46 protein-coding genes and 8 pseudogenes (2 of these 54 cut by a window edge) are annotated in these 57,671 nt (G+C 55.5%); 24 read left to right on the top strand and 30 right to left on the bottom strand.

Annotation, left to right across the window (positions count from 1 at the left end):
* From CUC55_RS05110 to CUC55_RS05040, 11 genes are all read right to left on the bottom strand, one after another.
* Positions 1–512, bottom strand: the 5' portion of a protein-coding gene (locus CUC55_RS05110; protein ID WP_342585729.1) for a ferric reductase-like transmembrane domain-containing protein. It extends 91 nt beyond the left edge of the window; 512 of the gene's 603 nt are visible here — the first part of the coding sequence; the start codon lies at positions 510–512; the stop codon falls past the left edge of the window.
* Positions 513–527: 15 nt separating this feature from the next.
* Positions 528–1,016 (bottom strand): peptidase associated/transthyretin-like domain-containing protein, encoded by a 489-nt coding sequence (locus CUC55_RS05105; RefSeq protein ID WP_067653031.1) that lies wholly within the window; start codon positions 1,014–1,016, stop codon positions 528–530.
* 131 nt (positions 1,017–1,147) lie between these two features.
* Complete coding sequence (locus CUC55_RS05100; RefSeq protein WP_103087154.1) at positions 1,148–1,906, bottom strand: iron ABC transporter ATP-binding protein; 759 nt, start codon at positions 1,904–1,906, stop codon at positions 1,148–1,150.
* Positions 1,903–2,796: an iron chelate uptake ABC transporter family permease subunit gene (locus tag CUC55_RS05095; protein ID WP_425352749.1), complete on the bottom strand. Its 894-nt coding sequence runs from the start codon at positions 2,794–2,796 to the stop codon at positions 1,903–1,905. The genes CUC55_RS05100 and CUC55_RS05095 overlap by 4 nt, the downstream gene beginning before the upstream one ends.
* 40 nt (positions 2,797–2,836) lie before the next feature.
* Entirely contained in the window at positions 2,837–3,787 is a 951-nt protein-coding gene (locus CUC55_RS05090) for an ABC transporter permease (RefSeq protein WP_103087152.1), read from the bottom strand.
* A complete protein-coding gene (locus CUC55_RS05085; RefSeq protein WP_103087151.1) occupies positions 3,784–4,683 on the bottom strand; it encodes a siderophore ABC transporter substrate-binding protein in 900 nt (299 codons plus the stop codon). Before CUC55_RS05085 ends, CUC55_RS05090 begins: the two co-directional genes overlap by 4 nt.
* Before the next feature lie 73 nt (positions 4,684–4,756).
* Entirely contained in the window at positions 4,757–7,006 is a 2,250-nt protein-coding gene (locus CUC55_RS05080; protein WP_103087150.1) for a TonB-dependent receptor, read from the bottom strand.
* Positions 7,007–7,064: 58 nt separating this feature from the next.
* Positions 7,065–7,352 carry a DUF2218 domain-containing protein gene (locus CUC55_RS05075; protein WP_067653135.1) on the bottom strand — a complete coding sequence of 96 codons (288 nt, stop codon included), beginning with the start codon at positions 7,350–7,352 and terminating at the stop codon, positions 7,065–7,067.
* Between the two features lie 2,880 nt (positions 7,353–10,232).
* The gene (locus CUC55_RS05060; protein WP_067653014.1) at positions 10,233–10,496 is read right to left on the bottom strand and encodes a hypothetical protein; all 264 of its coding nucleotides are present in this window, start codon (positions 10,494–10,496) and stop codon (positions 10,233–10,235) included.
* 1,172 nt (positions 10,497–11,668) lie between these two features.
* Entirely contained in the window at positions 11,669–11,989 is a 321-nt protein-coding gene (locus tag CUC55_RS23555; RefSeq protein ID WP_103087146.1) for a GCG_CRPN prefix-to-repeats domain-containing protein, read from the bottom strand.
* A 957-nt stretch (positions 11,990–12,946) separates the two neighbouring features.
* Entirely contained in the window at positions 12,947–15,013 is a 2,067-nt protein-coding gene (locus CUC55_RS05040) for an ATP-dependent helicase (protein WP_103087145.1), read from the bottom strand.
* 225 nt (positions 15,014–15,238) lie between these two features.
* On the opposite strand from CUC55_RS05040, the gene ligD reads away from it, so the two are divergent.
* Positions 15,239–17,911 carry a DNA ligase D gene (gene ligD, locus CUC55_RS05035; RefSeq protein ID WP_067653004.1) on the top strand — a complete coding sequence of 891 codons (2,673 nt, stop codon included), beginning with the start codon at positions 15,239–15,241 and terminating at the stop codon, positions 17,909–17,911.
* A 6-nt stretch (positions 17,912–17,917) separates the two neighbouring features.
* On the opposite strand, the pseudogene ku (CUC55_RS05030) reads toward ligD, so the two are convergent.
* Positions 17,918–18,726, bottom strand: a pseudogene (gene ku / locus CUC55_RS05030) (non-homologous end joining protein Ku).
* 12 nt (positions 18,727–18,738) lie between these two features.
* Positions 18,739–19,621, bottom strand: a pseudogene (gene ku, locus CUC55_RS05025) (non-homologous end joining protein Ku).
* 201 nt (positions 19,622–19,822) lie between these two features.
* Between ku (CUC55_RS05025) and CUC55_RS05020 the strand changes: the two are divergent.
* The 3 genes from CUC55_RS05020 to CUC55_RS05010 all read left to right on the top strand — a co-directional run bounded on the left by CUC55_RS05020 (position 19,823) and on the right by CUC55_RS05010 (position 21,030).
* A complete protein-coding gene (locus tag CUC55_RS05020) occupies positions 19,823–19,999 on the top strand; it encodes a hypothetical protein (protein WP_103087144.1) in 177 nt (58 codons plus the stop codon).
* A 9-nt stretch (positions 20,000–20,008) separates the two neighbouring features.
* Positions 20,009–20,809: an exodeoxyribonuclease III gene (gene xth, locus CUC55_RS05015; protein ID WP_103087143.1), complete on the top strand. Its 801-nt coding sequence runs from the start codon at positions 20,009–20,011 to the stop codon at positions 20,807–20,809.
* The gene (locus CUC55_RS05010) at positions 20,806–21,030 is read left to right on the top strand and encodes a hypothetical protein (RefSeq protein ID WP_067653000.1); all 225 of its coding nucleotides are present in this window, start codon (positions 20,806–20,808) and stop codon (positions 21,028–21,030) included. Before xth ends, CUC55_RS05010 begins: the two co-directional genes overlap by 4 nt.
* A 121-nt stretch (positions 21,031–21,151) precedes the next feature.
* On the opposite strand, the gene CUC55_RS05005 is transcribed toward CUC55_RS05010, so the two are convergent.
* Positions 21,152–21,586 (bottom strand): hypothetical protein, encoded by a 435-nt coding sequence (locus CUC55_RS05005; protein ID WP_103087142.1) that lies wholly within the window; start codon positions 21,584–21,586, stop codon positions 21,152–21,154.
* 401 nt (positions 21,587–21,987) lie between these two features.
* Between CUC55_RS05005 and CUC55_RS05000 the strand changes: the two genes are divergently transcribed.
* The 5 genes from CUC55_RS05000 (at position 21,988) to CUC55_RS04975 (ending at position 25,981) form a co-directional block, all read left to right on the top strand.
* Entirely contained in the window at positions 21,988–22,197 is a 210-nt protein-coding gene (locus CUC55_RS05000; RefSeq protein WP_067652995.1) for a cold-shock protein, read from the top strand.
* Between the two features lie 336 nt (positions 22,198–22,533).
* Complete coding sequence (locus CUC55_RS04990) at positions 22,534–23,538, top strand: sensor histidine kinase (protein ID WP_103087141.1); 1,005 nt, start codon at positions 22,534–22,536, stop codon at positions 23,536–23,538.
* A gap of 277 nt (positions 23,539–23,815) precedes the next feature.
* Positions 23,816–25,234, top strand: coding sequence for a sensor histidine kinase (locus tag CUC55_RS04985; RefSeq protein WP_425352743.1), 1,419 nt, complete (start codon positions 23,816–23,818; stop codon positions 25,232–25,234).
* On the top strand, positions 25,234–25,608 hold the full coding sequence (locus tag CUC55_RS04980) for a response regulator (RefSeq protein WP_067652989.1): 375 nt from the start codon (positions 25,234–25,236) through the stop codon (positions 25,606–25,608). The genes CUC55_RS04985 and CUC55_RS04980 overlap by 1 nt, the downstream gene beginning before the upstream one ends.
* Before the next feature lie 118 nt (positions 25,609–25,726).
* Positions 25,727–25,981, top strand: coding sequence for a hypothetical protein (locus CUC55_RS04975; protein WP_067652987.1), 255 nt, complete (start codon positions 25,727–25,729; stop codon positions 25,979–25,981).
* Between the two features lie 199 nt (positions 25,982–26,180).
* Here the strand turns inward: CUC55_RS04975 and CUC55_RS04970 are convergent, their stop codons facing one another.
* Entirely contained in the window at positions 26,181–27,071 is an 891-nt protein-coding gene (locus CUC55_RS04970) for a LysR family transcriptional regulator (RefSeq protein WP_067652985.1), read from the bottom strand.
* Between the two features lie 119 nt (positions 27,072–27,190).
* Between CUC55_RS04970 and CUC55_RS04965 the strand changes: the two genes are divergently transcribed.
* Together CUC55_RS04965 and CUC55_RS04960 are read left to right on the top strand one after the other, a co-directional pair.
* On the top strand, positions 27,191–28,060 hold the full coding sequence (locus tag CUC55_RS04965) for an SDR family oxidoreductase (RefSeq protein WP_103087139.1): 870 nt from the start codon (positions 27,191–27,193) through the stop codon (positions 28,058–28,060).
* Between the two features lie 109 nt (positions 28,061–28,169).
* The gene (locus CUC55_RS04960) at positions 28,170–29,237 is read left to right on the top strand and encodes an alkene reductase (RefSeq protein ID WP_103087138.1); all 1,068 of its coding nucleotides are present in this window, start codon (positions 28,170–28,172) and stop codon (positions 29,235–29,237) included.
* 60 nt (positions 29,238–29,297) lie between these two features.
* Here CUC55_RS04960 and CUC55_RS04955 read toward each other — a convergent pair whose 3' ends face one another.
* On the bottom strand, positions 29,298–30,092 hold the full coding sequence (locus CUC55_RS04955; RefSeq protein ID WP_067652979.1) for an AraC family transcriptional regulator: 795 nt from the start codon (positions 30,090–30,092) through the stop codon (positions 29,298–29,300).
* A 100-nt stretch (positions 30,093–30,192) separates the two neighbouring features.
* Between CUC55_RS04955 and CUC55_RS04950 the strand changes: the two genes are divergently transcribed.
* Complete coding sequence (locus CUC55_RS04950) at positions 30,193–30,600, top strand: DUF2000 family protein (RefSeq protein ID WP_067652977.1); 408 nt, start codon at positions 30,193–30,195, stop codon at positions 30,598–30,600.
* A 476-nt stretch (positions 30,601–31,076) separates the two neighbouring features.
* Positions 31,077–31,844 carry an EAL domain-containing protein gene (locus CUC55_RS04945; RefSeq protein ID WP_067652975.1) on the top strand — a complete coding sequence of 256 codons (768 nt, stop codon included), beginning with the start codon at positions 31,077–31,079 and terminating at the stop codon, positions 31,842–31,844.
* Positions 31,845–32,225: 381 nt separating this feature from the next.
* Here the strand turns inward: CUC55_RS04945 and CUC55_RS04935 are convergent, their stop codons facing one another.
* From CUC55_RS04935 to CUC55_RS22850, 3 genes and pseudogenes are all read right to left on the bottom strand, one after another.
* Positions 32,226–32,981, bottom strand: a complete 756-nt coding sequence (locus CUC55_RS04935; protein WP_103087136.1) for an exonuclease domain-containing protein — start codon at positions 32,979–32,981, stop codon at positions 32,226–32,228.
* Positions 32,982–33,754: 773 nt separating this feature from the next.
* Positions 33,755–34,502 (bottom strand): annotated as a pseudogene (locus tag CUC55_RS04920) (mechanosensitive ion channel family protein); the annotation flags it as partial.
* A gap of 94 nt (positions 34,503–34,596) precedes the next feature.
* Positions 34,597–34,809 carry a hypothetical protein gene (locus CUC55_RS22850; protein ID WP_170063822.1) on the bottom strand — a complete coding sequence of 71 codons (213 nt, stop codon included), beginning with the start codon at positions 34,807–34,809 and terminating at the stop codon, positions 34,597–34,599.
* Here CUC55_RS22850 and CUC55_RS23130 point away from each other — a divergent pair.
* From CUC55_RS23130 to CUC55_RS04880, 3 genes and pseudogenes are all read left to right on the top strand, one after another.
* A pseudogene (locus CUC55_RS23130) lies at positions 34,799–34,911 on the top strand (haloacid dehalogenase-like hydrolase); the annotation flags it as partial. The gene CUC55_RS22850 and the pseudogene CUC55_RS23130 overlap by 11 nt on opposite strands.
* A 1,324-nt stretch (positions 34,912–36,235) precedes the next feature.
* Positions 36,236–36,685 (top strand): DUF892 family protein, encoded by a 450-nt coding sequence (locus CUC55_RS04885; RefSeq protein ID WP_067652959.1) that lies wholly within the window; start codon positions 36,236–36,238, stop codon positions 36,683–36,685.
* Positions 36,686–36,840: 155 nt separating this feature from the next.
* Positions 36,841–37,437, top strand: a complete 597-nt coding sequence (locus tag CUC55_RS04880) for an alpha/beta hydrolase (RefSeq protein ID WP_067652957.1) — start codon at positions 36,841–36,843, stop codon at positions 37,435–37,437.
* 56 nt (positions 37,438–37,493) lie between these two features.
* On the opposite strand, the pseudogene ku (CUC55_RS04875) reads toward CUC55_RS04880, so the two are convergent.
* The 3 genes and pseudogenes from ku (CUC55_RS04875) to CUC55_RS04865 form a co-directional block, all read right to left on the bottom strand.
* Positions 37,494–38,283 (bottom strand): annotated as a pseudogene (gene ku, locus CUC55_RS04875) (non-homologous end joining protein Ku).
* Positions 38,250–38,528 (bottom strand): annotated as a pseudogene (locus CUC55_RS04870) (hypothetical protein); the annotation flags it as partial. The pseudogenes ku (CUC55_RS04875) and CUC55_RS04870, both read right to left, overlap by 34 nt.
* 268 nt (positions 38,529–38,796) lie before the next feature.
* Complete coding sequence (locus tag CUC55_RS04865) at positions 38,797–39,675, bottom strand: AraC family transcriptional regulator (RefSeq protein ID WP_067653133.1); 879 nt, start codon at positions 39,673–39,675, stop codon at positions 38,797–38,799.
* Between the two features lie 150 nt (positions 39,676–39,825).
* Between CUC55_RS04865 and CUC55_RS04860 the strand changes: the two genes are divergently transcribed.
* Together CUC55_RS04860 and CUC55_RS04855 are read left to right on the top strand one after the other, a co-directional pair.
* Positions 39,826–40,581 carry an SDR family NAD(P)-dependent oxidoreductase gene (locus tag CUC55_RS04860; RefSeq protein ID WP_067652953.1) on the top strand — a complete coding sequence of 252 codons (756 nt, stop codon included), beginning with the start codon at positions 39,826–39,828 and terminating at the stop codon, positions 40,579–40,581.
* A 297-nt stretch (positions 40,582–40,878) separates the two neighbouring features.
* A pseudogene (locus tag CUC55_RS04855) lies at positions 40,879–41,121 on the top strand (antitoxin PaaA2 family protein); the annotation flags it as partial.
* 426 nt (positions 41,122–41,547) lie between these two features.
* Here CUC55_RS04855 and CUC55_RS04845 read toward each other — a convergent pair.
* A pseudogene (locus CUC55_RS04845) lies at positions 41,548–42,426 on the bottom strand (helix-turn-helix domain-containing protein); the annotation flags it as partial.
* A gap of 114 nt (positions 42,427–42,540) precedes the next feature.
* Here CUC55_RS04845 and pobA point away from each other — a divergent pair.
* The 6 genes from pobA to CUC55_RS04815 all read left to right on the top strand — a co-directional run bounded on the left by pobA (position 42,541) and on the right by CUC55_RS04815 (position 48,408).
* The gene (gene pobA, locus CUC55_RS04840) at positions 42,541–43,713 is read left to right on the top strand and encodes a 4-hydroxybenzoate 3-monooxygenase (protein WP_103087132.1); all 1,173 of its coding nucleotides are present in this window, start codon (positions 42,541–42,543) and stop codon (positions 43,711–43,713) included.
* 102 nt (positions 43,714–43,815) lie between these two features.
* A complete protein-coding gene (locus tag CUC55_RS04835) occupies positions 43,816–44,988 on the top strand; it encodes an ABC transporter substrate-binding protein (RefSeq protein WP_103087131.1) in 1,173 nt (390 codons plus the stop codon).
* A gap of 64 nt (positions 44,989–45,052) precedes the next feature.
* Entirely contained in the window at positions 45,053–45,916 is an 864-nt protein-coding gene (locus tag CUC55_RS04830; protein WP_103087130.1) for a branched-chain amino acid ABC transporter permease, read from the top strand.
* Positions 45,917–45,933: 17 nt separating this feature from the next.
* On the top strand, positions 45,934–46,938 hold the full coding sequence (locus CUC55_RS04825) for a branched-chain amino acid ABC transporter permease (RefSeq protein ID WP_067653128.1): 1,005 nt from the start codon (positions 45,934–45,936) through the stop codon (positions 46,936–46,938).
* Positions 46,935–47,699 (top strand): ABC transporter ATP-binding protein, encoded by a 765-nt coding sequence (locus tag CUC55_RS04820; protein ID WP_103087129.1) that lies wholly within the window; start codon positions 46,935–46,937, stop codon positions 47,697–47,699. Before CUC55_RS04825 ends, CUC55_RS04820 begins: the two co-directional genes overlap by 4 nt.
* Positions 47,680–48,408: an ABC transporter ATP-binding protein gene (locus CUC55_RS04815; RefSeq protein ID WP_103087128.1), complete on the top strand. Its 729-nt coding sequence runs from the start codon at positions 47,680–47,682 to the stop codon at positions 48,406–48,408. Before CUC55_RS04820 ends, CUC55_RS04815 begins: the two co-directional genes overlap by 20 nt.
* Here CUC55_RS04815 and CUC55_RS04810 read toward each other — a convergent pair.
* From CUC55_RS04810 to melA (CUC55_RS04780), 7 genes are all read right to left on the bottom strand, one after another.
* Entirely contained in the window at positions 48,405–48,662 is a 258-nt protein-coding gene (locus CUC55_RS04810) for a hypothetical protein (protein ID WP_157940917.1), read from the bottom strand. The two genes, CUC55_RS04815 and CUC55_RS04810, sit on opposite strands and share 4 nt — an antisense overlap.
* Before the next feature lie 58 nt (positions 48,663–48,720).
* On the bottom strand, positions 48,721–50,091 hold the full coding sequence (gene melA / locus CUC55_RS04805; RefSeq protein ID WP_103087127.1) for an alpha-glucosidase/alpha-galactosidase: 1,371 nt from the start codon (positions 50,089–50,091) through the stop codon (positions 48,721–48,723).
* A 19-nt stretch (positions 50,092–50,110) separates the two neighbouring features.
* Positions 50,111–51,778: an ABC transporter ATP-binding protein gene (locus CUC55_RS04800; RefSeq protein WP_103087126.1), complete on the bottom strand. Its 1,668-nt coding sequence runs from the start codon at positions 51,776–51,778 to the stop codon at positions 50,111–50,113.
* A gap of 14 nt (positions 51,779–51,792) precedes the next feature.
* Positions 51,793–52,923 carry an ABC transporter permease gene (locus tag CUC55_RS04795; protein ID WP_103087125.1) on the bottom strand — a complete coding sequence of 377 codons (1,131 nt, stop codon included), beginning with the start codon at positions 52,921–52,923 and terminating at the stop codon, positions 51,793–51,795.
* Between the two features lies 1 nt (position 52,924).
* Complete coding sequence (locus tag CUC55_RS04790) at positions 52,925–53,932, bottom strand: ABC transporter permease (protein ID WP_103087124.1); 1,008 nt, start codon at positions 53,930–53,932, stop codon at positions 52,925–52,927.
* Positions 53,933–54,038: 106 nt separating this feature from the next.
* Entirely contained in the window at positions 54,039–56,126 is a 2,088-nt protein-coding gene (locus CUC55_RS04785) for an ABC transporter substrate-binding protein (protein WP_103087123.1), read from the bottom strand.
* A 102-nt stretch (positions 56,127–56,228) separates the two neighbouring features.
* Positions 56,229–57,671: the 3' portion of an alpha-glucosidase/alpha-galactosidase gene (gene melA, locus CUC55_RS04780; RefSeq protein WP_103087185.1), read on the bottom strand. Its footprint extends 24 nt past the window's final position; the window shows 1,443 of its 1,467 coding nt (coding positions 25–1,467); its start codon lies beyond the right edge, outside the window; its stop codon occupies positions 56,229–56,231.

Genomic DNA, 57,671 nt, shown 5'->3' with positions numbered 1-57,671 from the left:
GCCTTCGACGTCGTGTTCATCGTGCCCTCGATCAAAAATGCGTGGACCGCGCTGCCAAGCACGACAATGCTGACGATGCTCGTGTGACTGAAGCGCCAGGAACGCGGTGAGAAACGACGCCGCATCAGAGAGAGGAGCGCGGCTGCAAAAAGGGCCCACATGGCAACGACCCCCCAGACAGAAAACGGTGTCGGCGAGCGCAACAGTAGCGCGTCGATTATGTCTGGAGGACTGGTGATCCACAGGCCAGCGACGTGAACAACAACGGCCGCGACCAGGAAAACGCCCACTGCGCGGTGGACACGACGGCTCAACGGCAGATGTACTCCGGGCAGCCAGCCGCATGCAAGGAAGGGTTGCGCCAGCAGGAGGGTAAGAGCAACGACGCCCGCAAAGCCAGCCGCTATATAGACCGGGTCACGCCAAGCGAGATATTCGCTCGTCGCGGCAAAAATCAGTGGCAAGACGAGCGCAAGCACGAAGCCTGTCCAGATCAGCAGTGCACGGGCCATGCGCATCAGTTCGGGTCAGACCGGTTGCAGGATGAAATGCGCCTCGAGCATGGCTGCTTTTGGAGTCGGCAGCAAGGGGCGGAGAAACACGGTGTCGTATTCACCGCTGTCATAGGCGAGGTGCGCATGTGCTTGACCGAGTGCCGGCACGATTTGCGGCATTTCCAGCCGAAACGCGCCATTGGCGTCAGTTAGCGTAGCGCCATGGCTGCGCAAGTCGCGTTCGCTGCCTTCGGTCGTATGGGCCCAGATCTGGATCCGCTGGCCCGATAGCGGGGCGCCGTCTCCGGCGCGGCGCACTGTGCCCGACATCCAGAAGCCACCGCCGCCGATACGCTCGACGATCTTCGCGCCAGGCATATAGTTGTTGGCGCCCCCGCGCATCGACGGTGTCGCGGAGAGACCTGCCGCGCGGGCAGGCATCGCGAGGCCAGTGAACCCGGCCAACGCAAAGGCGCCGCCAGCAGCAAGCAATGCTCGGCGATCAAAATCTATGTCAGACATGCTGATCTCCCNGAATTCGGTGGTGAACTATGTCGACACTTACAACCTTTTCGGCCAGTGACCAATCGCGACGGCGAACACAACCCGGCACGGTTTCGTGATGAAGGGCAGCCGCAGCAAGTTTGCGACCATTATTNGTAATGCAAANCAACAAGATCTCCATTTATTTCCTCGACGCGCATGTCAAAGCCATAAATGTTACGAAGAGTAGTTGGGTTCAGAATTGCTTTTGGTGTGCCGTCCGCGACAGCTTCGCCGCCCTTCATCGCAATAATCCTGTCGGCGTGCGCTGCTGCCTGGTTGATGTCATGCAGAACGATGACAATAGTTTTGCTTTCTTCGTCCGCCAGCGCGCGCAGGTGGAGCATCAGTTCTCGAGCAAAGTACATATCGAGATTGTTGAGTGGCTCATCGAGAAGGATGTAGTCAGTTTCCTGAGCAAATGTCATCGCCACCAGCGCCCTCTGCTTCTGACCGCCCGAAAGCGTGTCGATGAAGCGGTTGGCAAGATCGTCTAGAGCGAACCGCTTCATTGATTGATCGACAATATCGCGATCTCTCGCTGTTAGGCGACCGCGGCTATGCGGGAAACGCCCAAAGCTCACGAGTTCCCTTACCCGTAATCGGCTTGTCACCACTGAATCTTGCCGCAAGATCGCGATCATTTTNGCCAGCTCGTGGTTGCTGGTATTACCTATTGGATGACCGTCGATGGTGATCGATCCCGACTGAAGGGACTGCAGGCGCGAGATAAGCGATAGAAGCGTTGATTTACCAGCTCCATTCGGACCGATCAGCGCGGTCACCCCGTGTTTTGGAATTTCCAGCGAAACATTCTTGAGAATGACCGTTCCCGAATGACTTAACGACACGTTTTCAATATGGATCATTTGCGACTTCCAGCAATCAGAAGCAAAAGAAACACGATACCTCCAACAAAGTCGATCACCACTCCCAACGTCGAACTGTTACCCAAGCCGTGTTGTAAAACGGTTTGTCCTCCTACGAGAACGACGATGGCCATAAGTGAGGCGGCCGGCAACAAAACGGCGTGCCGCCTGGTATTGACGAAGCGCTCTGCAACGGCAACCACAAGCAAGCCGAAAAACGCGACCGGACCAACCAGAGCCGTGGATATCGCAACAAGCGTGACCACAAGGAGCAATAGCGATGCGGTTGTTCTTGCCCACGAAATTCCGAGGCCGGTGGCGCTGTCAGGTCCCAGTGCGACGATGTCGAGCACGTGTCGCGATCGCCAGGCAATTACGAGACCGGCCATGGTCAAAATTGTCATAATGGCCAGAAGATCTGTGCGTATGCCGTTGAAATTCGCAAAGCTTGCACCCTGCGCGATCGCGAATTCATTTGGGTCAATTAGTCGCGCAAGCAGCGACTGCAGGCTTCGAAACAGGATTCCAATAACGACCCCAGCAAGCAGCATCAAACTCATGTCGATCCTTCGCAAANGCATTGGCAGCAGGATCGCACTGGCTGACAACATCAGTAGGACGACTTCCCCACCAAACTTGATGTGAGGGGATATCGATGCATATCCAAGTCCACCGAAANGGAAAATGAGTAGCATCTGACCAAACAAGTAAAGTGCATCGAGCCCCATAATGGACGGGGTCAAAATCCGGTTGTTGGTGACTGTCTGGAAANTCACAGTAGACACGGCGATCGCAATGCTCACTTCGACAAGGGCAACCAGCTTGGTGGCCCGCAGGCTCATGACAAAAGCGAAGTTTCCTCGCAGGCCGATCGTGAGATAGACAATCATCGCGATCACGGCTAACAAACCTAGAAATAGCAGTTTCCGCTCAGCCATGTTTCGGCCGATACAAAAGAAGAAACAAAANGATCAGGGCGCCGATACACCCAAGTACGGTTCCTACCGGGACCTCATATGGGAAATTTATTGTTCGACCGAGAATGTCGCATCCTAACACCAGGATTGAACCCAGCATGGCGACGATTGGCATGGTGCCACGGAGATTATCGCCTGCCAACCGCGAGACGATGTTCGGGACGACAAGACCGACGAATGGAATCCCGCCGACAATGACTGTACAGAGCGCAGAAATCACGGCAACGATGACAAGCCCTAGCTGCAGCATTCGGGCATGATTTATTCCCAGCCCAACGCTTGTGTCACGACCAAGCGCCATGATCGTAAGCCGATCCGCCACGAGCCAGGCGACGACCAGCATCGCCCCACTGATCCACAGCAATTCATAGCGACCGCGCAAAACACCTGAGAACTCGCCGTTCGTCCAGATCGCAAGATACTGGAGAAGATCTGCCTGCCAGGCGACGAAGGTCACGGCCGCGCCAATGACGCCGCCATAGACGATGCCGAACAATGGCACCAGAAACGGTTGGGTGGGGGNCAGGCGATGGGCTGTCAGGAGAAACAATGCGGTACCGGCAAGAGCCGTCGCAGTCGCAACGACACTCTTTAGCAGGAGGCTTGCCGAAGGCCACAGCAGCGTCACTAAGAGCACCCCGAGTTCAGCGCTCTGTGACGTTCCTGTCGTAGAAGGTTCAACATAGCTATTGCGGGCAAGCGTTTGCATGACGAGACCGGCCAGAGCCAGTCCCGCACCTACAAGAATGGCCGCCAAGGTTCTCGGAAGCCTGCTGACCATAAAGAGTTCGATGGTTCCGCTATCAGAAACGCCGATGAGAGTGCTGGCAACTGATAGCGCAATAAGGACGACGCTGCATACCGAGGTCGTCTGCCACATAGCCCAACGTTCAGCATTGATCATTTGGCAGCGTTAAATGCGTCGGTGATTGTCTTGAGGACCTTAACCGTCGATTGCACGCCTCCTGCGGCGATGTAGAACTCGGCTGCAGGTAAATAGACAACTTGTCCTTTTTNCCAAGCCGTTGTCTGAGCCACAAGTTCATTGTCGAGGGTCGCCTTCGCTCCTTGTTCACCCGAGCCAATCGCTGAGGCGCGGTCGAGGACCAAAAGCCAATCCGGGTTTGCTTTGCTAATGAACTCAAACGAGACTGCTTCGCCATGATTCGCCGACTTTATGTCCGGGACGGCGGACTCTAGATTGAGCGTCGCGTGCACCCAACCAAACCGCGATCCTGGACCGTATGCGGTAACCTTGGGACCGTTGGTCATAATGATGAGCCCTTTGCCCTTTCCTTTGACCGCTTCCTGCGCCGCACGGACATGCTCGTCCAGGTTTGCTGCGACCTCACGTGCCTCGGCTTGCTTCTCGAACAACGCACCATAGGTCGCCAAGCGCTCCTTTGCCTGAGCGAGAAGATCGTCCCCCAGCATGGTCATATCAATCGTCGTCGCAACAGCTGCCGTCTGATCGACTTTNGTGGATGATCTTCCTCCGAGAATGATCAAGTCTGGGCTAAGAGAGCTCAACGCCTCCAGATCAGGCTCGAAGATATTTCCGACGATCTCAGCGCCTTGTTTCAAGGGTTCAAGTTCATCCAGATAAAGCTTTTCCGGCACGCCTGCAGGCTTAACGCCGATGCTTGCCAGCGTGTCGAGGGCGGCCATGTCGAAGACGGCTACTCTCTGAGGAGTTTCACCAATAGATACCGTGCCCCTTGCTGTTTGTACCTCTGTTGCCTGAGCAAAGGCGGCGAACGATGTAAAGGCGATGACCGCCGCGAGCCTAAGTGTTTTCATAAGTGTACCTCGGAATAAGGGCCGCATCTGGAGGATGCGGCCGTGCTGCTCATTCTGAGCAAAAACGGAGCGACTAGAAGTCGAACGATGCAGAAAGCATGAACGTCCGTGCCGAACCTGCTGCAAGCCATCCGCGCGCAGACGAAGACCAGTAGTTCTCGTCGAAGACGTTCTCTACGTTCGCCCGGATTTCAACCGCTTTGCCATTGTCACGCTCGAACTTGTACCGCGTTCCAAGGTCAACCCTTGTCCAGCCGTCGACCTTTTGGGTGTTTCGCTGATCGTAATATGTGCTTCCACTATAAATGAAACGTCCGGTAAGAGTTAAATCCTGGATCCAAGGCAAGTCATATTCACCGTAGAGGCTGATCGAAGTCTTTGGAACGCCTGGTGCAGTGTTGCCATCAAAGGTTCCACCGCTGGTCTTTGCGAGTTCCGCATCCATAAATGTGACGCCGCCTAGCAGGCGTAAACCATCTACGGGTTCGCCATAAGCTGCCAATTCGAGGCCGCGATTGATCTGAAGGCCGTTGACACCGAAGACTCCAGCAGTTGTGAAGCCGCTTGCTTGCCTAATCTCGAACAAAGCGGCTGTTAGCATCGCTGAGCCAGTGTCGTATTTCAACCCGATCTCTTTCTGCCTGTTTACGATAGGCGGAAATATTTGACCGGCGTTTACGGTTGCCGCCGCGGGCGCGACTGCGCCTTCTGTCAAGGCTTCGACGTAGTTCGCGTAAACTGAGAGATTGTCATTGACCTTGATGTTGGCGGCGGCGGCGGGGCTGAAGCGGGACTCTTCGTAGAAATAATTTCGCGCTCCAAGAGGTGCAGCAGGATTGCCAGGACGCTGGTTGAAGCCTTGCTGGCGCATATTTTGGTAGCGTCCACCTAAGGTGATTTCAACTTTCTCATCAAAGAAAGACAGGGTGTCAGATACAGAAAGGCTTGTCGAAGTTAACTCCGAAAACCTTTGCGCATCCCCGGACCGCGGGAGGCCGACTGTACTGACCAAGTTACTGGGAATATAAACGGGGTTGTAAATGTTCGTGGTGATATTTGTTGGGAAACCCAGGAACGCAGGACGCGGATCCAAATGGGCGCGATTATTCTCGGTATATGAGGTTTGAGCAGAAATACTGAGAGAGTGACCGATCTCACCTGTCTCGAACTTTGATCGAATACCCGTCTCGCCCGTATAACTTATTATTTCTTGAGGGTTGTAACCAAAGGAAACAGCGGCATCGCCGTTCGAGTTCAAGATTGTATAGGACGAAGTCAAAAAGTCTTCGCGGTAACGGCTGGCGCCCGCCGCTGCGTAGATTGTCGTATTTNCAAATACATCGTACTCGATCCTACCCGCCGCCATGTTGTAAGAACTATCGAGATATTCGAAAGGATTGCCTGTATTAATCTTTCCGCTCGGCGCGCGAGGGATTGATCCCAGCGACGCGTTCGCTCCATTGAACAGCGAAGTCGGGGAATCCAGATTCTGCGTCGAGTGATTGAGATCAAGCGAAGCGCGGAAGTCTTCGCCACGATAATCTATCCCNAGTGACGCGACACCTATTTNGGTGTCATTGTGATCCAATGTTGTCTCACCACCGGTGAAGGAGCCGTTGGCTCGAATGCCCCACTCACCGCCATCACCGAAACGGCGACTGACATCAGCATGGGTCCACAGCTGTGAATCGCTACGGTATCCTGTCGTCAGGCGGGTCATAGGCTCATCGGCCGCGCGCTTGGGAACTAGATTGATCGTTCCGCCGACGCGCCCAATGCCGCCGTTCACAAAATTGCTTGGACCCTTCAGAACCTGAACCTGCTCGATACCCTCCAAAAAATGTCGGCGCGGGTTGGCGATGTAGGGAAGTCCATCGTAGAGAATATCAAGGTTGACGACAGAGAAGCCGCGGATGAAAAAGGAATCGCGTTCGCTATTGGCTGGCGCGTCCGCGCGAACAGATGGGTCATTCAACGTTATGTCCGCCACAGTTCGCGCCTGCTGGTCGCGTATCAGTTTCGCGGTGTAAGTCGTAACGCTGAAAGGTGTGTCCTTAATAGGCCGATTGCCTAAGGCTCCGAGTCGAGCTTCGGTGGATATTTGGCCACCGCTAAAAGGAGCCGAAGGCTGACCAACAGTGCCGGTGGCCTGCGACCCCTGGACAACAATGGTCTCCAAGACCGTCGGCGTAGTCGATCTTCGCTGTTCACGTTTTACTTCTTGACCCTGCACCGAAGCTGGCAGTAGTGCGATTATCGACGCGCTTCCAAGCAATGCGCAAATGTAGCTGTTCAAGCTGAAGCGAAATGTCCCCGCTGACATGTATCCCATCCCCGTTTCTGTAAGTTCTATTGATGTCCGAGTTCCCGCGCTGGCACAGTTAGCTCAGCGGTTGCCAATCGAATTCGAGCGTTTCCTTAAAGGCGAAGCGCTCGATGTGCCTCTGAACAACATTCCTTAGAACTGTAAGATCCTCGCTCTTGAGCGCTGTGATCTCTATGGTGAGGGATTTGTCATTTGCACTTAGACGCGTTTCACCAAGAGGCAGAGCGATTTTTGATGAGAAAGGCGTGAACTCGGTCTCAAATTTGTGCGCCCAATGCTTTGATAGTTGCTGCAGATATCGACTTGCATGATGCGTCAAAATGACAGCTCTACTGCTAGACACGGATCCATTCCCCCTTAACAGCGCCCAGCTATCTTGACGTAAGATCAACCACAGACGCCTATCCGCAATCTCAAAGATGATTAAAATAGTCAAGTCTAAATGAATACTGAAAGTGGAATATTCTGGCAAANTAAATACGTCTGCAATGAATAAAACTTATAGGTGTATTTATAATCCCGATTGAAATATTACATCCGACCCAGGCCAAGGATAACGGGTTGCAGTTTGATACAGGAGCTGTCGATAAACGGTTGAACGGGTGCTTCTTTGGACCCGGCAAGTGCACTGAAGATACGTTCCCATATGCCGCGCTCTGACCATCGGACGAACCGATTGTAGAGCCTCTTCTTCGGTCCGTAGACACCGGCGCGCAGTCGGACCAACAGCCATCAGATCGCAGGGCATGAACAATGCCGCTCAGCACACGATGGTCATCAACGCGCTATTCCCCGCAGACGCGGCGCGATCCGATCCCTTGCGCATCCGAACACCAAACGAAGTCACTATATCCGCCTCTAAAACAGAGACAATCAATCACCTTTGGTACCGTTTTGGAAAGCAGGTTATTGGGTCCTGACCCTAATTTGCGATCGAGTTATTGTCCGAATTCTAGGGCGATGTTATCTCAGGTCGTTGGTAATGGTTTGATGGTATTACCGTCCGGTATAGCTATACTAACGAACAATTTCCGGTCGCGAATTGATGACGTTTTTAACAAAGCACTTTCCACACTGAAATATAGATTACTTCGAGAGCATATAACGCGAATTTGTTGGACTTTCGTTTNAAGTAATGGGAGATGGTTACGCAGCTCAACTCGATTAGGATCACAAAATGAATTTCAATGTAGGTCTATATTTTTNAGCGGTCGCCTTCAGTACTGCTGGGATGATCACGTCCGCAAAGGCGGATGATTATTCGTTCACAGCAACCAATACAACCGGATCGGCAATCACCAAGGTTTNGGTTTCGGAGAATAAAAAGGAATGGGGCTACTTTGACATCGGCCGCGGTATCAATCCCGGTAAGACTGCTAACTTGGAATGGGACCAGAGTACAAACAGCGAAAGCTGCACTCAGTGGGTTAAGGCTGCCTACGCAGACGGCAGTGAGTCTGAACCTGCCAAGTTTGATTTCTGCGAAGATGGGCTTGAGATCAATTTCTGATTGGATGAATATAGGCAACGATATTAGCTAGGCGGGGTTTTGTGAGGTTGCGGGAGACGCTGTCATAGCCTCTCTCGCTGGCCTGTTTACCTCATATTGGGTCTAAACGCTTTTTACGATAATGCCGATACCAGTCCGGCTGGCACTGATATCGGCGTTTTACGCGGCAAGCGTGCGGCGAAATCTGCAGGATTAGAGCCGGCTGTTTCTTTGTGTTTAACACGCGAGAGCAATTGCCTTGAGCAAGCGACAACTCGCCCTATCTGGCAGCGTTGAAGATTATGGCGTTCTGGCACGTGACTGTTGATTATTTCAGCCTAAAAATCGTCAGCAACTGATGATTAATATATCGAGGCAGACGTTTGCCATGGACGAAATCAAGACCCGCAAANTCGTAGATACGGTTGCCGAAGAAATTGAAGCAACTGCGTTTGGTCGCTCGTCCTGGTCAAATGTCGCTTTGCGCTTGACGGAGGCGTTCCCGGGCTCGTCGTGCGTGGTGCTGGGTGAAGATCAGGTTCAACGCCAGTTGCGACACTGTGATGCCGTGAATATTGAAGCACATCACTTAGAGGCTTATGCTCAGTATTTCGCGTTCTGCAATCCGTGGATGAAGGTGTGGTCAGTTCTGCCTGACGGCGCTTGCGCGGTTTCCGAGCGCGATTTCCCGGTGAAGCAGATCGAAAATACAGAGTTTTATAACGACTTCGTACGCCGGGTTCCTGATTTCGATGCGTCGACTGGCATGTCACTCGATATTGACCCATGCAGTACGCTACGCATTCCGCTCCATTATTCCTCGGTCTACGCGCAAAANTATGATGGGCCCGCAGAATGGGTGATGTCCCGTTTGAAGGGTGTACTCAAGCGAACCGCCAATGGCGTCAGCCACCTTCAGCAGGAGACTGACCGTCAGATAGCGCGCGCTGCATTGGCAAACAGGGGCGACGACATTGCTATCGTTGTCGACGCTCGGATGAGCATACGCGACGTTAACGGGGCGGCAGCGTTAGCGTTGGACAAAAGAGCCGTTATCGCGGAACGGCAGGGGAGGCTTTCCTTCTGCGAGTCAGCGCTTGCGAAGACAGTTCCTGCCGCCGTGGCAAATATCGCGGCTTCTGCGTCATCGGGCGTATCGTCCGTCGTCGCGGCAACGGAAACTGGCAGTTGGGTTGTCCATTTCTCGATTGTTGCCGGATCGCGATCCAACGCGTTCGTTTCGCTTACACCTCTGGTACTAATACAGGCACGAAACCTCTCCGTCCCTGCGCAACCGAGACGACTTGACGAAGCCGCGAGAATGTTCAGGCTGACGCCAGCGGAGGAAGTGTTTTGCCGCCACCTCATGACGGGGGCATCCGTTAGGGATATTGCGATGGCGACAGGGGTGACATTTGAAACTGCCCGCTCCCGGCTGCGTACAATCTTTCAGAAANCGGATATGCATAGTCAGGGGGAGCTGATGACATTGTTCAATCGTGTCGCCTGCTGTTAAGGCGACTGAGCCACGCAGCGTTGGCTGGTGGTGCGAAGTATACCTTCGCTGCGCGGCGGCTGACGGTTGCGTCCTAAGGCTCGCATAGCGAAGGGCTGAGTTTTTCGAGCTATTGACGCGTTGAGAGACTTTCTAACTAGCGGCGCTCAACACAGTGGTTGTGCAACAAGCGATCGTATGAGCCAAATTCGACACAAATCTCTTCATGTCGTTATGTTTCAGCGCCCGCTATTTTGATATCGGTACCAGAATGGATCCTGCCGCGCATTTCTCGCATCGTTTCTGTTACAATCCAGAACGATTTGCTTTTGCTGGTTGAAAGCGTTGAGGAGTTGGCTGTACGCAGCGCGGTTGTTCCGTGGGGTCGAATCCAACTGGTTCTTGATCTGGAACAGGCGGTTTGTCTGGGAACCGCAATTTCCCGCAAAGGCTGGTGCCCCGATTGAAACAGCAGCTAAAGTAATGATGAGAAGTTTCTTCAATTCGTTCTCCTGTAGGTGAATGCCTTAAGCTCAAGGCGTGTCAAACCATCACATACGTCTGTTGTCTGGTGAGGTAGGATTGTATTGTCAGGTGATGTGGTACTTGGATTAGACGGTCAGCCACATGATCCCGCTGCCTGGCTTTTCGCATCACGCAATTGCTTTTCGAGTTCCTGTTTGTATGCGCGCAGACCCGGATCGCTCAGGCATTGATTTACAAGCTTAATGCTCTCGTTATACAGCGTAATACCAGCCTTTGCTGTGCCGCAGATACCGACCGCATTCTGGGCTCGCGTGGCGAAGGGCTGGATTTTTNGGGTCATGTAAGCATCCGAGCAAATATCTTTGCTCCATGCAGTATGTCCGCCGACTGTCGAGACGAGCAGTGCAATAATACTGGTTCGAAAAAAGATACGGAATTCCACGTTGTGCATCCTCTGATTGTTCGGTCGTCACTGTTTTGAACGATGCCGATGATGGCGACGAACACAAAAGAGCAAGAAACAACTATAGCCGCATCCCCNAATTGGAGGGTGAGGCAGGGATGCTAACGCCTTGGCGCGGAGACCTGAAACCGCCAGTGCACACAAGAACTCTGTCTCGCATACGCCCAATCCTGATTGAGGAGGCCCGCTCATGACGTCCACATAGCGCTCGGCAGGGGAAGTCCACAGGCGGATTTCTCATTACGACCAGCTATGTGTGATTATGCGCGGAACTCTGAGCCCTTTGGGCGCGGAAGAATGACCCCGGTCGGTGCAGATTGACATGCTGTGCGATTTCACTTTTATGCAAATCGGATGGGNTCAACGTTCCACCCCTATCGTGGGGTTACCGGCCCCGCCGAAACGCACCTCCGCAATGATGGCTGTGATCCGATATCGCGCCAATAATGCGGCACCCCAAAAAAGACCGAGGATGCCGTCCATCAAGATCTGATCCGCTGTTCCATCCAAGGGGTCCGACGCATTGCTAATAAGCTTCCCCAGAGGCGTATAAAGCGCGCCTACATCATCGCATGGGCGTGTTGGATATGAGCGCATCAAGCTGGCACACGACGCGCTCATTTGAAATTAACAATGCAACCTTAATGCTAGTAATTTTCTATAATGCAACTGCTGGGGATGTATTTGTAGTAACATGTCCCTTTCAGTCACAAGAAAATTCAACGATTACCATCGATAGTCACGATATTCATCTCGCCTACGCCATTCGCGTCGGTCATAAAAGTCGCGGCGTTCTCTCCATTCGCGACGATCGCGTCTATCACGCCATTCTCTTCTGGCTTCCCACCGATCTCGATATTCAGGCGGCGGTCGATTTGGCCGGCAATAGCCACGAGGGGAAAGGTGGAATCCGCGTCCACAAGCGTAGTCTACCTTTNGCACGACTGATACCGACGGGACAGATGGTTGAACTGACGGCATTGCGTTGGCCACGTTTGCAAACACACTGCTTAGAATTATTCCCGCGCCCATAACTATCTTGCGCATCTCACATCACTCCGTTGGCGATGACGTGATTTAGCAGTTCAGCTCGTGAACCATGCCTGAATGAATGTTGACGTTTTCGTGGCATTGGAGGATAAGAGGAACTCGGACTGTGCAAATCCTGTCCGGTATGGAATATTCCCGGCCACAGATCGGTCCGACTGCGGCGTGCCATTGTCCCACCCACCGGTCGGATTTGCCAAGCTCTACCTTGGGTTCCGTCCTTAATTTTGAATTGCCCCGATGTCGGGTTGCCGCTTTCAAAATGCCATGTAACTACATTGCACGGCGGACACTCCACGAGCTGGATGCTAATACGCCTGTTATGTCACATGGATGCTAGGCAGCTCCATAGGAGAAGGGACGACATCGGAAGGCTTAAACGTCCAAACGGCGTGTCCGCCCCATAGAAGTTCAACCACCGCCTGGAGAAACGCTTTCATCATTCCGGTCGGGAAGTGCGCCAGTGCCCGGAGTCTTGCTTTCGTCAGTCAAATGTCTCTTGGCATGAGGTCCGGCGGGAGGGTTGTCTCGGCCATCGACTCGCTCTTTGTCAGTTTCTTCGATCTCTTGTTGAGCTCTCGTGCCGTTGTCCATATCCAGCCTCCTGCGGTGTGACATAGAAANTCCAATTCGCAGCTTTTGGTTCCCGTTGAAGAGCAATGCAGCCAGACTTGCGGTTGGAGGCGACTATGATCCAAACTCATGCTGTGGAGCCTGTCGCCGTCATGGATGTTGAGTGAGGAGGGGTGTGGCCAAATATTCGCCGAAGTCCCTGTTCGGAACTGTCGGTCGCCACGCCGCGGCCGGCAGCAGATTCTCCAACCGCGAAATGCTTGCGACTACGCTCCAAGTTGTCACGATTTNCCACGAGATGTAGAGGCCATAAAANTATCCGCGCGNATGATTTTTGCGAACTGGTCCATGTCAAATCCGTCCGCAGCAACACATCGGTCACCCCTATTTCCACATCGCGCGCATGCGTGCGCCAACATCAATCCGGATTTGCTGGGCGCTGCGTTCAGATACTGCGGCAGAAACCTTCGGCCAAGCCATCGTTTCAAAATATTGCAGCAGCGTCGCTGGGATGAACCGAGAACGCGACGCATAAACATGCCGATCGCCCTGCAAGCTCTGTCCGTGCGTGTAAAACCGTAGCGGCGTAATCAGCGCCAGACTGTCTTTGGCTCGTGTCATGCCGACATAGAGCAGGCGTCGCTCTTCTTCAAGCTCCTGCGTCGTCCCTGTCCCGAGGTCTGACGGTATGCAGCCATCGACAACGTTCAGGATGAAGACCGAGCGCCATTCCTGCCCNTTGGCCGAGTGAATGGTCGACAGGATGAGATAGTCTTCATCGAGTAGCGGTACTCCCGCCTGATCACTCGTGGCATCCGGCGGGTCTAGCGTCAGTTCGGTCAGGAAACGTTCGCGCGANGGATAGCCGCTGGCAATTCGCTCGAGTTGCAGGAGGTCGGCCTTGCGAGTATCGGCATCTTCGTGGATGCGGTCGAGATTGGGTTCGTACCAGAGACGGGCCTGCGCGATATCCGACGGCCAGCCTTCCTGCGTTTTGCGAAGCCCTCTCAGCAATTGAACGAACGACGTCCAGTCCTCACCAGTCTTCGGTGGTGGTGGGATTTCAGCAAGTGCCAAGAGCGGTTCGGGATCGGACGCGATCGTGTCGAGAATGGTGCCGGCTTTCTTGGGTCCAATGCCAGGCAGCATTTGCAAAAGGCGAAAACCCGCAACCCGGTCGCGTGGGTTCTGAGCGAAACGCAACACCGCCAGCATGTCTTTAACATGGGCGCTGTCGAGAAACTTCAGGCCACCGAATTTCACAAAGGGAATGTTTCGACGGGTGAGTTCGATTTCGAGCGTTCCGCTGTGACTGGAGGTGCGAAACAAAACAGCCTGCTGCTTGAGCGTCATTCCGGTTTCGCGATTGGCCAGCACCTGCTCGACAATGTAGTTCGCCTGTTCGGTTTCGTCCTTGACGGTAACGAGTTTGGGTCGCTCGAGCGACTCCCGTTCGGTCCATAGGTTCTTGGTGAAACGCTCGCGCGCCAGTTCGATGACACCGTTGGCTGCCGCCAGAATGGGCTGGGTCGAACGATAGTTGCGATCGAGGGTGATGACATCAGCGGCAGGGCTGAAGGATGTGGGGAAGTCCAGAATGTTGCGAACGGTCGCTGCCCGGAACGAATAGATTGACTGGGCATCGTCGCCAACGACGGTCAGGCCTCGCCCGCCGGGTTTGAGCGCCATCAAAACAGACGACTGGAGTTTGTTGGTATCCTGATATTCGTCGACCATGACATGATCGAAGCGATTGCCGATATCGTCAGCGAGATCGGGATCGCTGACCATCTGCGCCCAGTAGAGCAGAAGGTCATCGTAATCGAGAACGTTCTGTGCTTGCTTGGCCTCGACATAGGCTCCAAACAATTCCTTCAACTGTTCTTCCCAAGTGGCGACCCATGGATAGTGCTGTCTCAGAATCTCGTTCAGCGGCGTCTGCGAGTTGACTGCGCGTGAATAGATCGCGAGACAGGTGCCCTTGGTCGGGAAGCGGCTTTCCGTCTTGGAAAATCCGAGCTCGTGCCGCACGAGGTTGATCAGGTCGGCGCTATCCTCACGGTCATGAATGGTGAAGTCGAGGTTGAGACCGATCTGCTCGGCATACATCCGCAACAGTCTCGCACCGATCCCGTGGAACGTGCCGGACCATGCTAACGCGTCCGTCAGGACGCCGGCATTTGCACCCAGGACGTTCCGGCAGATGCGCTCGACGCGTCGGGCCATTTCCGAGGCGGCTCTACGCGAAAAGGTCATCAGGAGAATACGGCGCGGATCCGCACCATTCACGATGAGATGTGCCACGCGGTGTGCCAGAGTGTTGGTCTTACCGGAGCCTGCACCTGCAATGATCAACAGCGGCCCGGCCGCGCTGCCCTCAGTCAACCCAACGCCATGCTCGACGGCTTTGCGCTGCTGCTCGTTCAGTTTTTCGAGGTAGGCAACTGCCATAAGAGCTCGCTTGATGCAGAAAGTGGAAGGGAAGCGTTATGAACAAATGCGGAACATATATTGTCGCTGGATAATTTGGAAGGTCATTTTTCATATCTCTAAACAATCATTCACCCTGAGAGCCGTTGGTTCGAACTTACCATGAGCCAAGGCGTTGAGGTCTATGAGAATGAGCAATGGGCGCTGCCTCAAGCGGTCCCGCGTTGGTGAGTAGGGGTGGATGTCATGGCCGACAATCTTAGCAAGTACCGATCCAAGCGTGATTTCAAGCAGACGGGAGAGCCGAGCGGAGAGGTCGACGTCAAGGCATCCAACCGTCGCCGCTTTGTTATTCAGAAGCATGATGCGACGCGACTGCATTACGATCTTCGTATTGAGCTCGATGGCGTCTTCAAATCCTGGGCTGTGACCAGAGGTCCTTCTCTTAATCCTGATGACAAGCGGCTTGCCGTCGAGGTCGAAGACCATCCACTGGACTACGGTGACTTTGAGGGCACGATACCGAAGGGTCAGTATGGTGGCGGTACGGTTATGCTGTGGGATCGCGGCTATTGGGAGCCGGAGGGTAAAAAGACCCCCGAGGAGGCACTGGCGAGGGGTGATTTCAAGTTCACTTTGGAAGGTGGACGACTGAATGGAAGCTTTGTTTTAGTGAGGATGCGCAACGACCGCGACGGGGGCAAGCGCACCAACTGGCTGCTAATCAAACACCGCGACGATTATGCGGTCAACGAGAACGGAGCAGCGGTACTGGATGACAATCTGACGTCCGTCGCTTCCGGTAGAACCATGGAGGCAATCGCCGCTGGCAAAGGGAAAAAGCCCAAGCCATTTATGACGCAAGGCGATACGGTTAAGGCAGACGCGGTGTGGGACAGCAATGAGGGTCTTGCCGCCGAGGAGCGCAAGGCTGGCACGAAGACGTCGCCGAAGAAGAAGGCGGCTCGACCAAAGGCAGCCAAGTCAACAAACGCTGAAACGGCGATGCCGAACTTTATCGCCCCGCAGCTCTGCGAGAGCCTAACACGTCCACCGGTGGGCAAAGGCTGGATCCACGAGATCAAATTCGACGGCTACCGGGTGCAGATGCGTGTCACAGGCGGTGAGGTGACGCTGAAGACCCGCAAAGGTCTGGATTGGACCTCCAAATGGCCTGCGATCGCGGAGGCGGCGTCGGCGCTTCCTGACTGCATCATTGATGGTGAGATATGTGCCCTTGACGAACGAGGTGCACCTGATTTCGCTGCGTTGCAGGCCGCGCTTTCTGAGGGGACGACCGACGATCTTGTCTATTTCGCGTTCGATCTGCTGTTTGCCGGTGATGAAGATTTGAGAGAGCTTCCCCTGACGGAGCGCAAATCCCGTTTGGAAACACTGATGTCCGATACGGGCGAGGACGCACGCCTGAGGTTTGTCGAACACTTCGAGACGGGCGGCGACGCCGTGCTGAAGTCAGCATGCCGTCTATCGCTCGAAGGTATCGTGTCCAAGGAGGCAGATGCTCCTTACGTGTCCGGCCGGACGAAGACATGGGCGAAATCCAAATGTCGCGCTGGTCATGAAGTGGTCATCGGTGCCTATGCTAAGACCAATGGAAAATTTCGTTCGCTGCTGGTTGGTGTCTTCAGCGGCAAGCACTTCGTCTATGTCGGGCGTGTCGGTACAGGGTATAGCGCGAAGACGGTCCAACAACTTTTGCCGCAGCTTCAAGCGATGGAAACGGCCAAATCTCCTTTCACAGGAATAGGGGCACCGAAGACGTCAGACGATATCGTCTGGCTCAAGCCCGAGCTCGTTGCCGAGATCGAATTCGCCGGATGGACCGCGGACGGTCAGGTTCGACAGGGTGCGTTCAAGGGGCTGCGGGAAGACAAGCCTGCTGCGGAGGTGGAAGCAGAAGAGCCCGCAACGCCATCGGATGTGGATGTCCCTGATCCCGAGACCGACAAGCCACCACCCGAGCGTTCCCGCAGAGGCGCAAAGGAAGAGGTCATGGGTGTTATGATTTCAAGCCCCGACAAGGCGCTCTGGCCAGACGCGGTTGATAAAAAGCCTGTTACCAAGGTTGACCTCGCCCGGTACCACGAGGCTGTCGGAGCGTGGATGATCGATCATATCAAAGGTCGGCCATGCTCGATCCTTCGTTGCCCTGATGGCATTGGTGGCGAACAGTTCTTCCAGCGCCACGCCATGCCTGGAACGTCGAACCTTCTGGAACTCGTGACGGTCTTTGGTGACAAGAAGCCCTATCTGCAGATCGATCGCGTTGAAGGACTTGCCGCCATTGCCCAGATCGGCGGAATTGAACTTCATCCATGGAACTGCGAACCGGATCAGCCGGAAGTGCCGGGTCGACTCGTTTTTGACCTTGATCCCGGCCCGGATGTTGAGTTTTCGGCAGTTGTCGACGCTGCCCGTGAGATCCGCGACCGGCTGGAAGAACTGGGCCTTGTCAGTTTCTGCAAGACGACAGGCGGCAAGGGTTTGCATGTCGTAACGCCGCTCGCCGCGCCCAAGGGGAAGAAGCTGAGCTGGGACGAAGCGAAGGGGTTTGCGCATGACGTCTGTCAGGATATGGCGCGGGATAATCCTGACCTCTACTTGATCAAAATGGCGAAGAATCAGCGGGAAGGGCGAATATTCCTCGATTACCTGCGCAACGACCGAATGGCGACGGCTGTCGCTCCGTTGTCTCCAAGAGCACGTCCGGGTGCTACGGTGTCGATGCCTTTAACCTGGACGCAGGTCAAGGCTAACCTCGATCCAACGCGCTTCACGGTTAGGACCGTGCCGGGTCTTTTGAAGCAGAGCACGGCCTGGCAGGATTACAGTGAGGGCCACAAGTCGCTGGATCAGGCCATAAAGCGGCTGAGCAAAGCCCGGAAGGTGTCTGCCTGACGGGCCTTATTTTGCACGTGTTTCTGCGGCGACCGATTTCTTGAGCGCGTCCATGATGTTGATGACGTTGCTTGGCTTGGGAGGGGAAGCAGGCGCTTTCGTCGTGCCTCGGGTCGGCTTTTTCTGCTGTTTCTTTTTGCCTTGATGATGTCGAGCAGACGGTCCTGCACAGGATCCACGACCATCTTCGCGTCCCATGGCTTCGTCTGCTTTTTGATGAACTTTTGGATAAGTGGCATCATGTCGGCGTCGGGCTCTTCATCGGCGATACCATCGAAATAGCTGTCTTCGTCCCTGACTTCGTCCCCATACCGCAGCGTCCACAAGACAATTCCTTTGCCGCGCGGCTCCAGCATGACGGCGCGTTCCCGGCGCGAAATCACCAGCCTCGCAATTCCGACCATGTCCTGCGACGCCATAGCGTCACGGATCACGGAGAAGGCCTCCTGCGCGACTTTTTCATTCGGAGACAAATAGTATGGTGTATCGAGCCATATCCATTCGATGGTGTCTCGTTTCGTGAACGTCGAAATATCAATCGTCCGGGTGCTATCGAGTGCAACATTTTCGAGCTCTTCGTCTTCAAGGATGACGTAGTCGTTTTCATCACGTTCGTAACCCTTGACCTCGTTCTCTTCCTTCACGTCCTTGCCTGTTACGGAATCCACATAGTGACTGACAACGCGATTGTTGGTGGCGCGGTTGAGCGTGTGAAACCGCACCTTCTCGCTTTCCGACGTCGCGGGCATCATCTGAACGGCGCAGTTGACGAGGGAGAGCTTCAGGTAACCCTTCCAATATGGGCGGACAGCCATGATGATCTCCTCTTAACCAGCGCGACGGGTTGGTGCGGCCGTCGCCTTTGCTTTGGTCGCTGCCTTTTTGGGTTTTGCAGTTTCTTCGCCAGCGTTGGCGTTGGCAGCGGTCCGTTTTGACTTGGTTTTCTTGGTGTTGAGGCCCGCGCTCTGACGCAGGGCCTGCAACAGATCGACGGCCTTGGCGGCCGGTGCAGCTTTCTTCTTTGGAAGCGACCGCCCNTCAATCTTGGCCTTGACGAGTTCTACTACAGCCTCCTCATACCGATCATCGAAGCTGCCCTTTCTTTTTNGCGATGATCAGTTCGGCGATCTCGAGCAATTCGGGATCGCTTTTGACATCCGGCTGATCCTCGAAGGCTTCCTGCGACGAGCGAACCTCGTAATCGAAGTTGAGAGTGGAAGCGATGAGGCCCTTGCCATGTGGGCGGATGAGGACGGTGCGGAGGCGGCGGAACAGCACGGTCCGTGCGATAGCCGCAACCTTGGCCTCCTTCATGCCGTCGCGAAGCAGAACATAGGCTTCCGTACCCATCTTGTCTGGCGTCAGATAATAGGGCTTGTCGAAATACACGGTGTCGATGTCAGAACAGGGAACGAAGGATTCGATCGTTAGCGTCTTGTCGCTATCGGGGACGGCGGCTGCGACTTCCTCCGGTTCAAGAACGATGTATTGTCCGTTCTCGGTCTCATATCCTCTGACTTGGTCTTCCCGTTCGACGGGGTCTCCGGTTTCGCCATCAATGAACTCGCGTTTGACTCGATTTCCGGTCGCTCTGTTGAGCGTGTTGAAAGCGATACGTTCCGATGCTGACGCTGCGGTATAAAGCGCCACCGCGCAGGACACGTCGCCGAACTTGATGAAGCCTTTCCAGTTTGCCCTCGGGGAACTCATGATACGCGCACTCCTAACACAACCAACGCGATTCAACCGAATCAGCGAGCGAACCGTTCCTCGCTAAAACGAATCGTTTTTCAATGACTTAGGCGCATTTGGCCTCCCGTTTTGCGAGTCTGTCTTAGATCGCTGATTCGATGCATCTTTNGACAGCAGCGCGCGTTTTCCTTGGGACAGCAACCAAAAGGGAGATCTGTGATGACCAAGCGCGAATTGATCGATACCGGCACTGACAAGCGTTACGTACGCCGCGATGAAGACGGGAAGTTCAAGGAGAGCGTCGATGTCTCTCGTTCGCTTTCAGCCGATGCGCGCCATGACGCAAAGAATGATACGAGATCAGGCGAGGGCGACAAAGGTGATCGCAAGCGCTAACGCAAGCCTGTGAAGATCGCCACCTACAATGTTAACGGCATCAATGGTCGCCTGGATGTTCTGCTTCGTTGGCTGGACGAGGCTCGACCGGATATCGTTTGCCTGCAGGAACTGAAGGCACCCTCCAATAAGTTTCCTCGCAAAGAGCTGGAACGTGCAGGCTACGGCGCGATATGGCAAGGCCAAAAATCGTGGAATGGTGTCGCCATCCTTGCACGTAGTCAGGAGCCGCTTGAGACGAGACGCGGGTTGCCGGGCGGTCAGGACGACGACCAAAGTCGTTACATTGAGGCCATCATTGACGGCATGATCGTTGGATGTCTTTACCTGCCCAACGGCAATCCAGTTCCGGGGCCGAAGTTTCAATACAAGCTAGGCTGGTTCCGGAGACTGCATTCTTATGCGGAGGAGCTGCTGGAGCTTGAAGTGCCCGTCGCGCTCGTGGGTGATTTCAACGTCATGCCGACTGACCTTGATGTTTATAAGCCAGAGCGCTGGATAGACGACGCGCTGTTTCGGCCCGAGGTCAAGGCGGCTTATGCGAATCTGGTGGGACAAGGCTGGAAGGATGCGATACGGCATCTCCATCCGACCGAACGCGTCTACACCTTCTGGGCATATTTNCGGAACGCATATGCTCGCGACGCTGGTCTGCGGATTGACCACTTTCTGTTGAGCCCTGACCTCACAGAGAAGCTGTCAAANGCCGAAGTCGACAAACACGTGCGTGGCTGGGAACACAGTAGCGATCACGCGCCTGTGTGGATTGAGCTTTCTGAAAAATCAACCAACCGAGGGAGAAACAAATGACCGACAACTGGAAAAATGAACTTCGACTAAAACTCGAAGATTTACTCGACAGACTCATCGTTGATGGTGTCAGCCGCGACGATGCCTGCAACGCGGTTATCGAGGCGATCAGCCGCCTCAAAAGCGCCCATGAGACAGATCCAGATCCTGCGGAGGATGTGGCGGTTGAAGAACCGGCCAATGACTGGCCTGCGGCTGGCCAGGCAAGACCTTTAGAGTGAAGCCACGCCGCGGCACAAGCTAATGACAGCGGCTTTGCCTCTGCCAACTCGTTGGGTGGCGACTATTTGCTACTCGTGACCCACAAGGGTGCGAACTCTGACGTAGGGCAGGGGTATACGACTAGTCCTGTAGAGGCCTGATAGCATCGACCCGAACGATCCCTTCGATGACACCTCGGGTGATATCTGTACGACCGTGTTCGATCTCGATCACTGTGTAGAGCTTTTCGTCGCGAAATGCGCTTGCGTTTGCAGTTGTGACATCTTCTGCCGGCGCGGAATCAATTTCCATAAAATCCACCTCGCGGCTTGATGCGACAATCCGTGCATCGCCGGACGTTCGAGCAGCCACCGTAACGGGTCCGTTAGGCTGAAAACCCTGCCATCTGGGATCGTCGGGGCTGGCGGTAGGCTCAAGACGGTAAATGTTGAGGGNTTCGCCGGAGCGTTCGGCCACAACAGAGCTGTCCCGGATTTGGGCCTGACTTTCGACAGATTTTCCGAACCGTGTTTCGCTTGTGTTTTCGCCGATATCTGATCTGGTCACGTTTGACATAAGGGATCTCCACTTCGCCTGCCGCCGTCCCCTCATCGAACTGTCGATGTGAGGGGCGTTGCATTTGCTCGTACCGTATTCGGTACGGACCAATAACAAGCTGGCACGCAAGCAGTTCCTTGCCGAGCAGCAACAGACGTCCGTCGGCGACCACAACAGAAAGTACAAGAGGGAGTTTTCACTCAGTTGACGTCGAGCCATCCGAGTGACACGAAACTAAAAGTTGACCAAGGTCAAAACAACTGCTATCAATGGTTTATCGATCTTTNGCTTGCTGAACTTTGGTTACTGCGCGATTAGCACCGCGCCTGAACGAACTTTCCTTCAAAACTATCGCTATCATCGTCGTACGGATTTATCCCGTGCGATACCACACGTATGCTTTGAAAGGGTTCATTATCATGACCACAGGCACAGTAAAATGGTTTAATTCCACAAAGGGCTTCGGCTTCATTCAGCCTGACAACGGCGGCGAAGACGCATTTGTCCACATTTCTGCCGTTGAGCGCGCAGGAATGCGTGAAATCGTGGAAGGTCAGAAGATCGGCTACGAACTCGAGCGCGACAACAAGTCGGGCAAGATGTCGGCCTGCAACCTTCAGGCTGCTTAATTCAAACTGCTTCTGCTTTGACCACGGATGTACTGGCACTGCGTGAAGCGTGTTTTTCGAAAGGCCGGACTTACGTCCGGCCTTTCTCGTTTNCAGACAAATTATTGGAGCACACATGTCTCAGAGCAAATCTCGCGAAGGCAGAAGTTTCGTTCAGCAGTCTGCAGTCCCAGTTCTTTGCCCGCGGTCATGCCATCCAAGAAAATGATTACGTGACAAAGTCCCGCGAGGACAAGACATCCCGCCTTCGGGAGGCGCGACTTGCGAAGGAAGAGCACGATCGCCTAAGTGCTTCGACGAAACCTGCCGTGAAAACACGGAAGAGGGCATGATTCTATGACCAAGGATCATAGCCTGCAACATTCCGACTGGTCGTCAGACGTACTGCGCGAAGCGCTTGAGGCTGCCGGTGTTGCGCTCTGGTCCTGGCAGGTAGACAGCGACGATTTCTTGATGGACCGCCAAGGGTACACCTTATGGGGCGTCACGAAAGCAGAGCCGCTTTCCTTCGAGCTGCTCTCGGAAANGATTCATCCCGCAGACCGCGATCGGGTCAGGGCGGCGTTTGCCGCAACCAGAGCTGTCGTCGGATCCTACGAAATTGATTTCCGGATTATTCTCGGACCTGATGTTCGCTGGATCTCGGCAAGAGGGCGTGGAAGCGACGTAGGTATCAAAGATCGGAAGATGACAGGCATATTCCTGGATGTCACCGGAAGAAAAAACGCTGAGGAGAGCCACGAGCTTCTTGCTGGCGAGATGAGCCATCGGGTCAAAAACCTGCTGGCGATCGCGGCAGGGCTCACGAAGATTACGTCACGCTCGTCCGCTTCGCTGGAAGATATGACCGAGCAGCTCACCAACCGACTGACGGCGCTCGGTCGTGCGCACGATCTTGTGCGCCCGTTGCCTCAGGGGCATGGGAACGCAGCCTTGCTCGGCGACATCTTCACGGTTTNGCTGGCACCGTATGATGATGAGGGCGCATTCGCCGGGCAAATCAGGGTAGCAGTTCCTCGACTGGGTGTCGGAGAGAACGCAGCAACGGGTTTGGCTCTGATTGTTCACGAGCTGGCGACCAACGCCATGAAGTATGGGTCATTGTCTGTGCCTGAGGGTACGCTGGACGTGTCGGGAACGATTAGCGGCGACGTTGTTGAAGTCCAATGGACGGAACGTAGCGGACCTGAGGTTCAAAAGCCTGATGGTCTTGGCGGCTACGGGAGCAAGCTCCTTCACCGGACACTGGCAGGTCACCTGGGCGGAACGCTGGAGCACGACTGGTCAAAAGACGGATTGATCGTCACTCTGAAGATCAACAGCCCGCGTCTAGCCTCCTAAATCTGCTGTACCTCCTACAATTCCTTGATCGACCGTACGATCATATCAAGATCATACGAGTTAGCAATGAACTCGGTTGACGACAAATGAGAGCGGTTTGATCGAGTTTGTTCCGCCCGTTGAAGGATTTTGGCGGTTGAAGTCGAACCTTTCCCCACTTTTCGAGTTAGGCTGTCGGGGAGTTGGGATAGCGGATGGAGAGCCGCCGATCTTGACGGATTATCGTCAGTTTGGTTTCCGTGGCTGTTAGAGCATCTGCGCTGCCGTATTCAGGGGATTGGGGTTAGGCAAGCACTTGAAAATACCGAGCATCCAGACAGATTATGCCGCGATCCTCATGGGTATGCCGCAGCCGTACTTGGTTCTTGATCTCGACCTGATCATTGTCGGCGCATCAGATGCCTATCTGGAGCTTACACAGCGAACCCGAGACGACATCGTCGGTCGCAACATCCTTGAGGCATTCCCGGAGAACCCTGATTCAGCGGGAACCGTAGAGCAAGGCCCACTTGAAGTATCACTCCGACACGTTATCGCCTCCGGTAAGCCGCACGAGATGGCGGTTATCCAATACGATATCCCGCAACCACAGGGCGGCTTCGTTCAGAAATTCTGGACACCTGTGCATACCCCGGTCATCGGGCAGGACGGGGCGATCCAATATATCATTCAAAACCCCATGGATGTCACCGAGAGCGTCGTGAAACAACGCGAGGCAGATGCGCGGCTTCGCGTAGCTTTACATGCAGCGGACCTGGCATCATGGGAGTATGAGCCTGAGACCGATATCTGGCGGCGGAGCCACTCCGTCGACGTGATGTTTGGTTTTTCTCCCGGCGGCGGCGGGCCAGTTGCTGAGCCGTTTTTCGCAAGAATGCTACCTGAGGACCTTCAGCGCGTACGGGGCGTTGTATCCAGTGCTATCGACAGCCCCGATCAGACCTTGATGAACTTCGACTACAGGATTGTTCTTCCCGACGGCGACTTAAGGTACGTTGCATCACGCGGTGAAGTGCTCAGGACATCGACGGGAAAGGTCAGGATGATCGGCGTCATGATGGACGTGACGGCCGACCGCAAANGAGAGGAAGAGCTATCCAGCGCTCTCAAGGCTCTGGAGCAGTTGCTTTCCGAAGTGAATCACCGTGTGAAGAACAGTCTCCAGCTTGTCGTGAGCACGCTTCGTCTGCAGGCGAGGCGGCTTGAAGACCCCGTTGCGATGGAGGCGTTCGACCAAGCCATCTCTCGGGTTAGAGCGATCATCTCAGTTCATGAGCGGCTCTACCGATCGGAAAACTCTCTGAGCGTCGACATGGTCGATCACATCAGCAGGCTTTGCCTGGATATAGCTGCATCACCGAAGGCAAGACAGATTACTGTCGAAGCCGACGCTCTGTCGTTGCCGACAGAGCGGGCTATTCCCCTGTCGGTTATCCTCAACGAGCTACTCAGTTCGCAAATCAGGAGCGCATCGAAGGACGATGGTCCTGTTGTCGTATCGCTTCGTGAGGTTTCCGATGGGCTGATGGAACTGGAAATCCGCGATCCGAACGCGAGCCGAGGTCCACAAATCCTGTCCGACTTGTCGTTCAGGCTGGTTAAGAGCATGGCGATGCAGATCGACGGAGAGTTTCATTACCATACACGGACAGCCGAACAAAAGGTTGCGGTGACCTTTCCCAAGGAGCGCAACTGATGCCTCTACGTATCATGATAGTGGAAGATGAAATGCTTCTGGCTATGGATCTAGAGGATATGCTCCTCGACGCAGGCTACGACGTCGTCGGTCAGGCATCGTACATGCAGCAGGCCATCGCGCTCGCCGAACAGAAGAGCGGCGAGATCGACGTTGCCATCATGGATGTCAATCTTGCTCGGGGGACGAACGGTGTCGAGACAGCAGCGGCACTGCGGGAGCGCTGGAATATACCATCGCTGTTCGTCAGCGGAAATCTCGATGAGCGCACACGCGAAGCCGCACTTCCTCTAAGGCCGCTTGGTTTTGTCGGAAAACCCTACTCCGAAAGAGAGGTGCTCGGTTCACTCGGGCAGCTTGCCATCGGCCCNTGACAAACCGCCGGCGATGTGCCACATCCGAAAGCCACTCAAAGAGCTTTNGCTATGCAAAANGAGCATTTTTTNGAAATAAGCGTTGAAACAACCGCAGGTGCCTGAAAGGCGGTGGTCTATGGGTCAACAGACCAGAACTTCAACGACCTCGCGGCACTTCAAAGCGCTCATGAAGATCGCGCGCGCCAAGATAACCGAGGCTGCAATCGAAACCCTGCGCGATACCGCTCGGTCGGTCATTGAGTGTGAAGGCACTGCGATTATATTGAAAGATGGCGACCTCTGTCCCTACGTGGAAGAGGATGCCATCGGAGCCTTGTGGAAGGGCAGAAGTTTCCAGGCGTTGCCTGCATCACTGGATGGTCCACGATAAACAAGGTGACTGCCGTGAAACCAGACATCTGGCAGGACGACCGGATTCCATATGAGCTCTATGCTGGCACGTTCGTAAAGGCGATTGTCATGGCACCGATCCGATTGGCGCAGTCGGTGCTTATTGGTCTCAGCCCTCACTTTCAAGTCAACGACCTATCTGGCTACGGTTTNACAACGCTGCGAGCGTGGCTTGTACGTCAGCTCAAATAGGCAGCGAGTTCTTCCGGGGTTCCTTGCGGAAAAGCTTGCTTCAGGCAATCGAGGAAGGCGGAAACCCGTATGCTCAATAAACGCCTGGTAGGGTAAAGCGCCCAGAGAGCCGTTTCTGCGCCTTCGACATCGCCCCAGTAGTTGAGACGACCGGAGGCGATGTCTTTGCTGACCAGAGAAAGCGGTAGCCGTGCGACGCCCGCACCCATCAACACCGCATCCCGCAGCATCGTGTTCGATGACATACCAAGCACCTGCGTTGTCGCAAGCTTTGCAGGCCCGGACGCCGTCACCACATTCCAGATGTCTGGCCTGCCGACTAAGCTGCGAACCACTGACGGCACTGTGTTATCCCGTTCGGGCCAGGCGAGGGCGGGGGCCGCGACTACCACCTGTCGGTCACGTAGAAAAGCCCGACCAACGAGATTCACATCGGGTTGAGGATTAACGCGGATGACGAGATCGTAAGCCTCCTCGATCATATCCACGGCGCGATCTTCCACCACGATTTCGACCCGCATCTCTGGATATTTAAGCACGAAGCCTGCCGCGAGCTTTCCCAGGGCCGCCTGCGAAAACATAAGCGGCGCGCTGATGCGCAAACGTCCACGCGGCGATTGACCCCCTAATGCGATGGCCGTTGTCGTCTCTTCCAGCTCCGTCAGCAGTTGCGTCGTCCGCTCGAACAAAGCTCGACCTTCTTCAGTCAACTTCAGGTCCCGTGTGCCGCGCTCAAAGAGCCGCAGGCCCAGGCTCGCCTCAAGATCGGCTACGCGTCGGGACAAAGTGGCCTTAGGCCGACCTGCCGTGCGCGCCGCTTTTCCGAACCCGCCATGGCGGGCAACAAGGTTGAAATCAGCCAGTGCGAGAAGATCCATGTGTTCCACCTGTGAGACGATGGGTCCAGATATAGCGACTATTGGAAGCGATGTGGATCACTTAATTTCGGGATGTCTTCTCAAACACGGCCCCAGCGGCTCATCAAGGAGTACTATCCATGACCATTCTCGTTATAGGTGCCACCGGCCGTGTTGGTCGTCACGTGGTACACCAGCTTATTCAACGGAGCGCCGAAGTCCGCGTGTTGACACGCGATGCGGCCAAAGCGAATTTTCCGACGGATGTTGAGATCGTAGAAGGCGAATTGCTCGATCTTGACGCTTTGCGAGCTGCCTTTAAGGGTATTCGCACCCTTTTCCTTCTTAGTGCCGTCACCGGCGATGAGTTCACGCAGGCGATCATCACTCTCAACATTGCCCGTGAGGCAGGTGTAGAACGCGTCGTTTATCTATCGGTATTCAATGCCGATAGCTCAGTCAATGTGCCGCATTTTGCCGTGAAAGCAGGTGGCGAACGGATGCTGAGCGAGATGGGCTTCAGCGCCACTATCCTGCGCCCGACCTACTTCATCGACAATGAAGTCATGATCAAGGACGTTGTCATCAACCACGGCGTCTATCCCATGCCGATTGGCACTAAGGGCGTTGCTATGGTCGACGCCCGCGATATTGCAGAAGTGGCGGCCATTGAGTTGATCCGTCGTGATGAGGCACCCGGTATCTTGCCAGTGGAAACAATCAATCTCGTTGGGCCTGACACGCTGACTGGACTGCAAATCGCTTCAATCTGGTCTGAACTTCTCGGTCGGCCAGTCACCTATGGTGGCGATGATCCGAGCGGTTTCGAGCAGAACATGGCGAGCTTCATGCCGAAATGGACCGCCTACGAGATGCGTCTGATGGCTGAACGCTATGTGACCGATGGCATGATCCCGAACAAAGGTGACGTCGAGCGGCTCGTAGACCTGCTCAAACGCCCTCTGCACAGCTACCGCGATTTNGCAAAAANCCTTGTTTCCGCTCGCTGAGGAGCCAACTGGCAGCCGAAATCACACCGATGCATCACCTGCGAGCTGGCGAAAAACTCGCCAGCGACCAATCCTTCCACCTGCAGACCCTTTNCACAGGAGAAGTATGATGACCAATCTCTGGAGCCCGATAACACTTGGCGGGATTACCCTGCCGCATCGTCTCGCCATGGCACCGATGACCCGCAGCCGCGCCAAGCCTGACGGAACACCCGGGGACCTCGCGCCGGAATATTATGCACAGCGCGCATCGCTCGGGCTACTGATCAGCGAAGGAACACAGCCGTCCGAGGACGGGCAGGGCTATCTGGCAACCCCGGGTATCTATACTGACGCGCATGTCGCTGGCTGGCGGAAGGTTGCCGATGCCGTCCATGCGGCAGACGGGCGCCTGTTCATCCAGCTCATGCATGTCGGCAGACGGTCTCACCCCGACAACACGCCACACCATCGCCAGCCCGTCGCACCCTCCGCAATCGCTTCCGGCGATTCCATGTTCACTATGAGCGGGATGCAGCCGGTGCCCCAACCTCGCGCACTGGAGACAGAGGAAGTCCAGCAGACAATTGCGGATCTCGCATATGCCGCAAAGCGGGCGATTGATGCCGGTGCAGATGGTGTCGAAATCCACGGCGCGAACGGGTATCTGGTACACCAGTTCCTCGCACCGGACAGCAACCATCGCACCGATGAATACGGCGGCACGATGAAAAACCGGGCGCGCTTTGCTATTGATGTCGTGCGCGCGGTCGTCGACGCCATCGGCCCGCAGAAAACCGCCATTCGCCTTTCACCGGGTGTTGCGACGGGGGGAATAGCCGAAGGTCAGGACAACGACGATCTATACCGCTATCTGGCGGTCGAACTCGGCACGTTGGGCTTGGCTTATCTTCATATTCTTTATGCTCGCAACGATCCTTTGCTGGAAGATGTCCGCCGCTCCTTTGGAGGCCCCCTGGTCCTCAACCGCCCCGGTCGTTCTCGTCAACAGATCGGTGCCGATGTCTCAGCGGGACTTGCCGATATTGAGGCACTTGGCGTCATGGCACTCGCCAATCCCGATCTTGTGCAGCGCCTCAAGACCGGGGCTCCGCTCAATGACGTGAGATCTGCTCTTTTTNATGCAGGCGGTGGTGCTGAAGGTTATACGGATTATCCAGCAATCGGCATCGTCTAATTCTCAAGTGGGCGGATACTATCCGCCCGCCGTCCCATAACCGAAATTTGGGTTTCGAAATTAGCCAGAACTTGTGGAGGCCATCGTCAGCCAGCGACCGGGTGTCATGCCGAAGGTTTTGCGAAAATGGCGGGTAAAATGTGCTTGGTCAGCAAAGCCCGCATCTGCCGCCGACTGCGCTAAACCTTTCCCACCCACGATAGACAGTTTCGCCAGTTCGAGCCTGCGCATGATGAGGTATCGATGCGGGCTGGTGCCCAGCAAGCGGCGGAACTGTCGGGACAGTTCGTAACGGTCCAGCCCGGATGCAATCTCCAGCACTTCAGAGCGCACGATGTCGCTGCAATGATCTTCGATAAAGTCACGGGCACGCAGCACAGCGGTTCGAGCTGACTTGGCGATTGCCATTGGTGGTGCACCGGCCTGACGAGAAAGATCCGATGCCAGCCGCATCACCACGTCGTCCATAATCAGGTCACTCGGCTCCTCGCTCAGATCGGCAAGAATTTCCGCTAGTGCCTGCCAGAGGCGTACATCGGCAACCACAGGGTCGGTAACAAACGGCAGAGCGTGGCGGTACCCATCAGCAGCGCTAATGAGGTTGGGTGGCAGATAGATCATGCGATAGATCAACCCGTCCTCGGTACCTGCAGCACCATCATGCAACTCGTCCGGATGCAGCACTATGACATTGCCGGGGCTGCTGAAACGCTTGGTGCCGCGATATCGGAAGGTCTGTACGCCGTGCAATGTCAGACCGAGTGCATAAGTGTCGTGCCGATGCGGCGAGAACGCGTTGCCATGAAACCGGGCTTCGATCCGCTCTACACCGTGGAAAGGCGCGGCAACAAGCATGCTGTCAGCAAATCCGACTTTGCACGAACGTTCAAGACCGCCCCGCCTACTTGCAGCTATATCTTCTTTTCCCTCAATACCCCGGACGGAGTTCAACCGCATGTTTGACACCAAGATCGCAATCGTTATCCGCGATGACCTCGCAACCTGGCAGAAGCTGAACGTCACCGCTTTCCTGACGAGCGGCATCGTTGCCCAGACACCAACCCTCATCGGCGAACCATATCGGGATGCGGCTGGTCATGTCTATAATCCAATGACGGTCCAGCCGATCGTGGTTCTGGCGGCGGATCAGGAGACGCTGCGTAATATCCTTAAGCGAGCTCTCGACCGAGACGTTAAAACTTCCGCCTATATTGAGGAAATGTTTGCGACAGGTCACGACGCCGCCAACAGGGAGATGTTCGCTAAATTCGGCCCAGACGAAGCGAAACTGGTAGGTCTCGCTCTTCGAGCTGACAAGAAAGCAGTAGACAAGATCATAAAGGGAGCAAAAATGCACCTTTGAGAACATCGCTGTTATAAATTCGGGGCAATATAATCTCGCAACATCCGTGAAATGTGGCCATGTGCCTCATGATGCCTAGCTTAATTCCTGCCGGCCGGNTCGCAGGCCATGTCGGATACTCCAAAAGTGATTACGGTAACCGCCTGGCTATATTTGTTTTACGGCGCTGGGAGCGCAGTTTGAGCGACCTTAGGTGCAGGCAGGGTGATCATGACTGCCCTCAGCGTCATCACGATCGTCGGGCTCACCACTGCCGGATCGAATTATTCAAGACCAAACAACGACAGATGATCTCAGCGAACGAAAATAAGGGTGGTGCACATACGGGTTCAGCTCTCATTGGATTGACAAGCTTTAAAAGCAGCTGCGGAAAAGGCGGATTACCAATCCATTCAAATTTGCGATTCAAGGAGTTTTGCAAGGGAAGATTAATCACTCACCAGGTAATAATCGGACCTTGACCGTAAGGATGGAAGATGCCGAACCAATGTAGTGGATGCCGTGATGGCGAAGCTTTCGAATTGCCGTTCTCGATGGCATTCCAGCCAATAGTAGATGTCAACAGTGGCACCATATTCGCACACGAGGCACTTGTACGGGGCCTTGCTGGCGAGGGTGCAGGGTCCATTCTAAATCAGGTCAAGGATGACAATCGCTATGCTTTCGACCAGCAATGTCGGGTCAAGGCGATCGAGTTAGCGTCCAAGCTCTACGATCCGAATGACAACGTGAAACTGTCGATCAATTTTATGCCGAACGCCGTCTACGAGCCCCGCGCCTGTATACGTTTGACGCTCGCCACAGCAATGAAAACCGGCTTTCCGGTCGATCGCATCATATTTGAGTTCACCGAAAGTGAGCAACTTGACACAAAGCATGTCCTAAACATTCTTCGCACCTATCGGGATATGGGCTTCAAAACCGCCATCGATGATTTTGGCGCCGGATACGCGGGACTGGCTCTGCTCACGCACTTCCAGCCCGACATCGTCAAGTTGGACATGGAGATGATCCGGGGCATCGATATCGATCGCGTCAAACGGACAATCGTCAAACATACACTGGGGATGCTTGAAGAACTATCGATCGTGCCACTATGTGAAGGTGTGGAAACGGTGGAAGAACTGAAGGTCCTTCGTGATCTTGGCGTATCGCTTATTCAAGGCTATGTATTTGCCAAACCCCGTTTCGAGGGACTGGCTGTCCCGACCAAGACGCAAGACCTTTTGGCAAAAGCTGCATGATTTTGGATACGTATCCATTCTAGAGCTTTCGATGTACCCGCTTGCTGCGGACGGCACCACCACTTCAGTCCATTTTCAACTGTGCAAACCATGTAGCGTATGGAGTATTCTTCGCCAAATATCGGTTGAAATCCGGCGCCCCATCATCCCACCAGACAGGACCGCGTTCGCCGAGCGCAACCTTTGCCGCATCCACTCTTTNGCGTGCTTCTGCCATTGCTGGTGAAGATGTCTTTTCGTCCCGAACGGTCCTCCGAGCTGCCATCAGTTCCTGCACCAATGCCGTATGTGTGATCTCGTCCAGACCAGGGTTACTTCGACGCCACAACCTTCCTCTGACGACAAAATATCGACCATCGTCCGTGTTCAGATACTTCTCACTCATTTGAATCCAAGTGTCCCTTGCGCTGGCTCCGAATCCTGAGACGGTTTGCCTTCACGACGACGGGCCAGTTCAGTCTGTGCGCTGAAGCGCACGTCCAAATCCCGATCAGTAATGAACGCGTTGAGCATTTCGGTGCTGATACGATCCCAGGATTTTCCGCGATCTGATCCTGCAGGTACGCGCGGCAGAAGACCCGGCTCGGTGCTCCATGCAAGGCAATCGTCAAGCGAGGTTTCGTTCAACATGTCTCGGAGATGATGAGCCGTAACATAGGCGTCTGGCATGGCTCTATGCGCGGGTAACCCGACCTCGTGCACCAGCCCGGTTGGCATTCGTTGATAACGCAGCATCTGGTTGGAAANTCGGGGAAGCATTGGCCAGACACGCAAGGCGCATTTCCAGGTGCAAATCCAGGGCGTTCCGCCTGTAAACCGCGGCGTGCAGTATCTTTGCTCGAAGGCCGCTCGATGCGCTGCCAAGGCATCAATGTGGCCAAGTGGACGAAGAACAGTCGATGCTATTTCCTTCCAGTACGGCGCATTCGCAACATCGGTATCCAGGATGTGATGGATGGCCATGGTGTCGGGTGAAATCGGGCGACCCGGGTTCACGAACAGTGCACCGCGCTCGCCGCTAACCTCCCACTTTCCAGACCCGTCGATGACGACATCCTGCCAGCCGATCTCGCAAACGTCGTGTGGACCATTGCCTCCCGTTTCGAGATCGATGACGCGTACTCTGGCTTCGGACACTTCGATGCTACCTTCCTTTGAAATTCAGTATTGGTAAGCGAAATCGACGCCGGATAGTTCCTGAAACTGGAAGCGTGGCGGTTGGCGGGTGCTGGATTGTCTTTAGGCTTTGAGGTTGAGCCTGAATTACCTGCTCCGCCGGCGTTGTCTTCTGTAGCCATCTACCTAGCGTTTACTTTTGCCATGCAGCTCTGACGGCAAGCGCGAAATGTATTCAGTGCGCGCACCAGTTCCAACCTAGCCCGCTCACCGACGGGTTTTGTTTATGGCTTAAGGCTTCCTATCTGGGATGATTAACCAGAACAGTTGGACGAGATCCCGCCACGTCCGCATCATGTCGTCGAGGGCCGACGTGATCTGGAGGTACGCGTAGATCGCAAACAGTGTGAAAGCCAGCAATACCAGCCACGGCCATATCGGGCGCTTGCGCCTCGGTTTGTTTTCGATCTTGTTCAATGCCGCGCCTGCTTTTTTTCTTCCTGCAAGATTTCATATTCAGCTTGTTGGAGCGCCACCTCAATTAGATATGCAAGCGTGTCTCGCCTTGCTGCCCGAGCAGATTCATGCGCCACCTTAAGCGCTATAAGCGCATTTTTNACATCTTCCATCTTTATCCGACCCACTTCCCGTTTCAATGCCAAAGTGAATTATCCGGCTTTACCGTCTAAACACGATGACAAGGTATTGATATCAAGACGCTTGTCATGATGGCACGTTCGGAACCGGAAAACGCTATCAGATAGGCTAGCTGAAGAGCGGGGGCATACAAGGTACTAGACTTCTGCAGCAGGAGCCGTGCCCTGTTTGGCGCGGATGGCTGCAGCGGTCGAGGCGGCTCGCGCCGTCCCGGTCATCACTGCCAACCTGCACCGAAGGAGTTGCGAACTCGATCCCGTTCTCCTTGAACGCCTCACGGATCATGAGGTTGGCGCGGCGGCGGATCATCGACTGAAGGCCGCTCGGGCGCAGCATCATGCCGAAGCTCAGCACCATGCCGGAGTCACCGAACTCCTCGACCCCCTTCATTTNCAGGGGCTCGATAAACAGGACCGAAAATTCTGGTTCGTCAGCGAGGGCGGCTCCGATCTTCTTGGTGAGCTTTCTGGCCTTTTCAACGTCCGCATCGTAGCTGACGGAAATGCGGAACTTCACGATGCCCCAGTCACCACTCTGAACGGCGCCAAGTTCTCCGAACGATACCGTGTATACCGGGCCGCGGTGGTGACGCAAGCGTACCGAGCGAAGGCTGAATCCTTCCACTGTTCCCTTGTAGCTTTNCACCTGGATGTACTCTCCAACCCGGTACGCATCGTCGAGCATGTAGAAGATCCCGGCGATCACGTCCTTCACCAGCGTCTGCGAGCCAAAGCCAAGCCCCACTCCAAGGATTCCAGCACCCGCGATCAGCGGTCCGATTTCGACGCTCAGTTCCGAGAGGACGATCAGACCAGCAACGACCGCGACCCCAACAGCGAGGACGTTGCGGAAGATCGGCAGCAGGGTCCGAAGTCGTGCCTGGCGGACCGCCTGCGATGCATCGGGGATTTGCTCGCCAGGCCCAGGAGTTTTTATTGATCCATGACTTCGCCCGGTGCCCTGCCAGGTCAGTGGCGGATCAACCCAGAACGCAGCCGTACTGCGCTGGCGCAATTCTTCGGGAGACCGTGGCTTCGTCGCCGCAGGCAAAGGTGGCGACATCTATGCCGGACGACACGGGAACGTCTATCGTCGCGAAAACGGCGAGTGGCAGAAGCACACGCCCGACGGATGGTACCCCGTCGACCGTCCCTCGACAGACGGCCTCAAGAACGCGGGCGAACGCGTTCATCGGCAGAAAGTCGATCTTCGTAGCTGGCAACTCCGATGGCGACTACGAGATGCTGCGCTGGTCACCGCAGCCAAGGGTCACGGTTTCGCGATGATCGTCCATGTTCGGCACGCCCCAGCTTCTACGGTTCCCGCTTCCCATCGCGACGTCACCGTATGTTCCGTCGGGCTACGTGACGGGCTTCCCTGACCACGGGTTGAGCGCCCTCGCTTTGTCTGAGACAACGGCAACTTCTATTGTGGGCTCTCTGGTTGGTTCGTTGTGCAGACAATTGCGCCCAGTAAGTCTAGGATGCCGAGATGAGCCGATTCAATGACATCGAAGCAGCCCTGCTGAGCAGAATGCGCGCATTAAANGCGAAGCCGGAAAAGACGATCAATTTTTTGGACCTCTGTTTACCTCTGGGCGACGCTGGCTTCACTCGAAATGAGATCATGGAGGTGTTGAGTGCCTTGGAACAGGAAANGATCATCGCGTTCTCGCCGGGGAACAGGCTGCTGATCCTCAAGAAGCTGCCTGTTTAACGGCCTCTGTAGAAGTTCAGATGCAGCAAAGGCTCGACCTCAACAGACATGTTGGTCGATCATCGGTGTCATCGCAGCCACAGCCTCCAAAGCAGCAAAAGCACAGAGAGGTCGCTGCGGCAGAGACCGTGGACAAACCGCAGACCTCCAGAACCGAGTTAAGTCGCGAGCCACTCATATAGGCTGGCAACGCCGAAAAGCGCAAATTCCTTGGGCTCGGGACGGCTGCGGAGAGAACATGGTCCGTGAGCCCCAATGCGTGGAGGAAGCGCAGCAAGACCGGAAGGTGCGAGAACCAGGTCCCAAGAGAGTTGCCTTTGGGGCTCTCGAAGTTGTTCGCCGAGTAAGTCTGTACTTCGATGTTTGTGAGCTGGGATAAGAGGGCGCAACAACAGCCGCAGACAACGTCATCGTAATGTTGGTCAAGAACTGCGGAACGTCACCATCTCTCGCTGAGTTTCTGAGTTGCAACTCGCCGACCAAGGCCGAGGCAGACCAGGAGAGCAAGGGATGAGACATAAGGAAAAGGCACCTTCCAATCAGGCAGATGGCATCGATGCTAGGCCAACCTTTCTCAGTGACCGCCAGCGGGCAGAGGTATCGCTGTCGCTCCCTAAGGATTCAGGCCTCACTGCAAAGGCTGAGATATCAANCGGGGGATTGCTGTCGATTGCGGTGTTGGTATCCAGCATCCTCCTGTCAACCGCAGTCCTCGTTCATGTCGCCACGCGCGATGCATCGCGCCCCAAGCGCTGGTGATGTGGGATTTCTTCGCGATCCGAACGAGTTCGCTCCGATGCGTCCGCGTCACGGGCCACTCCGCCAACAGAGCGGCTCCGGATCGGGAACATTCGCGGAATCGGTTGGTTACTAGGCTTCCACATTAACGAGGAGAAGAATTTATGGTCACCATGGTTGGTAACGAAGGAAGCATCGAGAAGCTGGTCAAGGATCTGCTCTATCTCGAACATGATGCTATCGCTGCATATGACTCCTGTATCGAACGGCTTGACGACAAGTCGCTGGCTGCGAAGATTGATGAATTCAAGCAGGATCATCTCCAGCACGTGGCTGTTCTCAACGAGATCGCTTTAGAGATCGGTATCGAACCTCCTGCGGAAGGCGACATGAAGCAGATGCTGACGACGGGTAAGATCGCTCTTGCAGATCTCTTCGGTGATTCCGCTACCCTCAAAGCCATGAAGACGAACGAGGATGACACGGTAACCGCATACGAGCGTGCGTCAAAACACGAGGACGCCATTCCGAGCACGAAAGCATTCTTCCTGACCGCCCATCAGGACGAGCTTCGACACCGCGCGTGGATGGAAACGACCGCAAAGTCGATGTAACCTTGAAAANTACGTGGGCGGTATTCATTTAGGGACTACCACCCACATGTCGGTAGCCTGCAGCAACCATGATGGTTGCGCGTTTGCTGTCGCGGGTGACGAGGGCGCCCCCATGATGGGTTGAGCGCCCTCCGTTTGTTTCAAACCGAGATCAAATGTCAGCATCGTACCTTATCGTCTTTCTGCACGGCATCGGCGCGTCCGGCCAGCAGCTCGCACCTTTGGCATCGTCGTGGAGTGCTCGGCTGCCCACAGCGGTATTCGCGACTCCGGATGCGCCATATCGTAATGGGTACGGCGGCCATCTGTGGTTCAAAGTTGATGGCATGCAGCTAGATCCTGGTCGAATACGCGAGGCACGAGAGGGTTTCGACCGGAAGATCCGCGACGTGATCACACAGGAAGGCTTCGAAAACCGACTTCATGACATTGCATTCGTGGGTGTGTCACAAGGCGCAATCATGGTTTTGGATGGTGTCGCGTCTGGCCGTTGGAGCGTAGGCGCTGTGGTCGCGTTCTCGGGCCTTATGCCTCCCACATCCATCTTGCCAGAAAGCAACCGGACCCCTGTGCTCCTTGTACATGGTGCCGATGACCGCACTATACCATCTGTCGCTTCAACGATGGCGGCCGGACAGTTACGAGCGGCCGGGTTCTCGGTGGAACTGGAGATCGAGCCTGGAGTGGGGCACACGATCTCAATGAGTGGGGCGGACACTGCGGCGCGATTTCTTCAGAATGCCTTATCTTGATAACGGCAGTCGCTGACACCTCTGTTTTTNGGATGTATGCGAAACTAATGATCAAGTCAGCCTGATTTCCGGCTCTTGAGCTCGTCTGCGACCGACTTGCGCAGCGCGTCCATGATGTTGATCACGTTGGACTTTGGCTCGGCGGCTTCTAATTTCTTGCCCTTCGAGGCTTTCTTATGTTTGAGTGCTTTCTTCTTTTCGGCGATCAACTTGAGCAAGCTTTCCTGAATGGGGTCGCTTACCATGTTCGGCGACCACCTTGCCGTCTTCTGCTTGATCAGCTTTTGGGCAAGCGGGATCAGATCAGGGTCGTCGTCTATATCTTCCAAATACGTCTCTTCGGGGCCGAACCTCGTCGCCGAAGCGAAGCGACCACAGACGATGCCACCGTCGCGCGGCTCGAGGACGATCACCTTTTCACGAGGCCCGATGATGAGCTTCGAGATGCTTACGCCTTGTCGGTGACGGCGAAGGCCTCGTAACCCACCGCGTCGTCCGGCGTAAGGTAGTAGGGCTTCTCCAGGTAGACCCATTCTATGGATTCAGCCGGAGCGAATTTCTGGATATCTATTGTGTTGACCGTGTCGAGCGCAACGTTGCAGAGGTCGTCGTCCGTGAGTATGACGTAGTCGTTCTCACCATGCGCATATCCCTTCGCATCGTTCTCGTCCTTGACAGGTCTGCCTGTCACGGGTCGATGTATTGCGACACGACGCGACTGCCCGTTTCCTTGTTGAGCGTTTGGAAACGGACCTTTTCCGATTCTAACGTTGCGGGCATCATGTGCACCGGACAGGTGACCAGCGACAGTTTCAAATAGCCTTTGCAGTATAGTCGAGGTGCCATGATACGTCTCCATATTCGGCCTTGCGCTGTTGCGCAGTCTTGGAAGACGTGAACTTCGCCGCCCCACGTGTTGCGCGCTGCTTGCTCGCTCCGGCATTCGCGTTAGCCGCCGTTCGTTTCGGCTTCTCAGCAGCCTTCATCAAGCCAGCGCTCTCGCGAAGCGCGGCAAGCAGATCGTTTGGCTTAGAGGCCTCGACCTTCTTGCGCTTCGGCAACGCCTTGCCCTCGATCTTGCTCTTCACCAGTAGCCTTGCCGACCGCAATTTCATTTNGCGCATATGGGGTGTCGAGTTCGCGGGTATGACTCGTTCATCAGTCAGGTTGCCNATGGTCGTAAGCCGGAGACGTCAACTTGTGGCCGAGGGGACAGGAACTGTCGCGCTGGCAGAGCGGTGCTGGAGACGACAGCCCGACGCATCCCATTTTCGGCCAGTCGACCGCGAGCACCACAAGGGGCCAAGTGGGCGTGCTGCCGTTCGAAGGGCCCGGTATTCTAAAACAGATTAGCGCCCTTTAGGCTATCGAGGACAGTCCCTTAGTGTCCCGCATCGGTGATTGGCCGAACAGACGACCGTATTCTCGCGTGAATTGAGGCACGCTCTCATATCCCACCGTGAAAGCAGCCATGCTTGCCGACGCACCCTCGGACATCATCAGTCTGCGGGCTTCGATAAGACGAAGATGTTTCTGAAACTGAAGCGGAGACAGAGAGGTTACGTCCCGGAAATGACGGTGAAAAGAGGATATTCCCATCCCGGAGATCGATGCCAAACGTTCCACGGCGATTGCCTCGGCGAATTCGTTGCGCAGTACTGCGACGGCGCGGGCCACCCGTTCGACGTGGCTTCCGATCATGCCGAGACGGCGGATCGCGTCACCGTGGCTCCCAGCCAGCAACCAATAGTGCATCTCGCGCATCAGTTGTTTCTGAAGCACGGGACGAGATGAGGGACGCTCAAGCAAGCGCATAAGCCGCAAGGCTGCGTCTGATACTTCCTCGTCCGTGGGGCCGACCTTCACGGGTACTTGGTCTCCCACCAGAACGACACGCATTTCCACGGCAAGCTCGGCAATGATGGCAGGGTCGAGCTCCATCACCAGCGAGTAATAAGGTGAGGCGATGCTGGCACGGGTGATTTGGCTCACAGTCGGCACGTTGGCTGTGATCAAGAGCGTGTCTCCGGCTGCAAACGCATATTGTTGCGTTCCCATCGTCACCTGCTTTGCGCCCTGCAAGACAAGACAGACCAGCGGTCGCGATATGTCGTGAACAAGGCCGCTGCGTGCCGTTGCTCTGACGGTTGACAGGCCGGCGATCGGCGTTGGAGCAATGCCGACCGGGGTGGCATTTGCGTCGGCATACCGGCGGACTGTATCGAATAGCGTTTCCATGTGGCGACCATATGCCATCCACTCTGCTGCCGCCTAGTCCTGTTGGAGGATTAGGCAAGACTTGGCGATTTTTTGGCAACACCGCGTCCTTGTTCGCAGCGATAAATCGTTCACGCCACAATAAAGTGGCCGCCACGAAGGACACATATCATGACCAAGATTACCCTCATCACCGGCAGTAGCCGTGGTCTCGGACGCAATACTGCCCTCAGCGTTGCACGTGGCGGCGGTGATGTTATCGTCACCTATCACAGCCGCTCGGACGATGCCGACACTGTCGTCGCAGAAATCAACGCCATCGGCCGCAAGGCGGTTGCTCTTCAGCTCGACGCTGGCAATGTAGCCACATTCGACGCATTTGCGGGAACGCTGCGCGCCACGCTTGTCAATGTCTGGCAGCGCGACAGCTTCGATGCGCTCGTCAACAACGCCGGTCACGGCGACTACGCGCTCATAAGCGACACCACGGAAGAGCAGTTCGATCGCCTCGTTGATGTCCACTTCAAGGGTGTCTTCTTCTTGACGCAGAAGCTGTTGCCGCTGCTGGCCGACGGGGGTCGTATCGTCAACCTGTCCTCCGGCCTGACCCGCGTTTCGGCTCCCGGCTGGTCCGCTTATTCTGCAGTGAAGGGTGCGGTCGAGGTTCTCAGCATCTATATGGCCAAGGAACTTGGCAGCCGTGGCATCGCGGTCAACACGGTCGCTCCCGGCGCTATCGAAACCGATTTCTTCGGCGGTGCCGTGCGCGACACACCTGCCTTCAACAAGCTCTTTGCTGACATGACGGCGCTCGGCCGTGTCGGGGTTGCCGATGACATCGGCCCGATGATTGCCAGCCTCCTTAAAGAAAGCAATCGCTGGATCAATGCCCAGCGCATCGAGGTGTCGGGCGGCCAAGGTATCTGATAGCCGAACCCGCATCTGGCCCACACGTCCATGCGTTTCTCATGACGAGCGGCGAAGGAGCCTCCGATCCTTAGAATGGTAATTCACTTTCTCGGGGAGGAGCCTTCGACCCTTCGCGAGGACAACTCGCGAAGGGCGATGACCGATCTCTGGCTAGAGTGCCACGATATGCCCAAACGCCATTCATACGCGCTACGCTCTTGAAAAACGCATCCGTCCATTGACGATGATGCCTCATGTCCGCTCCACTCTCGTCCCCAGAGCCTCGACCGAAGTATCTGAGAAGCTCCGTATTGGTTGCACGTGTATGGGCTTATGGTGTGGGACGAGGTTCGTCTATTGCCAACATGGACGGCCAACGAGGGAGCTCTGCCGCTCGAACTTCTGTCAGGCAGCGAAGCTTACGATACTTGGTTCCGTGCCAAGGTGCTGGAAGCGCTCAATGACACTCGGCCGGATATGTCGGATGATGAAGTTAGGGGCCATTTTCAGGAGCGCCGAGCGGCGACGCGGTTTAAAGCGGTGGCGCGAAAGTCGTGAAGATTATGTGGTTTGCGTTTGCCTCGTCGGATCGCGACGCAGCGGCCCGTCGTCTGATAGAGTTTCCAGAAAATGGGCCTTGGGCAGAATTGCTGGGACGCGCGAATTGGTGATCAACGGTACGCCTTACGTCGCAACGTAGGCGATAACGGAAGCTGCGGTTCCTATTCTACGCGTACTTCACGATGCTCAGGAGGGGCCCGAAAAATTTCCAGCCAGTTACCTTGGAACTGAGTTCAATGGCAGCCTCACGCGCTGGAAAGAGGTTCAAGACGCGGTACTCGGCCAACACATTCATGCCTGGCGCTCGGGGCGCGCTCGCGCTGCATGTTCCACATCCTTATCTTTCGCCCTTAGCCGTTGAAGGGTCGGTCGCAATGCCACGTTACATGAAGTCTCCTCACTGTCCGGTGATTTGGCATTTNAACTATTATCGAGACGTGCCTGTTCCCGAAGCCGCCAGACGCGGGGTGGTTCGCCAGCCCGGCTCACGAAGAAGCGGGAGAAATAGGCCGGATCGGCAAAGCCCAGATGAGCTGCGACCTCGCTGACGGGCGCTGTTGAAANCAGCAGTTGCGCCTTTGCCTGCTCCATCAGTTTTTCCGCAATCAGGTCGTGTGCCGTGCATCCCAGTGCCGAGCGAACGATGCGATTGAGATGGGTGAGCGACACGTCCAACGCTTCCGCATAGAAGGCGACCGGCTTATGGGCGCGGAAATGCTGGTGGATAAGCGCGCGAAGCGCGTCGATGCGACGTCGCTTGTCTGCGGCGAATGGTGGTCTTGCATCCTGCGCAGATGAAATTCGCGTCAGCAGTTGTAATGTCGAAGAGATGTAAGCGGCCATAAGGTTGCCGCGACCGGGGCGACGATTGTTGAACTCATCCTCAAGCCGCGTCAGTGTCTGCGCTACATAGGCCCCGTCGGCCTGACCGATGTCGAGCCGCGTGACCTGCGGTACCAAAAGCAGTCCGCCGTGTTCGACATGCCCGTGGCCCAGATGTGTATTGAGAATCGTCAGAACGAAGCCCTTCACATCGCGCGAGAAGCGAAATCCGTGATTGAAACCGGCTGGTACGCTGACGACGGAGGACGGGGGAATCGGTACAATCCGATCGTCGAGTACCGCGTCGCCGGACCCGCTTTTGAGGTACAATATCTGAAAGAAGGAGTCATGTCGGTGAAGCCGGATTTCCCAGGCATGACGGCTGCTCCGAGACTCAATCGTTTCGCAATGCACCCAGAAATCAGGCTCTTTGCGCGTATTCTCGCCGTAGAGCATATATGTGGGAACGGACTGCATCACATTTGCCTCCAATCTGAATGTTCAGATTGTGCAAGCATCCGGCTGATATGTCCATTGCCGACACGGTCGAAGCTCATCACACTTGAAACATCAACTGCAATCGGGAGGAAAGCATTGAGAACCCAGGTTGCCATCATCGGTTCAGGTCCATCCGGACTTCTGCTCGGTCAGCTTCTGAGTGAGGCAGGCATCGATAACGTCATTCTCGATCGTGTGTCGAAAGAGTATATTCTCGGCCGTGTGCGCGCTGGCGTGCTGGAAGAAGGCACGGTCGAACTTCTCGACAAGGCAAAAGCCGGTGCTCGGATGCATGCTGAAGGGCTTCCACATGACGGTTTTTCGCTCGCATTCGATGGCCGCGACCACCGGATCGACCTAGCGAAACTCACGGGCGGCAAGCGCGTTATGGTATACGGCCAGACCGAGGTTACCCGCGACCTGATGGATTGTCGCGAAGCTGGCGGGGCGTTAACTATCTATGACGCCTCCAAGGTGCAACTGCACGGTTTCGAAACGGCGTCTCCGTCCGTAAGCTACGAAAAGGACGGCACGACCCACCGGCTGGATTGTGACTTCATCGCCGGATGCGATGGCTTCCACGGTGCAAGCCGTAAGGCGGTGCCACCGGACGCAATCAAGATATTCGAAAAGATCTATCCCTTCGGGTGGCTGGGTGTTCTGGCCGATGTCGCGCCGGTCAGCCATGAACTGGTCTATGCAAACCATCCGCGGGGATTCGCGCTCTGTTCCATGCGCTCCGAAACCCGCAGCCGCTATTATCTCCAGTGTCCCTTGGACGAAAAGATCGAAGATTGGAGCGACGACCGGTTCTGGGATGAATTGAGGCGCCGCCTTCCGGTCCATCACGCGCAAGCACTGCTGACCGCTCCATCCTTCGAAAAATCGATTGCACCACTGCGATCCTTCGTTGCTGAACCAATGCGGTTCGGTACTCTGTTTCTTGTGGGAGACGCGGCCCATATCGTGCCGCCTACCGGCGCAAAGGGCCTGAACCTTGCCGCCAGCGACGTGCACTATCTCTTCAATGGCTTGAGAGAGCATTTCAGTGATCATTCGGACGCTGGACTTGATACCTACTCGGAAAAGGCTCTTGCCAGAGCGTGGAAGGCCGTGCGGTTTTCATGGTGGATGACCACCATGATGCATCGTTTNCCCGGTACGGGCGATTTCGACCAAAAAATCCAGGAAGCCGAACTCGATTATCTCACGCATTCGCAAGCAGCATCCACAGCTCTCGCCGAAAATTATGTGGGTCTGCCGTACTGACCGACTGTCGATATGGTGTGCAGACCAGAGTTACGCGTTAAAAATGCAATTTGAAACGGTGCAAAGCCAGGGAGGTGCGCACCACAAAGGGAGGAATAAATCATGAGGAAANTCATTATCGCGGCCATTGCGGCCGTGGCACTCAGCGGCACGGCTTATGCAGAGGTTATCAAGATTGGGGTGGTAGGGCCGTTCTCAGGTCCGTTTGCCTTGCAGGGAAAGAACTTCAAAGCCGGGATCGATGCGTATATGGCGATCAATGGCAACAAGATCGGCGATGACACGGTCGAGATCATCTATCGCGATGTGCCGCAGGCAGATCCGGCCCAGTCCAAGGCGCTTGGCCAGGAACTGGTCGTCAAGGAGAAGGTGCAATATCTCGCCGGGTTCTACTTCACCCCGGATGCCATGGCGGTGACACCCATACTGAAGCAGGCAAAGGTGCCGATGGTCATCATGAATGCCGCGACCTCTGCGATCATGAAGACCAGCCCGCTTGTCGTACGCACGTCCTTCACCACCTGGCAGACGTCTACCCCTATTGCGACCGTGGCTTTCGAGGCTGGCGTCAAGAAGATGATCTCCGTGGTCAGCGATTACGGTCCGGGCATCGACGCAGAAAATGCGTTTAAAGCGGGCTTCGTGAAGGCTGGCGGCGAGGTCGTACAGTCCATCCGCATGCCGCTCACCACCAATGATTTCAGCCCGATCATGCAGCGCATCAAGGATTCTGGCGCAGACGGCGTCTTCGCCTTCCTTCCATCCGGCCCAACCACGCTTGGCTTCGTCAAGGCCTATAACGACAACGGCCTGAAAACCGCTGGCGTGAGGTTCTTCGCGCCCGGTGACTTGACGCAGGAATCCGATCTGCCGGCGCTCGGTGATGCGGCACTCGGAATCCAGACCACGTTCCACTACGCGGTTTCGCATGACTCGCCAGAAAACAAGGCGTTCGTCGAAGCGGCCACCAAGGCGATCGGCAACAAGGCGGAGCTTTCCTTCCCAGCAGTCGGCGCGTTCGATGGTATGCATGTCATTTACAAGATGATCGAGGCGACCGGCGGCAAGCAAGACGCGGAAAAGGCTGTCGAAGCCGTCAAGGGATTATCTTGGACCAGCCNGCGCGGACCTGTATCGATCGATCCGGAAAGCCGGCACATTACCCAGAACATTTACCTTCGCGAAGTCGTGAAGGCTGACGACGGCACGTATATGAACAAGGAAATCCGCACCTTCGAAAAGCAGGGCGATCCAGGCCTTGCAGCCGTGAAGTAAGCCTCAAGAAAAACCTCGAAGCATCGGTGGGTCCATGACCCGCCGATTTGAGCAGGATTAATTCATGCAGACAGTCTTCAGCATAGCCATTGATGCCCTTGCCTATGGCATGGTGCTGTTCGTCATTTCCATCGGCCTTTCGGTGACGATGGGATTGATGCGCGTCGTCAATCTGGCACATGGCGCCTTCGCCATGATCGGCGGTTACATCGCGTCCTATGTGGCGCGCGATCTCGGTCTCGGATATTCCGTCGCAGTGATAGCGGCTGTCGTGCTTACGATCATCATCGCCATCCCGATCGAGCGGTTTCTCTACCGCCGCATCTATGGCGCCCNTGAATTAACGCAGGTTCTGATGACGATTGGCATCACCTTTTGTGTCATCGGCATTGCCAACTATGTCATGGGACCGACGCTGAAGACCATCCCGCTGGCTGGCCCGCTGCAAGGTGCCGCCGACCTCGGCTTTCGTAGCATTTCCGTCCACCGTCTCTTTGCTATCGTCTGCGGCCTCGTCGTGGCGCTCGGTCTTTGGTTTGCAATCGAAAGGACCAATTTCGGGGTCAAGGTACGGGCGTCTGTGGATGACGCCGCTATGGCCGCCGCACTTGGTGTCCGCACCGAGATCATTTACGCCATGAGCTTCGCCATCGCGGTGGGTCTCGCAGCATTCGGCGGGGTCGTCGGTGCGGAGCTTTTGCCGGTCGAGCCCTATTATGCGCTTCGCTATATGGTGACGTTCCTTGTCGTCGTCTCCGTAGGCGGTGCAGGATCCATTCCCGGCGCACTCGCGGCCTGTCTGCTGTTGGGCGCGATCGACACGACCGGGCGCTACCTGATGCCGGAATTCGGCGAGTTCTTCTTCTACCTCGCGGTGATCGCGATCATCTGCGTGTTTCCGCGCGNCCTTGCCGGAAGAGCGAAATGATGAAGGAGACTGTTGCAATGACCTCCAACGTGAACAACGACATCTTCCTAGGCGCCAAAACACGCAGCGCTCTGGTGCGCGACCTGATCGGCATCACCGTGATCGTGGTTGCGGCCGTAATCGGCTATCTGCTGTTCCCAGACAATCTGGCGCTGCTCACGCGTATCCTCGCGATCGCGTTTCTCGTGCTGGCGCTCGATCTCGTTACCGGATATTGCGGCGTAGCAACACTTGGCCATGCCGCGCTGTTTGGATCGGGTGCTTATGCCGCCGGTATCCTTTCAGCCCATTACGGTATCAATGATCCGTTACTGATGACATTGGCCGGTCTCGTCGGCGGTGCCGTTTCCGGCCTGCTTTGCGGTGCGATCATGCTCCGCGCCCACGGATTGCCGCAACTCGTCTTGTCGATCGCACTTATCCACCTGTTTCACGAGCTTGCCAACAAGATGTCATCCTGGACCGGGGGNAGTGACGGGCTTGCGGGCATCGCACCCGACCCTGTTTTCGGCATGTTCGAGTTCGACCTCTACGGTCAGACGGGCTATGTTTTCGGTGTGGTCCTTCTGTTGATCGTATTTGTTCTTCTGAGGATACTCGTTCGCTCGCCTTTCGGTATGCTCAGCCGCGGTGTTCGCCAGGATACTCTGCGAATACGCGCGATGGGCGCGTCTCCTAGCTCCGTACTGATCAGGATGTATGTCATCTCAGGCGCTGTGGCGGGGCTCGGCGGTGCGTTGAATGCCATCTCGACGCAGGTCGTTGCGCTCGATACGCTATCCTTCACGCAGTCAGCGGAGGCGCTGGTCATGCTGGTGCTTGGCGGGACCGGGTCGCTGTTCGGTGCCTTGACTGGAACGCTGATCTTCATGCTGTTTGAGGATTACGTTTCGGCCGCTAACCCCTTTCACTGGCTGACGATGGTCGGCGCGTTGCTCATCGCCGTCGTCCTGTTCGCCCCGAAGGGGCTTTACGGAACTGCCGCCAACTACGTTTCGCGTCGCAGGGAGGCGAAGCCATGAGCGCGGTTTTCGAGGTCAACAATCTTAAAAAGACGTTTGGTGGCCTGACGGTCACCGACAACGTTTCGCTTTCCATGATGCCGGGCGACCGTGTCGCCCTGATCGGACCGAATGGCGCGGGTAAGACCACCTTCGTCAATCTCGTCACTGGCAATCTGCAGCCGAACTCGGGAGATGTTCGACTCAATGGTGAGACCGTTACGAAAATTGGCCCGACGGGCCGCGTCAGGCGTGGTCTCGTGCGCTCCTTTCAGGTCACCCGGCTCTTCCAGGACATGACGCCTGCCGAACATGTGGCGCTTGCAGTGCTGCAGCGTGACGGCCACGCGACCCGCTTGTTCGGCAATTTNCTGACGATGCCCGATGTCATGGCTGAAGTCTCGGCACTGCTCGGAAAGCTCGGTCTCGCCGATCTTGCGCACCGCCGGGTCAGTGAGATTGCCTACGGACAGCAGCGCCTGCTGGAACTTGCCATGGCACTCGCGTTAAAACCGAAAGTCCTGCTTCTCGACGAACCGGCCGCCGGCGTGCCGCAAAGTGACACCGGCCGTATCGAACATGCCCTTGCGGACTTGCCCGCAGATCTCGCGGTGCTGATGATCGAGCACGACATGGATCTGGTCTTCCGGTTTGCAAANCGGGTCATCGTTCTGGCGGCGGGAGCCGTCATCTTTGACGGCCTGCCAGTCGATGTCACCAAGGATGCCCGCGTGCGGGAAGCGTATCTAGGGAGCTATGCCGATGCCAGCCACATCGCTTGAGGTCGAAAACCTCTCCGCCGGATACGGCCAGACGAAGGTGCTGGAAAACGTCTCCTTCTCCGTTCCTGCTGGCCAGCGCTTTGCCGTGCTTGGCCGAAACGGTATGGGCAAAACGACCTTGCTCGCCACATTCGCCGGCCAGACCAAACGATACGACGGACGCATCCGGCTTGGCGGCACGGACATCACGACGTCACCGAGCGCTTCGAGAGCTCATGCGGGCCTCGGTTATGTGCCGCAGGCGCGTTGCGTGTTTCCGACGCTCACTGTCGAGGAAANCCTGTTCGTTGGCCTGAAAGGACGGCCGAAATCGGCGTTGGAAGAGGCTTACCAGATGTTTCCGCGCCTCAAGGAGCGGCGTCGCAATCTTGGCAACCAGTTGTCGGGGGGCGAGCAGCAAATGTTGTCCACCGCCCGCTCCATCCTCGGCCGCCCGTCAGTTCTCCTGCTGGACGAACCGCTGGAAGGGCTGGCTCCGGTCATTTGCGAGGAACTGATGCTGGCCTTCACCGATCTTGCCAAGACGGGCGACATGACGATCCTTCTGGTCGAACAACGCATCCAGAGCGCGCTGGACTTCGCCGAGCAGGTGATCATTCTCGAACGCGGCAGGTTGGCCTGGAGCGGAACGCCAAAGGCGCTTGCCGGGGAGCATGACACGGTGGAGCGACTTCTTGGAGTCGGTGGGCTTTTGAGCGAGGAGGCCTAGGCGTCCCTATTTGGCGCGAGGCGATATCCCGTGGCGATGTATGGACTGGTCAGCTTGCCAGCGCCTTGGACGTCGCGGATTCCACCGAGAAGCTGCTCCCGCTCGTATTCGTCGCGGGCCAACAACTGCCAATTGGCCACCATATGGAAAAACGCGTGACTGACCGCCGTAAGGTGACTGCAGAACTGCTCGATTGATTTGACCTGATCTGGAGACGGCGAGAAGTCGCCGTCTCCAGATTGGAGCCTGCTCACCTGCATCGCACAGATGATCAACACTATCAGTAAACAATTCTTGCTTTAACGAGCCTTACTAGGCAGCGCGCATCTTTCCCTTCCCACTTGTCCACTCAGGCAACCAGTCGCGATGTGCAACGAGCAGTTCGTCGACCAGTGACCAAATCTGATCGAGGTCCAGTTCAGCCGCAGTATGCGGGTCCAGCATGGCCGCGTGGAAAATATGTTCCCTGTTCTCGGTCATCAGTGCAGCGACGGTCAGTTCCTGCACGTTGATGTTGGTGCGCATCAGTGCCGTCAGTTGCGGTGGGAGGTCGCCAATGAAGGTTGGCTGAATGCCGTTGTGGTCGACAAGGCAGGGTACCTCTGCCGCACAGTTGGCTGGCAGCGACGTGATGCAGCCATTATTGCGCAGGTTGCCATAGATGACCGACGGCTCACCGGTCCATACCGAGTTGATAATCGATGACGCATATTCCTTCGACTTCTTGACCTCTATCTTATCTGCAGAACGGTAGGTCGTGGTTTGGCCCCTCCACTTTTCGATCTGTTCAATGCAGCGTTTTGGGTACTCATCCAGAGGAATGCCGAACTTTTTTATAAGATCGTCGCGCCCTTCCTTGATAAAATAGGGCGTGTACTCAGCAAAATGCTCGGAGCTCTCGGTCACGAAGTAGCCAAGCCGGGTCAGCATCTCATAACGCACCTTGTTGACGCATCGTGGATTCCAGCCGGGTTTCGGTGCGCGGCCTTCGCGGTAGGCGCGAAAAAGGTCCGGATAGAGATTACGGTAGCTGCCGTCTGGCTGGCGATGTTCAAATTCCAGAAAGAATGCCATGTGGTTGATACCGGCAGAGCGATAGCGAATCTCGTCGTAGGGAATTTCAAGGTCTTCTGCCAATTCCATGGCCGTTCCCTGCACAGAATGGCAAAGCCCGACCTGACGGATTGTCGGGTATTTTNCAGCAATCGCCCAGGTATTGATCGCCATCGGATTTACATATTGCAGCATGATCGCATGGGGGCAGACGGCAAGCATGTCCTCGCAAATCTTCCATAAATGCGGCACGGTACGTAAGCCGCGCATGATACCGCCCACACCGAGCGTATCTGCAATGGTCTGTCGCAGGCCATATTTCTTGGGCAGTTCAAAGTCTGTTACCGTGCAAGGCTCGTACCCGCCGATCTGGAATGCGACAACGACAAAATCCGCGCCGCTGAGCGCCTTGCGTTGATCTGTATGGGTTTCAACGGTCGCTTTTGCGCCCAACGTTGAAATCAGCTTGTTGGCGACAATTGCGCTTTCTTCCAACCGTTGCGGGTTGATGTCCATGAGTGCAATCTTCGCACCGGAAAGAGCAGGGCGTTGAAGCACATCGCCGATGATGTTTTNCATAAACACCGTTGATCCAGCGCCGATAAAGGTGATCCTTGGGTCTTTTGTCATCTCTGTCTCCGATAGCAATTCAGGCGATTTCGAATGCGGCTTTAACGAGCCGTTGCGTGTAGGCGGTCTGGGGATTTGCCAGTACGTCTTCCACTGGTCCTTCCTCCACAATCCGACCGTTTTGCATGACGATGACGCGATGGCAGAGTGCGCGCACCACTTTCAGATCATGCGAGATAAACAGGTAACTCAGGCCTTTCTCATCCTGTAGCTTGCGCAGCAGGGCGATGATCTGGGACTGAACCGAAAGGTCGAGCGCCGATGTCGGTTCATCCAGCAGGATGAATTCCGGCTCTAGCGCAATGGCACGTGCAATCGCGATTCGCTGGCGCTGGCCGCCAGAAAACTCATGAGGAAAACGTGAGAGAATATTGGTTGGCATTCCGGAGGCGTTCAGCGCATCGCAGACCCGCTCCAGCCGCTCCGCCTTGTTCGCTCCCAACCCGTTGACGACAAGTCCTTCCTCGATGATCTGGCCGATGGTCATACGAGGATTGAGAGATGAAAATGGGTCCTGAAACACAACTTGCATGCGCGACCGTAAGGGGCGCATTTGCGCACGTGATTTNCCATGGATCGGTTCATTGTCAAACAGAATGCGACCACCCTCGGGTTCATTCAGCCGGAGCAATGATTGTCCGAAGGTCGTCTTTCCCGACCCTGACTCTCCCACAATCCCAAGCGTTTCGTGTCTGCGCAGCGTCAACCCTAGGCTATCGACAGCAATAAGTTCCCTCAGTTGCGGTTTGAACAAACCGCCATGGCGCAACATGAAGGACACGCGCACGTCATTAGCTTCCAGCAACATTGTGGAGCCGGAGGGCAGGGGGTGAGCGTGTCCTTGTGGCTCGGAATTGAGAAGCTTCTTTGTGTAGGCGTGCCGCGGGTTGGTGAAGATCTCTTCCGTGGTATTGTGCTCCCGCACCTCGCCATGCTGCATGACGTAANCATAATCGGAAANTTTCCGAACGATGGTCAGATCGTGCGTGATGAGAACGACGGCCATGCCGCGTGCTTGCTGTAACTCTCTAACGAGGTTGAGGATTTGTGCCTGCACCGTCACATCCAATGCCGTCGTTGGCTCGTCAGCAATCAGGACGTCAGGGTCGTTCGACAAGGCCATCGCGATCATCACACGTTGACGCTGGCCGCCGGATAGTTGATGCGGATATTGCTTCAGCCGCGCTTCCGGATCTGGAATATGAACTTGTTTGAGCAGTTCCAGCGCACGCGCTTCAGCTTGCTTGCGGCCCATTCTGTTGTGAACGCGGATTGCTTCAACGATTTGGCTACCAATTGTGTAGATCGGGTTGAGCGAACTCATCGGCTCTTGAAAGATCATCGCCAGACGGTTGCCACGCATTGCCCTGCGTGCCCGCTCCGGTAACTTTAGAATGTTTTNGCCGTCATAAGACACAGAGGCTGCACTTGAAACGACAGCACGTTTCGACAAAAGTCCCATGACGGTCCGCGCCGTGACGGATTTTCCGGAACCAGATTCCCCGACGATGGCGATGGTTTCGCCGCGATAGAGTTGGAAGGATACGCCTTTAACAGCATCTACGGTGCCGTGCTCGACTTTGAAATTGACCGCGATATTGCGCGCATCGATGATAGGCGCATCCTGGCGTGATGCATGGTCGAAGCGTTCATCAGGCGCGAAAGATGCCAACGAGGACGTAACCATTCCAGTCTCCTCTCTCAATAGGGATCAACAGCATCGCGTAGGCCGTCGCCCAGCGCGTTGAAGGCAAAGACAGTCACAAGGACGAAACCGACGGGCGCCAATATCCACGGATACGAACCGATGACCGAATAGGTTGCCGTATCCTGCAACATCAGTCCCCACGAAATCAGTGGAGGTTTGACGGCAAANCCAAGGAAGCCAAGGAAGGATTCCAGGAGGACGACACTTGGAATATGCAGCGTAACGGCAACGATGACGTGGCTCATCACATTGGGCAGAATGTGCTGAAAGATGATGCGCCGGTCTGTCGCGCCGATCGCCATGGCGGCCCGTACATAATCGATCCGCGCAAGCGCCATTGTTTTACCACGGACTTCACGGGACATCTGTGCCCAGCCAAGCGCCGACATAACAACCACGACGAAGGTCAGAAACACGTTTGTCGGGGCGGTGACAGGAATGAGCGATGTCAGCGCCAGATACAGCGGCAATTGCGGGAAAGCGAGGACGATGTCGACAAAGCGCTGTACCCACGCATCCACCGCGCCGCCGAAATAGCCAGATATCAAGCCGACACTGGTGCCGATGACGGTCACGATAAAAACGACGCTCAGCGCGATGGCGAGAGAAATCCGCGAGCCGTGAATGGCGCGCGACAAGACATCGCGGCCAAACTTGTCCGTTCCCAGAAAATGGACCGTTTGGCCGTCCACAGAACCGAAGAAATGACGCTCCGTGGGAAACAGGCCGAAGAGATTGTACGGCGCACCTTTGACGAAAAAACCGAGATAATGTGGGTTATCGTAATTCGGTCCGACGATGGGCTGGAATGTGACCGGGTCGAGCTCTTCCGTTTCTGCCATCGCATAGACGCGCGGCCAGATGCTGAAAGTCCCATCTTTTTCCTTGAAGCTGATGCTTTGTGGGGGGNTGAAACTGGCCCCGGTTTCTCTTGGATCTGCAGGCGCAAAAAANTCGGCGAAGATGGCGATGAGGATGAGGAGAACGACAAGTGCCAAGCCGACCATGCCAGTGAAGGAGCGCCGTAATCGGCGCCAGACCAGTGCCGTATACGTTTCGTTTGCACGCTGTTCTGCAACGTTGATGACCTGTTCCTGGCTCGTTGAACTATGCACGGCAACCATCTCACGCCCTCCCTATTTCGCGCACACGCGGATCGAGAAGAGCGAGCAAGATATCTGCGATGATGTTCCCAATAATGAGAGTCGCGGCAAGCACCATCATGAAGGTGGCGGTGACGTAGACATCGCCCACGGCCATGGAGCCAACAATGGCGGGACCAACGGTTGGCAGCGCGAAGATGATGGCCGTTTCAATTTCGCCGGTCAGCATATAGGGCAACACGACACCCTGATACATGACGAGCGGATGCAGCGCGTTTGGCACGGCGTGGCGCATAATGACCGCGCCTTCCGACAGCCCCTTGGCGCGCGCNGTTTCGACATATTGCGCATTAAGCGTATCCAGCAGATTGCCGCGCATCACGCGCATGTTGTAGGCCAGCCCTCCGAAGGTGGCAATGGCAACAACCGGCCAGACATGGCTAACCAGATCAACGAACTTTGCCCAGGACCAAGGCGCACCACCATATTGGGGTGAAANGAAACTACCGATTTCAGCGACGTTGAAGTGGAAGACCATCAGGTAGACCATGATCAACGCCATCAGAAAGCGAGGGATCGTCATGCCCAGAAATGCGATGGCAGACAGGATATTATCGACCCACGAATATTGCCGTGTCGCAGCCAATACCCCGAAGGTGATGCCAAGTATCGACGCCAGGAGATGGCAGACGAGTGCTAAAAGCAGCGTCCGCGGCAGGCGTTCGCCGACGACCTCCGCTACCGGCTTGTTGTAGTAAAAGCTGTAACCAAAGTCACCGCGGGTAACGATTCCGCCAATCCAGTTGAAATATTGTACCACGATAGGCTTATCGAGACCGTGTTCGACCCGGTACGCCTGCGCCTGCGCTTGGGCCTGTTCAAACGACGCACCACCCTGATTCATCAGCTGTGAGCGAATATAGTCCGCATAGTCGCCAGGCGGCGCCTGGATGATAGCGAATGTCACGATACTGAGGATCAGCATCACGGGTATGGCTGAGCCGAGGCGAACAAAAAAGAACCTGAGCATAATAAAATATCTCCCTGCATTGCGGGCCCGGCTTATGATCGGTTCCGCCTTTTCTCCCGCCGGCCGCGCTTCACGCGCGACCGGTCATGGTGTCTCCGGGAGGGAGCTAGTTGATGGGGCCTTTATCACCGGGCTTGCCGGGCAGTTGTTGGGGAAATAGCTCGTATTTGCCCTGTTTATTGGTCGCGACCNAAAGGCGTTCGCGCATGACAGCGTCTTCCGCCCAGTTGAACATGAAGATCGGTGTTCCCTGCGGTACATTAGAGAAACGCTTGTTGATGATCAGCGCTCCGGGATACTCGGTCAGGCCAATCGTATAGAGGTTCTGTGTGTAGACCTTCTGATATTGCTTCATCAGAGCGGCCCGCTCGGCATTATCCTGAGAGGCAATGAAGCGGTTGACGAGATCGACCATTTCTTTTTCAAAAGGCATCATGTCGACTTGCTTGCCTTCCGGCGCGCGGTGGTTCCAACTGGTGCGCGGACCAACCGGTGCAAGCTGCTCGGTGTTTTGCACCACAGAAGCGAGTTCGGTCGTATTGCGGCGAACCAGCCAATCGAACCGGCCGCCATAATGCGCGGCATCTCGCTGGTTGCCATCGAGAGAATTAAGTACCACGCGCAGACCTAACTTTGCCATCTGGCCAACCAGACCTTCTGCAAGGCTCTTGTCTGTCGTGTAGGTATTGTTGACGAGCAGAACGATCTTGACGTTTTTGCCGCCAGCCGTGCCTGCCGGGAAGTTCACGAACCCATCGCCGTCCGTGTCCTTCAGCCCAATCTTTGCGAGAGCGGCCTTTGCGCCTTCAAGGTCGTAGGGATAATAGACAGTCGAGTTGCGGTCGTAAAAGCTGGTGCCGGATGAAATGCCCCCGGGATAAATCGCGGTAAACGGACCTTTGACCAGCGAATCGCCGACAGCCTTGCGATCAATAGCCGACGTCACTGCCTCACGGAAATCCTGATTGCGGTTCAGTTCACGAATGGCCTGTTCCCGTTCGTCGGGCGAACCCCAGCCATTGGCTGAGAAGTTCATTTGTAGGTTATAGCCGATCAGACGCGGGCCAAAGGCAAGTCTTGCCGGCGCGTTTTCGTCGGCAGCACGCTTGAGCGCAGCCACGAAGTTTNCCGGCTGTTCCAGGTTGGAGAAATCGCCAGATCCGGCCACAGCCTGCACATCGCGATCAGCCCAAGTGGAAAGCTTGTAGTGAATTTCATCGACATAGGGCAGTTGCTGGCCCTTTTCATCGACTTTCCAGTAATAAGGGTTGCGACGCAGGACGATTAGGTCATCCGGTCGGTATGACACCGGCGCCCACGCACCCATGACCGGCATGTTCATATATTCGGGCGGGAAGGCATTCTTGAACTGATTATAGGTGTTTTTCGAATATTTAGGGTGTTGCGGCTTTAGAATATGTGCTGGCCCCGGGCAGAAGTTCGGATAGGCCATTGTATAGAGATACTGCTTAGGAAAGGCGCTCTTGAACGTCCATTCGACCGTGTAATCATCGATCTTGGTAAGGGTCGTACCCTCTCCAAAAGCTTCCGGCGACGCACCCCCACCAAGCGGCGACACATTTGGGTCTATCACACCATCTTCCCAGTAAAACATGATGTCTTCTGCTGTGAAGGGTACCCCATCAGACCATTTGGCGCCTTTGATCAAGTGCATCGTCAGCTTGTGACCATCCTGCGACCACTCCCAGCTTTTAGCTAGATTGGGCAGCGGCTCTGTGTCTTTGGCATCTACCTGAAACAATGGTGCGGTGCGTGTCAGGCATTCCGACAACGCTATATCGATGCCGCCCCAGCCCTGTGTCTGGCCGGCCATGTAATTCCAGCCTTCGGGACGTCCACCAACGACGTGGCGCAGAGTATCGCCGTAAACACCTGTCCCATCCGGCATATTTCCCGTCTTGTAGACCAATGGTTCGTCCGGCAGTCTGTCTTTGAGCGGTGGGAGCTTGCCGGTCTTTTCGAATTTTTCAGAGACCCAATCAGGCTCCGAGTAGTTGGGTAACGCCTTGAACTCCAAAATGGAGTCACGCTCCACATATTTTATCTTTCCTTCGGCGGGAAATTTCGCTGGTTCAGGTGGTGCCGATGTTTGAAATGCATGCGCATTCAGTGCGATCAGCGAAACGCCGAAAGCAAGGCAAGCACTCAAGAAATTCCTGTGTGGATGTTGCATCGTTATCTCCTCCCAATGGCGCGACCAGGCACGCCTGTCCCTTTGCTTCCCGGAAAACGGTCAGTACCGATGCCTCCTCGCGTCGATGCTGCCGCAGATAAATCAAACTGCTTTTTTCAGTGCTGCTTTCTCGGCGCGCAATTCCTCAATCGATCTGACATGACGCCTTGCAGCGCCCGTCCAATCGCTCGTTTTGACAGTGGATCTGGAAAGACGATCCTTCGCTGCCGGTACGGCATGCGCGTATTGTGGCAACCAGCGCGCCTGCGCGATCACCATTNCGTCGACCATCTGCCACACCTCTTCCGGTGTCGATACCGCACCCACCAAGGGNTCATGGAGAACAGCAAGTTTCAGAAGGTCGATATCCCCAGTGACAGCTGCATGAACCGACATGCGTTGAACGCTGATCGACGCCATGCATGTCGCCGCACAGGCTTCCGGGATCGTGATGCCGGAGACCATGTTGATGCCGAAACGATCCACGAACCCGGGCGATTCGATGATGGCATCCTGCGGCAGGTTGGTGATAATGCCATTGTTTTTGACATTGAAATGGCCGCGATACACACGCCCTGTTTCCAGCGCCTCAAGAATATGGCTGGCATGTTCGTTTGAACGCTTAGTTGGATCGAGAAGCTTCGATGCCGATTCCAGGAACTGCGGAAATTCCGTTTCGAACCAATTTCGGGTCTCTGTCGAGTGCCGCAGATAACCGCCGGTTTCTCCGTGAATCCAGTCGGACATATCGATCCAACGGGCGATTTCGTCCGGGCGTTTGCGATACCATGGCAGATATTCCGAGAGGTGACCGTTGCTTTCCGTGGAGTAAACACCAAATCGTTTCAACACATCGATGCGCAGCTTTTCCTGCTGCGAGAAAACCGGATGGGCTTCAAACCCGGCAATCAACTCATCCTTACCGATCTTGCGACCATTGAGCTTCAGATCAATAAACCATGTCTGGTGGTTGATGCCTGAGCAGATGTAATCCAGTTCAGAAACAGACTGAGCACCCAGCACCTCTGCAATCTGCTCGGCGCCATGCTGAACGCCGTGGCACAGGCCAACCGTATCGACCTTGCCATATTCAATCGCTGCCCAGGTGTTCATGGCCATGGGGTTGGCATAGTTCAGGAACCTGGCATCTGGTGCAGCGACCTCGCGAATGTCCTTGCAGAAATCCAAGATGACCGGAATGTTGCGTTGCCCATACAGGATGCCACCTGCGCAGATTGTATCGCCGACACATTGGTCGATCCCGTATTTCAGCGGGATGCGAATATCGTCCGCGTAGGCTTCAAGGCCGCCGACCCGCACACAGCTGATGACATATTTCGCGCCTTCCAACGCGCGGCGACGCTCGGTTGTTGCGGTGACCTTTACGGGAAGCCCGTTGGCTTCCACGACACGATCAAGGATCGCTTTGATCATATCGAGATTATGTTGGCTGATATCGGTCAGCGCGACTTCCACATCGCGAAATTCCGGTACGCACAAGAGATCGGTGAACAGTTTTTTGGTAAAGCCGACACTTCCTGCACC

The organism is Agrobacterium bohemicum (genome assembly GCF_002896715.1).
GTDB classification, from domain to species: domain Bacteria; phylum Pseudomonadota; class Alphaproteobacteria; order Rhizobiales; family Rhizobiaceae; genus Agrobacterium; species Agrobacterium bohemicum.
The sequence above is the reverse complement of the archived record's forward strand: the minus strand, read 5'-3'. Positions and strand labels throughout refer to the sequence as shown.

Excerpts from the sequence above, each read along its gene's own strand:
- ligD (WP_067653004.1), top strand. The coding sequence starts at position 15,239 with ATGGCCGACAATCTTAGCAAGTACCGATCCAAGCGTGATTTCAAGCAG.
- CUC55_RS04885 (WP_067652959.1), top strand. The coding sequence starts at position 36,236 with ATGGTCACCATGGTTGGTAACGAAGGAAGCATCGAGAAGCTGGTCAAG.
- CUC55_RS05000 (WP_067652995.1), top strand. The coding sequence starts at position 21,988 with ATGACCACAGGCACAGTAAAATGGTTTAATTCCACAAAGGGCTTCGGC.
- CUC55_RS05020 (WP_103087144.1), top strand. The coding sequence starts at position 19,823 with ATGACCAAGCGCGAATTGATCGATACCGGCACTGACAAGCGTTACGTA.
- CUC55_RS04975 (WP_067652987.1), top strand. The coding sequence starts at position 25,727 with ATGGGTCAACAGACCAGAACTTCAACGACCTCGCGGCACTTCAAAGCG.
- CUC55_RS04955 (WP_067652979.1), bottom strand. The coding sequence starts at position 30,092 with ATGCTTGTTGCCGCGCCTTTCCACGGTGTAGAGCGGATCGAAGCCCGG.
- CUC55_RS04860 (WP_067652953.1), top strand. The coding sequence starts at position 39,826 with ATGACCAAGATTACCCTCATCACCGGCAGTAGCCGTGGTCTCGGACGC.
- CUC55_RS04945 (WP_067652975.1), top strand. The coding sequence starts at position 31,077 with ATGCCGAACCAATGTAGTGGATGCCGTGATGGCGAAGCTTTCGAATTG.
- CUC55_RS05010 (WP_067653000.1), top strand. The coding sequence starts at position 20,806 with ATGACCGACAACTGGAAAAATGAACTTCGACTAAAACTCGAAGATTTA.
- CUC55_RS04880 (WP_067652957.1), top strand. The coding sequence starts at position 36,841 with ATGTCAGCATCGTACCTTATCGTCTTTCTGCACGGCATCGGCGCGTCC.
- CUC55_RS04865 (WP_067653133.1), bottom strand. The coding sequence starts at position 39,675 with ATGGAAACGCTATTCGATACAGTCCGCCGGTATGCCGACGCAAATGCC.
- CUC55_RS05105 (WP_067653031.1), bottom strand. The coding sequence starts at position 1,016 with ATGTCTGACATAGATTTTGATCGCCGAGCATTGCTTGCTGCTGGCGGC.
- CUC55_RS22850 (WP_170063822.1), bottom strand. The coding sequence starts at position 34,809 with ATGAACGCGTTCGCCCGCGTTCTTGAGGCCGTCTGTCGAGGGACGGTC.
- CUC55_RS04970 (WP_067652985.1), bottom strand. The coding sequence starts at position 27,071 with ATGGATCTTCTCGCACTGGCTGATTTCAACCTTGTTGCCCGCCATGGC.
- CUC55_RS04950 (WP_067652977.1), top strand. The coding sequence starts at position 30,193 with ATGTTTGACACCAAGATCGCAATCGTTATCCGCGATGACCTCGCAACC.